A 40,590-nucleotide genomic window follows, 5' to 3' on the forward strand; every position below is an offset into this window, starting at 1 on the left:
ACCCGGGCATGACCGAGGTGCACCTGCGCCTCGTCGGCACCGGCACCACCAAGGTCATGCGGCTCGACGACGGGCTGCGGGTCAAGCCGTCCTCGTCGCTCATCGCCGACCTCAAGGAGCTCCTGGGGCCACATTGTCTGGGGTGAGCGGGGGCCACGGTGCCCGCGGCGCGATCGGGCGAGCCGTGCTGGCGGTCCTCGTCCTGCTCCTGGTCTCGGTCGGCGCGGGTGCGCTGTGGATCGGGCTCTCCCGTCCGCCGGAGTGGCTCGTCACCGAGCAGGGGATCGTCCTCACCGAGGAGGCCTCCGGCCTGCAGGTCGGCGTCGAGCTGCTGTTCGTGGCGATCGGGGCCGCACTGAGCCTGGTGTGGGCGGTCGTGGTGGGCTTCGTGCTGCGTCGCCTCGGCTGGGTCCTGGCACCGATCGTCGTCGCCGGCACCCTCCTGGCGTCGGTCGTCACGTGGCGCGTGGGTCTCTGGCTGGGACCGGGCGACCCGGCGGCGACGACGGACCCGCAGATCGGCGACCTCATCCCGGCTCAGCCGGCGGTCGACGCCCTCGCCTCGTTCCTCGTGTGGCCGATCGCCGGTCTGCTCGGCCTGCTGCTCATCACGTGGGCCACCGGGCGTCGTTCCCGCGTCAGCGTGCCAGCGGACCCAGCGTCGCTGCGGTGAGCCGCACCAGGTCCGTCGGTGCCAGCTCGACCTCGAGCCCCCGTCGGCCCGCGGACACGTGCACGGTGTCCCAGTCCAGCACCGACGCGTCGATCGCCGTGCGGAGCCGACGTCGTTGGCCGAGCGGGGAGATGCCGCCCAGCACGTAGCCGGTGGCCTTCTCGGCGCGCTGCGGGTCGGCCATCTGGGCGCGCTTGTGCCCGAGGGCCGCCGCAAGGGCCTTGAGGTCGAGCTGGGCGGTCACGGGCACGACGCCCACGGCCAGCTCGCCGTCGACGTCCGCCAGGAGGGTCTTGAAGATCCGCGCCGGCTCCACGCCGAGGGCCTCGGCGGCCTCGAGCCCGTACGAGGTGGCACGCGGATCGTGCTCGTAGCGGTGCACGCGGTGCTCCACGCCGGCACGTCGCACGGCGGCCAGGGCCGGCGTGGCCTCAGGCTTCGTCGGTCTCGCCACGGGGCTCCTCCTCGTGCGGTGGCCGCTCGATGGTGGACCGGACCAGCAGGCCGACGACCAGCGCCCAGAACGCGGCCCCGACGCCGAGCAGCTGCAGCCCCGAGGCGGCGACCAGGAACGTGACCGCGGCGCTCGTCCGCCCGTGCGCGTCCTGCAGGGCCGCGACGATCGACGCGGCGAAGGTGGACAGCAGTGCGAGCCCGGCCACCGTCTCGACGATGCCGGCCGGCGCCTTCTCGGTGACGGCCACGAGGGCGCCCGAGGTGAACGCCAGGACCAGCGCGGTGAGCCCCGCGACGAACGCGGCCACCCACCGGCGGGACCGGTCACCGGCCTGCTCACCGGCGGCGAGCGCGGCCGAGATGGCGGCGAGGTTGATCGCGTGACCGCCGAAGACCGCAGCGACCCCGGTTCCCGCGCCGGTCGTCACCATCGAGGCGCGCCACGGGACGGTGTAGCCGAAGCTGCGCATCACCGCGACGCCCGGGATGTTCTGCGACGCCAGGGTCACGACGGTCAGCGGGAGCGCGATGCCGACGACGGACGCGACCGTGAGCACGGGTGCCGTGGGCTCGAGCCGGGGGAGCAGCGACGCGGCCTCCAGCGTGGTCCCCCTGTCGACGAGCGAGACGGCGATGACGACGAGGGCCGTGAGCAGGGCCAGCGGGACGGCCCACCGGGTCGCCCACCGGGTGCCCAGCAGCCACACGACGATCACCGGGCCGACCGCCCAGGGCGACGCCGCGAACGCCGTGAAGGGGGCGAGGCAGAGCTGGAGCAGCACGCCGGCGAGCATCGCCTGGGCCAGCGGGACGGGGATGGCAGCCGCCAGCCGGCCGAGCCACGGCACGAGGCCGGTCAGGGCCAGGAGCACGCCGGTGAGCACGAACGCACCCACGGCGGCGGGCCATCCGCCGGCCACGGGGCCGGTGCTCACCAGCAGGGCGGCACCCGGGGTCGACCAGGCCAGCGTGACCGGCAGCCGTGTCCACAGGGCGAGGCCCGACATGAGCAGTCCGAACGCCACGGTGAGGGCGAACAGCCCGCTCGCGGCCTCGTCGGGCGAGGCGCCGACGGCGCGCAGACCCGCCAGCACGACGGCGAACGAGGACGTGAAGCCGACGATCGCGGTCACGACGCCGGCCACGACGGGCTGCTGCAGGTCGCGTGACGTCACGGGGCCCGATCCTAGGCGCAGGGGTGGTCCCTAGAATCGGTGCGTGATCAGACGCCTCGACCTCCGCCTCGACCCGACCGCCGAGCTGCCCCGTGCGCAGCAGGACGTCGAGCACGCGCTGGAGGTGGTGGCGCCCCTGTGCGAGGACGTCCGAGCCCGCGGCGAGGAGGCCGTCCTCGAGTACGGCGAACGCTTCGACGGTGTGCGCCCGGCGTCGCTGCGGGTGGCCCCGGAGCACCTGGCCGCCGCTCTTGCCGAGCTCGACCCGGCGATCCGGGCGGGTCTGGAGGAGTCCGTCGCCCGGCTGCGCGTGACGTGCGAGGCCGAGCTGGAGCAGACCGTCGTCACGACCGTGGCCGAGGGCGCGACCGTCGAGCGGCGGATCGTGCCCATGCAGCGCGTCGGCCTCTACGTGCCCGGCGGACTCGCGCCGCTGGTCAGCACCGTCGTCATGAACACGGTGCCGGCGCAGGTCGCGGGCGTCGGGTCCATCGCGCTCACGTCGCCCCCGCAGTCGGAGTTCGGCGGCCTCCCGCACCCCACGATCCTCGCGGCGTGCGCCCTGCTCGGCATCGACGAGGTGTACGCCGCCGGGGGAGCGCAGGCGCTCGCGCTGCTCGCCTACGGCAGCGTCGCCACCGGTGGCTCCGTGCGGCCCGTTGACCTCGTGACCGGTCCGGGCAACATCTACGTGGCCGCGGCCAAGCGCTACCTCCAGGGCACCGTGGCGATCGACTCCGAGGCCGGGCCCACCGAGATCGCCGTGATCGCCGACGACACGGCCGATCCCGCGTTCGTGGCGGCCGACATGATCAGCCAGTCCGAGCACGACCCCATGGCCGCGAGCGTCCTCGTGACGCCCAGCGACGCCCTCGCCGACGCGGTCAGCGCGGAGCTGGAGCGCCAGGTGCCCACGGCCACGCACGCGGAGCGCATCACCACGTCGCTGGCCGGCCGGCAGTCCGCCATCGTGCTCGTCGACGACCTGGACCAGGCGGTCGACGTCGCGAACGCGTACGCGGCCGAGCACCTGGAGATCCAGACCGCCGACTCGGCGGCCGTCGCCGCCCGCATCGTCAACGCCGGTGCGATCTTCGTCGGTGCCTGGACGCCGGTGTCCCTCGGCGACTACGCCGCCGGGTCGAACCACGTGCTGCCCACGGCGGGCTGCGCCTGCCACTCGTCGGGACTGTCGGTGCGCGCCTTCTGCAAGAACGTGCACGTCGTCACCTACACCGAGCAGGCCCTGCGCGAGGTCGGCCACCACGTCGAGGTGCTCGCGGCTGCCGAGGACCTGCCGTCGCACGGTGCCGCCGTGGCGGTGCGGACCGGATCCGCCTCGGCTGCAGTGGACCGATGAGCGTCCCCGACTGGGTCCCGGTGCGCGAGGAGCTCCGGGACGAGGAGCCGTACGGCGCGCCGCAGATCGACGTGCCCGTGCGCCTCAACACCAACGAGAACCCCTACGGGCCCAGCGAGGCCGCCGCCGACGACATCGCCGCGTCGGTGCGTGCCGCCGCGCTCGGGCTCAACCGGTACCCCGATCGTGAGGCGTGGTCGCTGCGGACGGCCCTCGCCGCCTACCTCATGGCCGAGGTGCCGGCGGCGGACCTCGACGCCTCGCGGGTGTGGGCGGCCAACGGCTCCAACGAGGTCATGCAGCAGATCCTGCAGGCCTTCGGCGGACCCGGCCGCACGGCGCTCTCCTTCGCCCCCACGTACTCGATGTACCCCGAGTACGCGCGCAACACCCACACGAGGTGGGTGGCCGGGCAGCGCCGCGAGGACTTCGGGATCGACGCGACGGCCGCGGTCGCGCTCATCGAGGCCGAGCGGCCCGACGTCGTGTTCCTGACCTCGCCCAACAACCCCACCGGCACCGCGCTGGACCCTGCGCACACGCGGGCCGTGCTCGAGGCCGCGCCCGGTCTCGTCGTGGTCGACGAGGCCTACGCCGAGTTCCGCCGCGAGGGCACGCCGTCGGCGCTCGAGCTGCTCGAGGAGTTCCCGCGGCTCGTCGTCACGCGCACCATGAGCAAGGCCTTCGCGCTCGCCGGCGGGCGTCTGGGCTACCTGGCCGCGCACACCGACGTCGTCGACGCGCTGCGCATCGTGCGGCTGCCGTACCACCTGTCGTCGGTCACCCAGGCCACGGCGGAGGCGGCGCTGCGCCACACCGACGAGCTGCTGGCCCAGGTCGACGCCCTGCGCGCCACGCGCGACGCGACGGCTGCCCGGCTCCGGGAGCACGGCTTCACGGTGGCCGACTCGGACGCCAACTTCATCCTGTTCGGTCCGTTCGACGACCGGCACGCCACGTGGCAGGCGCTGGTGGACCGCGGGGTCCTGATCCGCGAAACGGGCCCCCTAGGATGGCTGCGCGTCTCCATCGGGACGCCGTCCGAGATGGACGCGTTCTTCACGGCCTTGAAGGAGGTCACCTCGTGAGCAGCAGAACAGCACGCATCGAGCGGAAGACCTCGGAGTCGCACGTCGTCGTCGAGCTCGACCTCGACGGCACCGGCAAGCACGACATCTCGACGGGTGTCGGCTTCTACGACCACATGCTCACCGCCCTCGCCCGGCACTCGCTGGTCGACCTCACCGTCAAGACCGAGGGCGACCTGCACATCGACGCCCACCACACCGTCGAGGACACCGCGATCGCCATCGGCGACGCGCTGCGCGAGGCGCTCGGCGACAAGGCCGGCATCCGTCGGTACGGCACGGCCACGATCCCCCTCGACGAGGCGATCGCCACCTGCACGGTCGACGTGTCCGGGCGGCCCTACTTCGTGCACGCGGGCGAGCCGGAGCGCCAGATCACGGTCGTGATCGGTGGCCAGTACTCCGGGTCCCTCACGTCGCACGTGCTCGAGTCGATCGCGCACCACGCGGGGCTGACGCTTCACATGACGCTGCTCGCCGGCCGCGACCCGCACCACATCGCCGAGTGCCAGTTCAAGGCGCTGGCCCGCGCGCTCCGTGAGGCGATCGAGCCCGACCCTCGGGAGACGGGCATCCCGTCGACCAAGGGCGCGCTGTAGTGACGGACGGCACGGCGCCGGTCGCGGGGCGACCCACGGTCGCGGTCCTCGACTACGGATCGGGCAACCTCCGGTCGGCGGTGCGCGCCGTCGAGCGCGCGGGGGCGGACGTCACGCTGACGTCGGACCCTGCGGTGGCCGAGACCGCCGACGGACTGCTCGTGCCGGGCGTCGGCGCGTTCGCGGCGTGCATGGCCGGCCTGCTGGAAGTCGACGGCGAACGGATCATCGAGCGCCGGCTCATCGCCGGTCGGCCGGTGCTGGGCATCTGCGTGGGCATGCAGATCCTGTTCGGCGAGGGCATCGAGCACGGTGTCCGGACGACCGGGTGCAGGGAGTGGCCCGGCGTCGTGGAGCGTCTCCAGGCGCCGATCGTCCCGCACATGGGCTGGGACACGGTCGAGCCGCCCGAGGGCTCCCGGATGTTCGCCGGTCTCGAGGGGGAGCGGTTCTACTTCGTGCACTCCTACGGCGTGCGGCGCTGGGAGCTCGACGTCGAGGGCACGTCGTTCCGCGCGCCGCAGGTCACCTGGACCGAGTACGGGGGAGACCGCTTCGTCTCCGCCGTCGAGAACGGTCCGCTCTGGGCCACGCAGTTCCACCCCGAGAAGTCCGGCGACGCCGGCCGCCGCCTGCTCGAGAACTGGCTCGCCACCCTCTGACCCGTCAGAGGTAGGTGTCGCACCGAATCCGGCCGTCGGAGGTAGGTGTCGCACCGAATCGGGTGCTGGTGGGGTGCTAGGCCTACCGCTGGCCCGGGCCCGACCGTGGCTCGAGCGCCACGGGGTCGGCCGGCGGCGAGGATCGGTGCTCGCGCAGGTGGAAGCCCAGGTCGACGAGCGTCTTGAGGCCGCAGAGCAGGACGACGGGTCCGATCGCCTCCGCGGGACGGCCGTCGGGACCACCCAGCAGGAAGAACGCCCCGATCACCGACAGGTGCAGCACGACCATCCGCGGGTAGGGGAGCAGCATCGTGCGCGACGGGGTGGCGCGCACACGCTCGTCGCGGCCGAACCAGTGCAGCGCGAGCGACAGCACGTGGCTCCAGACCAGCACCAGCACCGAGAGGACCCAGAAGCCCGCGCTGCCGGTGAACCCGCCGGTCGCGAAGGCCAGCACGAAGGCGAACACGCCGTGCACGAGGGTGAAGAGGCCGTAGTGGAAGGCGAAGAAGCCCGCCATGACGCGCGGGTCCGGCTCCACGCGTCGGCCGTTCAGGGTCATGGTCAGCCTCGCTGCGTCGTCCTTCGCCCGGGCCGTGGCGATCTTGACGATCGTGACGAGCCAGACGGCCACGTTCTCGATCCAGTACAGGACGAACACGTCGCCGACGCCGAGGTCGCCGCGCAGCACGCCCCAGACGGGCACGAGGTTGGCCACCACGAGCAGCACGGACGAGACGACACGCGGCAGGCCCGGGGGCAGCTGCGACCCGGCGCGCGCGACCGATCCCAGACCCAGCAGGCGGAGCAGCAGCGGCACGGCGACACCCTACGACGCCGCGATCCCCGAGGCCGAGGACCGCCGATACGATCGGCCCCGTGAGTGACTACCTGCAGCTGCTGCCCGCCGTCGACGTCAAGGGCGGCCAGGCCGTGCAGCTCGTCCAGGGGGTCGACGGCTCGGAGAAGCGGTTCGGCGACCCCGTCGAGGCGGCGCTGCGCTGGCAGTCCGCCGGCGCGGAGTGGATCCACCTGGTCGACCTCGACGCCGCCTTCGGGCACGGCCACAACCGTGACCTGCTGGCCCGGATCGTCGGCACGCTCGACATCGACGTCGAGATGTCCGGCGGCATGCGCGACGACGAGTCGCTCGCCGCCGCCATGGCCGCCGGGTGCCGGCGCGTGAACATCGGCACGGCCGCGCTCGAGCACCCCGAGTGGTGCGCGCGAGCGATCGCCGAGTGGGGCGACCGGGTGGCCATCGGGCTCGACGTCCGCGGCACGACCCTCGCCGCGCGCGGGTGGACCCGCGACGGTGGCGACCTGTACGAGACGCTCGAGCGGCTCGACGGCGAGGGCTGCGCTCGCTACGTCGTCACCGACGTCAACAAGGACGGCATGCTGCAGGGTCCGAACCTCGACCTCCTGCGCGACGTGTGCTCGCGCACCGACCGCCCGGTGGTGGCGTCCGGCGGCGTGACCACGCTGGCCGACGTCGAGGCGCTCATGGGTCTGGTCGACATCGGGGTCGAGGGCGCGATCGCCGGCACCGCCCTGTACACCGGCCAGTTCACGCTCGAGGACGCGCTCGCCCTCACGCGCGGTCGCTGAGCAGGTCCACGACGTCCGGCGCCCAGCTCCTGGGCCGTGGCACGCTGGGCCCATGACAGGGGAGTGGGACCGGCTGAGCGCCGACCCGAGCACGCCGGCGGCCGCGACCTTGCGCGCCAGCGACGCCGACCGCGACGTCGTGCTCGGCGTGCTGCGCGACGCGTACGCCGAGGGCCGGCTCGACCGTGCGGAGTACGAACGTCGCGTCGAGGGCGCCCTCGGGGTGCTCGTGGTGGCGGACGTCGTGCCCCTGCTCTCGGACCTGGTCGCTGAGCGACGCCCCGCCGGTACGGCGCGCTCCGCCCGCACCGAGGCGGAGGAGAAGTTCCGGCGTGAGTCGCGCGACTCCCGCAACGGCTGGATCGGTGTCACCGCGCTGACCACCGGGATCTGGGCGGCCACGAGCGCGGGATCGGGCGAGCTGCTCTTCTTCTGGCCGGTCTTCCCGAGCCTCGGCATCGGGTTCGGCTGGTTCATGCACCACCTCAACCGAGAGCAGCGGGTCGAGGAGCTCGAGGAGAAGATCGCCAGGAAGCGCCGCGGGCTCGAGCGCTGACGACTCGTCCGGCGGTCTCAGAGCAGGTCGGAGACCAGGGTGACCAGCCCGTAGACGGACCCGGCGAGGAGAGCCACCAGCACCAGGACGACCACGGCGCACCCCACGGTGTCGCCGAGGGTCCACTCGTCGTCGTCGGCGTCGACGCCCATGTTCGGCGGGGGCAGCGGGTACTGCTGCATGTACTGGGCCAGGTGAGCCTGCGAGCAGAAGCGGAAGGTGTCCTTCGCGCTGTCGACGAACCAGTCGTCACCCCACTCGTCCTCGTCGATCCGACGGTGCACGTTCACGACCATGGCCTCGTCGGAGGTGATGTCGATCGTCGCCCGGCAGAAGAAGCACTGGTAGGTGGTGGCCACGGCGGGAGCCTAGACGGGGGCGCCGATAGGCTCGGCGGGTGAGTCTCGCCGTGCGTGTCATCCCCTGCCTCGACGTCGACGCGGGGCGCGTCGTGAAGGGCGTCAACTTCGTCGACCTGGTCGATGCGGGCGACCCGGTCGAGATGGCACGGGTCTACGACGCCGAGGGCGCCGACGAGCTCACCTTCCTCGACATCACGGCCTCCAGCGGGGACCGCGCGACCACGTTCGACATCGTGAGCAGCACGGCCGAGCAGGTCTTCATCCCGCTCACCGTCGGCGGGGGAGTGCGCACCGTCGACGACGTCGACCGGCTGCTGCGCGCGGGCGCCGACAAGGTCGGCATCAACACCGCGGCCATCGCGCGACCCGAGGTGATCGCCGAGATCGCCCAGCGGTTCGGCAACCAGGTGCTCGTCCTCAGCGTCGACGCGCGACGTGCCCCGACGTCGGGCGAGGGCGCCCAGCCCAGCGGGTTCGAGGTCACCACGCACGGCGGCCGGCGAAGCGCCGGGATCGACGCCGTGGAGTGGGTCCGCCGAGCCGACGAGCTGGGCGTCGGCGAGGTGCTGCTCAACTCGATGGACGCCGACGGGACGAAGCAGGGCTTCGACCTGGAAATGATTCGGGCGGTCCGCGGCGTTACACAGGTGCCACTGATCGCCAGTGGTGGCGCCGGACGGCTCGAGCACTTCGCTCCTGCGGTCGAGGCCGGTGCCGACGCCGTGCTCGCCGCGAGTGTGTTCCACTTCGGCGAGCTGACCATCGGACAGGTGAAAGAGACCTTGCGAGCAGCGGGACACCGTGTCAGGTAGCGCCCCCAGGCCGGCCCAGGCCGAGGCGGTCGAGGCCGAGGCAGCCCGGACCGAGGCGGTACCGACAGGATCGGGCCAGCTCGGATCGGCCCAGCCCGACCGGATCATGCGCCGCGGATTCGGCCTGCTCGGACGCGGCATCGGCGAGCAGAAGGCGCTGTTCGCGATCTCGGTCGTGGGCAGCGTGCTCTTCGGCGCGATGACCGTCGCCGACGCCTGGGTGCTCGGGTGGGCGACCGACAACGTCATCCGGCCGTCCTTCGAGCAGGGCGAGGTGCTGCAGGGCGCCCTCTGGACCTCGATCGCCCTGTTCCTCGGCGTGGCCGTGCTGCGGGCGCTCGGCGTCATCGCGCGGCGGCTCATCGGCGGCATCGTCTACTACCGCCTGGTCGCCACCTACCGCCGCAAGGTCACCCGTCAGTACCTCGCCCTCCCGATGTCGTGGCACCACCGCCACCCCACCGGCCAGCTGCTCTCCAACGCCAACGCCGACGTCGAGGCCACGTGGGCGGTCTTCATGCCGCTGCCGATGGCGGTCGGCGTCATCGCCATGCTCGCAGCCGCTCTCGTGGCGATGCTCGAGGCCGACTGGGTGCTCACGCTCGTGGGCCTCGTGGTGTTCCCGGCCCTGTTCGGCATCAACGTGTTCTACCAGCGCTGGCTCTCGCCCAAGGTCGCGCACGCCCAGGCCCTGCGCGGCGACCTGAGCGCCGTGGCCCACGAGTCCTTCGACGGCGCGCTGGTGGTGAAGTCGCTCGGTCGCGAGGCCGACGAGACCGCCCGCTTCGCCCGGTCCACCGAGGAGCTGCGCGACGCCAACATCGAGGTCGGGAAGATCCGCAGCATCTTCGACCCGTTGCTGGAGGCCCTGCCGAACCTCGGCATCCTCGCCGTGATCGTCCTGGGTGTCGGCCGCGTGGCCAGCGGTGCCGCCGAGCCCGGCGACGTCGTGCAGGTGGCCTACCTGTTCACCGTGGTCGCCTTCCCGGTGCGTGCCATCGGCTGGGTGCTCGGCGAGCTGCCCCGCAGCGTCGTCGGCTGGGACCGTGTCGAGAGCGTGCTGCAGGCGTCGGGGTCCATGACCTACGGCACCGCCACCCTGCCGGGCGCAGGTGCGGTCGACCTCGACCTGCGGGGAGTCTCCTACCAGTTCGACGACGCCGTGCAGTCGGGCGAGGGCGACGACGTCCTCGACGGCGTCGAGCTGCACGTGCCGCGGGGGTCCGTCACGGCCCTCGTCGGTGCCACCGGCAGCGGCAAGAGCACCCTCACGACCCTGCTCTCGCGCCTCGTCGACCCGCGCTCCGGCACGGTCGAGCTCGACGGTCACGACGTCGCGGGCCTCACCCACCGGGCCCTGGCCGACGCGGTCGCCGTGGTCCCGCAGACCACCTTCCTGTTCGACGACTCCGTCCGTGAGAACGTCACGCTCGGGGCCGACGTCGACGACGCCGACGTCTGGGAGGCGCTGCGGACCGTCCAGGCCGACGGCTTCGTCGCCCGCCTGCCCGCGGGGCTCGACACTCAGCTCGGTGAGCGCGGGACCACCCTGTCCGGCGGGCAGCGCCAACGCCTCGCCCTGGCGCGCGCCCTCGTGCGGCGGCCCCGGCTGCTGGTCATGGACGACGCCACGAGCGCCGTGGACCCCGAGGTCGAGCAGCGCATCCTGCGCGCCCTGGCCGATCGCACGGCCGACGGGGGCGGGCCGACGGTCCTCGTCGTGGCGTACCGCAAGGCCACCATCGCCCTGGCCGACGAGGTCGTGCTGCTCGACGGCGGACGGGTGGCCGAGCGTGGCACCCACGCCGAGCTCATGGCGGGGTCGGCGGTCTACCGCGACCTCGTCGACGCGTACGACCAGGCGAGGGAGGCACAGGCATGACCGCCACGAGCACCGAGGTGAGCCTGCCGGGCGTCACCACCGTCCGGGCGTCCGGTCGCGAGATCGTGCGTCGCGGCCTCGCGCTGTCGCCGGCCATCAAGGACGGCCTGGGACTCACGCTGCTGCTCGCCGTGCTGAGCACGGTGGGCGGCTCGGTGGTGCCCGTGGTCATCCAGCGCACGGTGGACTCGGGGCTGGGTGACGGGGGAGAGACGACCCTGTCCGCCATCGGTCCCTACCTGCTCGGCGCGCTCGTGCTCGTCCTGCTGACGGCGGTCGTCGCCTACTGGATGCGCGTGCGCCTGTTCGTGGCGAGCGAGCGCGGCCTCGCCGAGCTGCGTGTCACGGCGTTCCGCCACGTGCACGACCTCTCGATGCTCACGCAGAACGCCGAGCGCCGGGGCGTCCTCGTCTCGCGGGTGACGTCCGACATCGACCAGGTGTCCCTGTTCCTGCAGTTCACCGGCATCATGATCGTCATCAGCCTCGGCCAGATGCTCGTCGCGACGGTCATCATGGCGTTCTACTCCTGGCAGCTGACCCTCGTCGTCTGGCTGTGCTTCCTCCCGCTCGCGGCCAGCCTGAAGTACTTCGCCGCACGGCTGAGCCGCGCCTACGACACCGTGCGCCGGACCGTCGGCGAGATGCTCGCCGTCGTGGCCGAGCCGGTCGTCGGTGCCTCCGTGGTCAAGGCGCACGCCATCGAGGACCGCACGCAGGCCAGGGTCGACGCGGGCATCCAGCGCAACCTCGACGCCAACGTCCGCGCCCAGAAGCTCGTGGCGGTCACGTTCGCCTCCGCCGGCCTCGTGGGCGGGCTCGCGAACGCCGGTGCCGTGGCCGTCGGAGTGGTCCTCGGCGTGGCCGGTGGCCTGTCGATGGGGACCGTCATCGCGTTCGCGTTCCTCGTCGGTCTGCTCGTGGGGCCCGCGCAGATGGCCACGCAGGTCCTGACCGAGGCGCAGAACGCCATCGCCTCGTGGCGGCGGGTCATCGAGCTGCTCGACACCCCGGCCGACGTGGTCGACCCCGGTCCCGACGGGGTCGGTCTGCCCGACGAGGTGCTCGGCGCCCGGTTCGAGCACGTCGCGTTCGCCTACCCCGACGGCCCGGAGGTGCTCAGCGACGTCGACGTCACGATCCAGCCGCGCCAGCGCGTGGCGGTGGTGGGCGAGACGGGCTCGGGCAAGACGACCTTCGCCAAGCTGCTCACCCGCCTCATGGACCCGGTGCGCGGGACGGTGCGGCTCGGCGACACCGACATCGCGCGGGTCTCCTTCGACGAGCTGCGGCGCCACGTGCTCATGGTCCCCCAGGAGGGCTTCCTGTTCGACGCGACGTTGCGCGAGAACCTGCTGTACGGGCGCGACGACGCGACGGACGTCGAGCTCGTCGCCGCGGTCGACGACCTCGGCCTCACCGACTGGTTCGCGGGGCTGCCGCACGGGTTGGACACACGCGTGGGGCAGAGGGGCGAGTCGCTGTCGGCGGGGGAGCGCCAGCTCGTCGCGCTGGTGCGCTCGGCCCTGGCCGACCCCGACTTCCTCGTGCTCGACGAGGCCACGAGTGCGGTCGACCCGCAGACCGAGCTGCGTGCCACGCGTGCGCTGGAGACCCTGCTCGAGGGACGCACGAGCGTCACGATCGCGCACCGGCTCAGCACGGCGGAGAACGCCGACCGCGTGCTGGTGTTCGACGCAGGCCGCCTCGTCGAGGACGGGTCGCACGACGAGCTGGTCGACGCCGGGGGCGTGTACGCCCGCCTGCACGCCAGCTGGGTGGCGCAGGCCTCGCTCGGGATCGTGCCGGCGGCCGAGTGACCTCTGGGAGGATGGCACCGTGACCTCACTCGACCCAGCCGTGGCCGCCCGGCTCAAGCGCGATCCCGCGGGGCTGGTCCCCGCCGTGGTGCAGGACGCCGGCACGCGCGACGTCCTCATGGTCGGGTGGATGGACGACGAGGCGCTGCACCGCACCCTCACGACCGGCCGGGGCACCTACTGGAGCCGCAGCCGCCAGGAGTACTGGGTCAAGGGCGAGACCTCCGGCCACACCCAGGCCGTGCGCGAGGTGCGCCTCGACTGCGACGGCGACACGCTGCTCGTCGTGGTCGACCAGGAGGGTCCGGCCTGCCACACCGGCGCGACCACCTGCTTCGACAAGGACCGGTTGCTGTGACGGCTGCGTCCGGGCGGCGTCTGTACGCGCCGGTGGTGCTCGGCCTGCTGGCGGTGGGTGGGCTCACCTGGTTGGCACTCGGCCGCACCTGGGCCAGCACCCGGCTGGCCCCGACGGGCCTGCCGCCCGACACGATCGTGGTCACGGGCCGCGACGTCGCCCCGCTGGCCGCCGCCCTGGCCGTCGTCGTGGTCACCGCCGCGCTCGCCGTGCTCGCGACCCGCGGGCGCGGGCGGCTCGTCGTCGGTCTCTTCGTCGTCGTGCTCGGACTCGGCGGTGCTGCCGTGTGCCTGGTCTCGGCGGCCGACGTCGACGCGTCGTTGTCCTCGGCCGCCGAGCAGTCCCCGGCCTTCACGGGCCAGGACCTCGGAGCCGTCTCGAGGTCGTCGTGGTCCTACGTCGCGGCCGCGGGGTTCCTGCTCGCGACCGGCCTCGGTGCCGTGACCGTCCGGCACGGCAGGTCGTGGCCCGCCATGAGCGGCCGGTACGACGCGCCGTCGCGCTCACGCGTCGACGACGACCCGTGGAAGGCGCTCGACGAGGGACGCGACCCCACGCTCTGAGCCATGCGGGACGAAAGTCCTGAATTCACCTGGAGGACTCGTAACTCCCGGGTGCACCCGTCGTTGAGATCTTCGACACCGACGAGCGGTGACGACGGTTGGAGGTCCGATGCGCGTACTCGTGCACGACTTCAGCGGGCATCCCTTCCAGGCCCAGCTGAGCCGGGAGCTCGCGCGGCGTGGCCACGACGTCACCCACTCCACCTGCAACGCCTACGTCTCGGGCAAGGGTCGACTCGAGTCCGCGGAGGGTGAGTCGATCACCTTCGAGACCGTGGGCGACGGCATCGTGTTCGACAAGAGCCGCTTCGTCCATCGTCTGCTCCTCGAGCTGAGGCTGGGGTTCGAGCTGGTCCGCCACGTCCGACGCGTCCGTCCCGACGTCGCCCTCATGTCCAACGTCCAGATCCCGACCCTGGTGGTCTTCGCGGCCGCGATGCTCGTGCTGCGCCAGCCGTGGGTGCTCTGGCACCAGGACGTGTACTCCGTGGCGGTGCGGTCCTTCGCCGGCGCGAAGCTCTCACGCTCCTTCCGTGCGGTGGCGGTGGGCTTCGAGGTCGCCGAGCGGTGGACGTCGCGCCGCGCCCGCGAGATCGTCGTCATCGCCGAGTCCTTCGTGCCCGTGCACGCGGGATGGGGCACGGCCGACAAGGTCACGGTCATCGCGAACTGGGCCCCGCTCGACGAGATCGTGCCCTGTCCGCGCAAGAACGACTGGGCGGTCGAGAACGAGCTCGACGACGTCGACACGATCCTGTACTCCGGGACCCTCGGGCTCAAGCACGACCCCGCGCTGCTGGTCCAGCTCACCGCCGCGGTGCGCGAGCGCGGCCGCGAGGTCCGGCTGGTCGTCGTGAACGAGGGGCCCGCCGTCCCGGTCCTGCAGGCCGAGGCCGCCCGGCTCGACGTCCCGCTCACGCTGCTGCCGTTCCAGCCCTACGACCGGCTCCCGGAGGTGTTGGCCAGCGGTGACGTGCTCGTGGTCCTCCTCGACCAGCAGGCGGGTGCGTTCTCCGTCCCGTCCAAGACGCTGTCCTACCTGTGCGCCGGTCGTCCCGTCGTGGGACTGATGCCCGAGGAGAACGCCGCCTCCGGGCTGGTGCGCCGGGCCGGCGGGCACGTCGGCCGGCCCGACACCGCCTCGCTCCCGGCGGCGGCCGCGTGGGTCGACCAGCTCCTGGCCGAGCCCGGACGCCGCGACGAGGTCGGTGCCGAGGCTCGCGACCTCGCCGAGCAGGAGTTCTCCCTGGCCTCGTGCGCCGACCGCTTCGAGTCCGTGCTGCTGCGGAGCGCGCGATGAGTGCCGCGACGCGGGCCGTCACCGGTCTCGACGTCGGGGTGCGTGACGTGTCGCGGCCCACCGGCGTGCCGCTGGTCGTCGTCGGACCGTTGACCCGCACGGGCCGTGAGCTGGCCGACCGGCACGGCGGGCCGGTGCTCTCCGTCTCGCGTGGCGCGACCGACGCGGCGGCCCTGCGGGCCGCCGGAGCCGACGTGGTCGACGTGGCCGGCGACGAGCTCGCCACGCTGCTCCGTGACGTCGAGTCCGTGGACGTCGCGGTCTGCGCGCTCGGACCGGTGCACCCGGGGCCGGTGGACCTCGTGGGTGACACCGCGGCGACGGAGCGCGACCTCGCATTCCTGCGCCGGGTGCTGGACGCGGCGGCCGGTCGTCCGGTCCGGCTCGTCCTCGTGTCCTCCGTCGTGGCGCTGGCACCCACGCCCGACCGGCGCTACTACGGGGGCTTCAAGTCCCTGGTGGAGCAGGCACTCGTGGCGCTCGTCGCCGAGCACCCCGCCGCGCGCCTCGACGTCCTCTACCCGGGACGTCTCGTCGCCGCCGGCGAGCGCACCCGTCCTTGGCACCGCCTCCACGCCGGTTTCTCCGGCCTCGCGGTCCGCGTCGAGCGATGCCTGCAGGACCGGGCAGCGCGAGCCGGGCGTCGCCGCGTCGTGGGCCTGGACGCCCGTCTGTGGCTGCTCGTGCGGTCCCTCTCACTCGTCGTCTCGGGCGCTCTGCCCGGGCGGATCGACCCACCCCTCGAGCTTGTCGGCACCAAGGAGACCTCCTGATGTGGAAGAAGCGTTCGCTCGACCTGCTGCTGACCGTGGCCGGAGCCGTCGTCTGGGTCCCGGTCGTCCTCACGGTGGCCCTGGCCGTCCTCGTGTCGGAGGGGCGCCCGGTGTTCTACCGGTCACGCCGCCGGGTGAGCGTCGACGAGGTCGTGCTGCTGACCAAGTTCCGCACGATGGTGCGCAACGCCGACAAGCTCGTGAACCGTGAGACCGTGCCGGTCGCGTCCGACACCCGCTTCCTCAACATCCCGGCCGACTCACCGCTCTACACCCGGATCGGTCGCTTCGTGGAGCGCTTCGCGCTCACCGAGCTGCCGCAGCTCTGGCACGTCCTGCGCGGCGACATGAGCGTGGTGGGCAACCGTCCGCTGCCGCAGAACGTCATCGACTGCCTCCGCGAGGAGTACCCGCAGGTCTCCGACCGGTTCCTGACGCGTGCCGGCCTGACCGGCCCGGCCCAGCTCGTCGGCCGCGAGGCGCTCACCGACGGCGAGCGCCTCGAGCTGGAGGCGGCCTACTGCCGCGCCTGCCTCAACGGCTACCAGGCGAAGCTCGACGTCGTGATCCTGGCCGCGACGATCTTCGGGGTCCTCGGCATCGGCAAGCAGCTCGGCCGCCGCGACGTGATGGACCTGATCGCGCGTCACTCCGGCCGCCCCCGCAGCGCCGCCGTCCTGGCGCCCGCTCCCGCGTCCTCGGTGCTCGCACGGTCGCAGCCGTCCTGAGCGACGCCCTCCGGGGCGCACCGGCCGACGCCGATGCGCCCCGGTAGGCTGTCGCCCGTCGTCCCCCTCGCAGGAGAGAGAGCTGCATGTCGCACGGATCGTCGCCCGCGTCCTGGACCGCCGTCCTGGTCTGCCTCGCAGGCTTCACCATCGGCGGGATCGCTCTGATCCCCGAGCCGCACTGGGTGCCCTTCACGATCGGTGTCGTGCTCGCGGTCGCCGCGGGTCCGATCGGCCTGATCATGTCGCGCATGGGTCTGGGCGCCGAGCGCGCACCCGGCCACGGTGACCGACCGCACGGCGTCGACGAGCACCGCGCGACGACCGACTGACGCTCCCATGAGCCCCGACGTGCCCCAGGGGCCCCGTTACCCGAGCTACCCGGGGGAGCAGCAGCCCGGCGGTGCCGGCCCGACGCACGGCACGCCCTGGTCGCCGCCCGCGCAGCCGGACGTCCGTGCGGGCGTCCAGCCTGGCGCGCCGGCCTTCCCTGGCCAGGCGGACCGCTCGGTCCCGGAGGAGCCCGCGGGGTGGTGGATCCGCGTGCTCGCGTCGTTCGTCGACGGACTCATCGTGCTGGCGCTGTCGATCGTGCCGATCGTCGGCGGGTTCGTGCTGCTCTTCGTCGACGCCGACTACGACGAGGTCACCGACGAGTTCACGAACACCAACCCGTGGGGACTCGTGGTCGTCGGGCTCGGGTTCGTCCTGTACCTCGGGTTCGACCTGTGGAACCGAGGTCTGAGGGTCGGGTACCGCGGACAGAGCCTCGGCAAGCAGCTGGTGGGCGTGCACGTCGTCGGACGTGACGGCGCAACGGTCGGCGCCCTCGAGGGATTCTTCCGGTGGCTCGTCGCCGGTCTGCTGCAGTGGACCTTCATCGGCCTGCTCGTCGACCTGCTCTGGCCCCTGTGGGACGAGCGCAAGCAGACCGTGCACGACAAGGCGATCAACACCTACCCCGTGCGTCGCTGACGTCGGGACACGCCGCGCGGCCGGACGTTGGACGTTCTGCCCAGTCCACGCTTGGATGGACACGAGCCGGGGCGACACCCGGCCCGACCGGAAGAGGACCCATGGAGCCGTTCCCCGCAAGCCCCGAGCCCGAGTACCGTCCCGACGCCAAGGGTCCGGCCCCGGCGTCGGTGCAGAACGCCGTCAAGCTGATCTGGGTCAGCGTCGGCCTCAGCCTGATCTCGACCGTCCTGACCTTCACGATGATCGACGACCTGGTGGACCAGGCCATTGAGAGCGCCGGTTCCGGAACGACCCTGGACCGCGACGCCGCTCGCGCCGGCGTGATGATCAGTCTCGTCATCGGCGTCGTCATCGGCGTCGCCCTCGCCGCGATGTTCGCCTACTTCATCGGCAAGGGCGCCAACTGGGCGCGCATCGTCTACACCGTGCTGGGCGTCATCGGCGTGCTCTTCGGCCTGATGGGCCTGGGCAACCAGCCTGCGCTGCTGCTGGTCCTGTCGATCATCAGCACCCTGCTGACGATCGCCACCGTCTTCCTGCTGTTCCGACCGGAGTCCAACGCCTACTTCAAGAAGGCCTGATCTCCGCGGCGAGACCCGGTTCCTCGTGACGCCGGCACGCGACCTGCTCCGGTCGGGCCCCCTGTGGGGTGGCCTGGCCGGAGCAGTCGTGCTGGGGGTGGTGGCGGTGCGGGACCCGCACGTCCCGGGCGCCTTCGGCGCCTGTCCGTTCCTCGCAGCGACGGGTCTGCCCTGCGCGGGGTGCGGTGGGCTGCGTGCCACGCACGACCTGCTCCACGGCGACGTGGGTGCGGCGCTGGCCCAGAACGCGCTCGCGGTCGGGCTGGTGCTCCTCGCGGCGGTCGCCTGGACGCGGTGGGCCGTCCGAGCCGCCGGGAGGGGGCCGGCCCGCATCTCGGGCCCCGGCGCCACCACCACGTCGACGGGTGTCTCGTCGACGTTGCTCCTCGTCGTGGGCGTGGTCGTCGTGGTCTTCACCCTCGTGCGGTGGACCCTTGCAGGGGGAGTGCTCGGACCCTGACCGACCCGCGGGGTCGGTGCGGTCTACCCTGGAGGGCAGGAGAAGTGCCGACGACGAGGAGGTGGCCATGACCGTGCTCGACGACATCCTCGAGGGCGTCGCGGCCGACCGCGCCGCACGTCAGGCCACGTGCTCGCTCGACCAGCTCAAGGAGCAGGCGCTGCGCCAGCCCCCGGCGCTCGACCCGATGCCGGCGTTCCGGGCCGACGGCGTGAGCGTCATCGCCGAGGTCAAGCGCTCCAGCCCGAGCAAGGGCGCGCTCGCCGCGATCAAGGACCCCGCCGCGCTCGCCTGCGACTACGCCGCCGGCGGAGCGGCCGCCATCAGCGTGCTCACCGAGCAGCGCCGCTTCGACGGCAGCCTCGACGACCTGCGCGCGGTGCGTGCCCAGGTCGACGTGCCGCTGCTGCGCAAGGACTTCATGACGACCTCCTACGAGCTGTGGGAGGCCCGCGCCGCCGGTGCCGACATGGCCCTGCTCATCGTCGCGGCGCTCGACCAGGAGGCCCTCGTGAGCCTCGTCGAGCGCGCCCGGTCCATCGGCCTCACGCCTCTCGTGGAGGTCCACGACGAGGAGGAGGTCGAGCGGGCCCTCGACGCCGGAGCGCAGCTCGTCGGCGTCAACGCGCGCGACCTCAAGACGCTCGAGGTCAAGCGCGACACCTTCGAACGTCTGGCCCCACGGATCCCCGACGGTGTGGTCCGGGTCGCCGAGTCCGGCGTGCGCGGTCCGCACGACGTGCTCGAGTACGCCCGCGCCGGTGCCCACGTGGTGCTGGTCGGCGAGACCCTCGTACGGGGCGACGACCCGCGGGCCACGGTCGCCGACCTCGTGGCCGCCGGCGCCCACCCCGCCCTGCAGCAGAGGTCCTGACGTGGTCACGACGCCACTGCGGCGATGGTGACGGTCGCCGCGACCCCACCGTCACCCACCGCGCAGCCACGCCAGAGAAGGACCTCATGACCTACGTACAGCCGGACGCCACCGGCCACTTCGGCCGCTTCGGCGGTCGCTTCATGCCCGAGGCGCTCGTCGCGCCCCTCGACGAGCTGGCCGAGGCCTGGGCCGACGCGCAGGCCGACCCCGCGTTCATCGGCGAGCTCGACCGGATGTTCCGCGAGTACGCGAACGTGCCCAGCCCCCTCTACGAGGCGAGCCGGTTCTCCGAGGCCGTCGGCGCACGGGTGCTGCTCAAGCGCGAGGACCTCAACCACACCGGTGCGCACAAGATCCGCAACGTCCTCGGGCAGGCTCTCCTGGCCAAGCGGATCGGGAAGCCGCGAGCCATCGCCGAGACCGGCGCCGGTCAGCACGGCGTGGCGTCGGCCACTGCGTGCGCCTACCTCGACCTCGACTGCACCGTCTACATGGGCGAGGTCGACACCGAGCGCCAGGCGCTCAACGTGGCACGGATGAAGATGCTCGGCGCCGAGGTCGTGCCGGTCACCACCGGCAGTCGCACCCTGAAGGACGCGATCAACGAGGCCCTGCGCGACTGGGTGGCCAGCGTCGACCACACGTCCTACCTGTTCGGCACCGCCGCGGGCCCGCACCCGTTCCCGTCGATGGTGCGCGACCTGACCCGCGGCATCGGTGACGAGGCCCGTCGCCAGGTCCTCGAGCTGACCGGCCGGCTGCCCGACGCGGCCGTGGCCTGCGTGGGTGGCGGGTCCAACGCCATCGGCCTCTTCACGGCGTTCATCGACGACCCCGACGTCCAGCTGCTGGGCGTCGAGGCCGGTGGCGACGGCTACGAGACGGGCCGGCACGCGTCGCCCATCACCGCCGGCGACGTCGGCGTGCTGCACGGCGCCCGCTCCTACCTGCTGCAGGACGAGGACGGCCAGACCATGGAGTCGCACTCCATCTCGGCCGGGCTCGACTACCCGGGCGTGGGGCCGGAGCACTCCTACCTCGCGTCCATCGGCCGCGCCCGGTACGTGCCCGCCACCGACGCCGAGGCCATGTCGGCCTTCGACCTGCTCTGCAAGACCGAGGGCATCATCCCGGCGATCGAGACCGCCCACGCCCTCGCCGGTGCGGTGACGCTCGCGAAGGAGCTCGGACCGGACGCCACCATCCTCGTCAACCTCTCGGGCCGCGGCGACAAGGACGTGCACACCGCGGCGGAGTACTTCGGCCTCCTGGACGGCCCGGTCGTGCTCGAGGAAGGCGTGGAGGAGTGAGCGGGATCGACGACCTGTTCGAGCGCACGCGCGCCGACGACCGCGCCGCGCTCGTGGGCTACCTGCCCGCCGGCTTCCCCGACGTGGACACGTCGGTCGCCGCGCTGACGGCGATGGTCGAGGGCGGGTGCGACCTCGTCGAGATCGGCCTGCCGTACAGCGACCCCGTCATGGACGGCCCCACCATCCAGGCCGCGGCCGAGACCGCGCTCGCGAACGGGTTCCGCACGAGCCAGGCCTTCGACGTCGTGCGACGTGTCGCCGGGACCGGCGCCCCCACGGTCGTCATGACCTACTGGAACCCGGTCGAGCGGTACGGCGTCGACCGCTTCGCCGCCGACCTCGCCGCAGCCGGGGGAGCCGGGCTGATCACGCCCGACCTCATCCCCGACGAGGCCGCCGAGTGGGAGGCGGCGTCGCGCGAGCACGGGCTGGACCGCACGTACCTCGTGGCGCCGTCCTCGACCGACGCGCGGCTCGCGATGACCGCCGACGCGGCGAGCGGCTTCATCTACGCGACCGCCGTCATGGGGGTCACGGGTCAGCGTCAGGAGACCAGCTCGCTGGCCCCCGAGCTCGTCGCGCGTCTGCGCAAGGTCACCGACAAGCCGGTGGGCGTCGGTCTGGGCGTCAGCAACGGCGCCCAGGCCCACGAGATCGCCCAGTACGCCGACGCGGTCATCGTCGGCTCGGCGTTCGTGCGGCTGCTCCTCGACGCGCCCGACGCCGAGAGCGGGGTCGCCGCCGTCGGCGAGCTGGCCCGTGAGCTGCGGGCAGGAGTCGTCCGATGACCGTGTCGTCCGTCGCGGGCCTCGCGACCTCCATCCCCAGCCCGTCGACCGGCGTGTGGGAGATCGGACCCTTCCCGCTGCGCGCCTACGCCCTGGGCATCATCGTCGGCGCCCTGCTCGCGATCTGGATCGGCGAACGCCGCCTCCAGGCCCGCGGCGGGCGCGAGGGCGCCATCAGCGACATCGCGATCTGGGCCATCCCGTTCGGCATCGTCGGCGCGCGGATCTACCACGTCGTCACCGACCCCGAGCTGTACTTCGGCGAGGGGCGCCGAGCGATCGAGGCGCTCTACATCTGGAACGGCGGCCTCGGCATCTGGGGTGCCATCGCCGGTGGTGCGCTCGGCGTGTGGATCGCCTGTCGCCGCTACGACCTGTCGTTCCTGGCCGTGGCCGACGCGCTCGCGCCGGGGCTCCTCGTGGCCCAGGCCGTCGGCCGCATCGGCAACTACTTCAACTCCGAGCTCTTCGGCCGTCCCACCGCCGTGCCGTGGGCGCTCGAGATCGCGCCGCAGAACCGCCCCGACGGGTACGAGCAGTTCGCGACGTTCCACCCCACCTTCCTGTACGAGATGATCTGGAACCTCGCCGCCGCAGCGCTCATCGTCGCGATCGACCGTCGGGTCCGCCTCACGGGCGGTCGGGCGTTCGCGCTCTACGTGATGCTCTACACCGCCGGCCGGTTCTGGATCGAGCAGCTCCGGATCGACACCGCGAACGAGTTCCTCGGTGTCCGGCTGAACGTGTTCACCTCGGTCATCGTGTTCGTGGGTGCACTGGCGTACTTCCTCCTGGCGCGTCGCCGCGGCCGCACCGCGGCTGACGCCGCCTAGCCGCTCCGGTCGGCACCGGGTGCAGGCGTAGGTTTCGTCCCATGAGCACCCCTGAACCGCTGCCGGACCCGGGCGCGGTCTCCCACGAGCACCCCGACGTCAACGGCGGGTGGCTGCGGCCCGCCGTCTTCGGGGCCATGGACGGCCTCGTGTCGAACTTCGCGCTCATCATGGGCGTCACCGGAGGCAGCACCGAGCGCGCCCCCGTGATCATCGCCGGACTGGCGGGCCTGGCCGCCGGCGCGTTCTCGATGGCGGCCGGTGAGTACACGTCCGTCGCGAGCCAGCGCGAGCTGGCCCAGGCCCAGCTCGCGGTGGAGCGCGACGAGATCGTGCGCAACGGCCCGGCCGAGGAGGCCGAGCTGGCGGCCACCTTCATGGCCAAGGGTGTCGACGAGACCACCGCGCGAGAGGTGGCCCGGCAGGTGCACCTCGACCTGGACCACGCGGTCGCCGTGCACGCCGCGGAGGAGATGGGCATCGACGCCGACGTGCTGCCCTCGCCGATGGTCGCGGCCATGTCGTCGTTCGGGGCCTTCACCGTCGGGGCCCTGATCCCGCTCCTGCCGCTCGTGCTGGGGGCGAGCTCGTCGGTCCCGACCATCGTCGTGTCGCTGCTGGCGCTGTTCGGCTGCGGCGCGATCGTCACGAGGGTGACGAGCCGCGCCTGGTGGTACGGCGGGCTGCGGCAGCTCGTGCTCGGCGGAGCCGCGGCCGGCATCACCTACCTCATCGGCGAGGCGGTGGGGACCCAGCTCGGGTGACGCGGGACCGGTCGGCCCTGCTCGCTCCCGGGTCGTCGTGCCTGTACAGTGACGATGCTGTCCTGGGCCAACGTCGTCCCACGGTCGGGCCACCGCATCGGTGGTCCAGCACCCATCCATGATGACGCGAGAAGGGACCTCTCGGTGAGCGCATCCATTCCTCCTGAGCTCCAGCAGCCCGGCACGGTCGGCCCGACGTTCTCGGCCCCCACGTTCTCGGCCCCCACGTTCTCGGCCCCCAAGTTCTCGGCACTGCCTGCCGCACAGGGCCTGTACGACCCGGTGCACGAGCGTGACGCCTGCGGCGTCGCCTTCGTCGCCACGCTCTCGGGGATCCCGAGCAACGAGATCGTCAAGCACGGCCTGACCGCGCTGCGCAACCTCGACCACCGCGGCGCGGTGGGCGCCGAGGAGAACACCGGCGACGGTGCCGGCATCCTCATGCAGGTGCCCGACCGGTTCGTCCGGGCGGTCGCGCAGGAGCAGGGGTTCACGCTGCCGGAGGCCGGCCACTACGCGGTGGGCCTGGCGTTCCTGCCGACCGAGCCCGAGGCCGCCGCCGAGGCGAAGCAGCGGGTCGAGGCGATCGCTGCCGAGGAGGCGCTGACCGTCCTCGGCTGGCGTCCCGTGCCCGTCAAGCCCGAGATCCTCGGGTCCATGGCGTTCGGCGCGATGCCGTCGTTCGAGCTGCTCTACGTGGAGTCCACCGATCGGTCGCGCGAGGGCATCGAGCTGGACCGGTTCGCGTACTGCCTGCGCAAGCGTGCCGAGCACGAGACCGGCGTCTACTTCCCGACGCTGTCGTCGCGCACCCTCGTCTACAAGGGCATGCTCACCACCGAGCAGCTCGACGAGTTCTTCCCCGACCTGCTCGACGAGCGCATGGAGTCGGCGCTCGCGATCGTGCACAGCCGGTTCTCCACCAACACGTTCCCCAGCTGGCCGCTCGCCCACCCGTTCCGGTTCGTCGCGCACAACGGCGAGATCAACACCGCACGTGGCAACCGCAACTGGATGCGGGCCCGTGAGGCGACGCTCGAGAGCGAGCTGATCCCCGGCGACCTCAGCCGGCTGTACCCGATCTGCGACCCCGAGGGCAGCGACACGGCCTCGCTCGACGAGGTGCTCGAGCTGCTGCACCTCGGTGGCCGCGAGCTCCCGCACGCCGTGATGATGATGATCCCCGAGGCCTGGGAGAACAACGACGTCATGGACCCGGCCCGGCGGGCCTTCTACGAGTTCCACTCCTCGATCATGGAGCCCTGGGACGGTCCGGCGTGCGTCTGCTTCACCGACGGCACGCAGATCGGTGCCGTGCTGGACCGCAACGGCCTGCGCCCCGGTCGGTTCTGGATCACCGACGACGGTCTCGTCGTGCTCGCGTCCGAGGCGGGCGTGCTCGACCTCGACCCCGCGACCATCACCCGCAAGGGCCGGCTCGAGCCCGGCAAGATGTTCCTGCTCGACCTCGACGAGCACCGCGTCGTCGAGGACGAGGAGATCAAGAACCGGCTCGCCGGCGAGCACCCCTACGACGAGTGGCTCTACTCCGGGCTGGTCCGGTTCGAGGACCTGCCCGACCTCGAGCACATCATCCACACGCACGCGTCGGTCACCCGTCGCCAGCAGGTCTTCGGCTACAGCGAGGAGGACCTGCGGATCCTGCTCGCGCCGCTGGCCCGGACCGGCGCCGAGGCGATCGGCTCGATGGGCACCGACACGCCCATCGCCGCGATCTCGGACCGCCCGCGGATGTTGTTCGACTACTTCAGCCAGCTGTTCGCGCAGGTGACCAACCCGCCGCTCGACGCCATCCGCGAGGAGGTCGTCACGTCGCTCGCCGGCACCATGGGACCGGAGGCGAACCTGCTCGAGCCGAGCCCGGCCTCCTGCCGCATGCTGCAGCTGCCGTTCCCGGTCATCGACAACGACGAGCTCGCCAAGATCCGGCACATGAACAAGGACGGCGACATGCCGGGGTTCAGCGTGCACGTGGTGCGCGGGCTGTACGACGTCAACGGCGGCGGCGAGGCGCTCGCGGCCAAGATCGACGAGATCTGCGCCGACGTGTCGCGGGCCGTCGCCGACGGTGCGCGCATCATCGTGCTCTCGGACCGGCACTCCGACTCCGAGCGCGCCCCCATCCCGTCGTTGCTGCTCACCGCGGCCGTGCACCACCACATGGTCCGCGAGAAGCTGCGGTCGCAGGCCGGCCTGCTGGTCGAGGCCGGCGACGTCCGCGAGGTCCACCACGTCGCCCTGCTCATCGGCTACGGCGCCACGGCGGTCAACCCGTACCTCGCGCTGGAGTCTGCCGAGGACCTGGCACGCGAGGGCAACTTCGTGCGCGACGTCGAGCCCCAGCAGGCGCTGCGCAACGTGGCCTACGGCCTCGGCAAGGGCGTGCTGAAGGTCATGAGCAAGATCGGCGTCTCCACCGTCGCCTCCTACACCGGCGCGCAGATCTTCGAGTGCGTCGGCCTGTCCCACGAGGTCGTCGACGCCTACTTCACCGGCACGTCGAGCAAGCTCGGCGGCGTCGGGCTCGACGTCATCGCCGCCGAGGTCGCGTCGCGGCACGCCCGTGCCTACCCGTCCCAGGGCATCGTCGGCCGCCGGCGCTTCCTCGAGGTCGGCGGCGAGTACCAGTGGCGCCGCGAGGGCCCGGAGCACCTGTTCGACCCCGAGACGGTCTTCCGTCTCCAGCACTCCACCCGGTCGGGCCGCTACGACATCTTCAAGAAGTACACGCAGCGCGTCGACGACCAGTCCGAGCGGCTCATGACGCTGCGTGGCCTGTTCACCTTCAAGGAGGGCGAGCGTCCGCCGGTGCCGATCGACGAGGTCGAGCCGGTCAGCGAGATCGTCAAGCGGTTCTCGACCGGGGCCATGAGCTACGGCTCCATCAGCCAGGAGGCGCACGAGACGCTCGCCGTCGCCATGAACCGACTGGGCGGCAAGTCCAACACCGGTGAGGGCGGCGAGGACCCCGAGCGTCTCTACGACCCCGAGCGTCGGTCCTCGATCAAGCAGGTCGCGTCCGGCCGCTTCGGCGTCACGAGCGAGTACCTCTCCAACGCCGACGACATCCAGATCAAGATGGCCCAGGGTGCCAAGCCCGGCGAGGGTGGCCAGCTGCCCGGCCCGAAGGTGTACCCGTGGGTGGCCAAGACGCGGCACTCCACGCCCGGCGTCGGTCTCATCTCGCCGCCGCCGCACCACGACATCTACTCGATCGAGGACCTCAAGCAGCTCATCCACGACCTCAAGAACGCCAACCCGTCGGCCCGCGTGCACGTCAAGCTGGTCTCCGAGGTCGGTGTCGGCACGGTGGCGGCGGGCGTCTCGAAGGCGAAGGCCGACGTCGTGCTGATCTCCGGCCACGACGGCGGCACGGGCGCGTCCCCGCTGACGTCGCTCAAGCACGCCGGCGGTCCGTGGGAGCTCGGCCTGGCCGAGACGCAGCAGACGCTGCTGGTCAACGGGCTGCGCGACCGCATCGTCGTGCAGTGCGACGGCCAGCTCAAGACCGGGCGCGACGTCGTCGTCGCGGCGCTCCTCGGTGCCGAGGAGTTCGGCTTCGCCACGGCTCCGCTCGTGGTGAGCGGCTGCATCATGATGCGGGTCTGCCACCTGGACACCTGCCCGGTGGGCGTGGCCACGCAGAACCGTCAGCTGCGCGAGAAGTACTCGGGCAAGGCCGAGTACGTGGTGAACTTCTTCGAGTTCCTGGCGCAGGAGGTCCGCGAGTACCTCGCCGAGCTCGGCTTCCGCTCGATCGACGAGGCCGTCGGCCACGCCGAGGTGCTCGACGTCAAGAAGGCCGTCGACCACTGGAAGGCCGCCAGCCTCGACCTGTCGCCGATCCTCTACGTGCCTGCGCTGCCCGAGGGTGCCTCGCTGCGCAACACCACGGTCCAGGACCACGGTCTCGACGTCGCGCTCGACGCCGAGCTGATCAGGCTCTCGGCCGACGCGCTGGAGCGTGGGGAGCCGGTGCGGGCGCAGCTCGCGATCCGCAACGTCAACCGCACGGTCGGCACCATGCTCGGCCACGAGCTGACCAAGCGCTACCGCGGCGAGGGCCTGCCGGAGAACACCATCGACCTGACCTTCCTCGGGTCGGCCGGCCAGTCGTTCGGCGCCTTCGTGCCGCACGGCATCACGCTGCGCCTCGAGGGCGACGGCAACGACTACGTGGGCAAGGGTCTCTCCGGCGGACGCATCATCGTGCGCCCGCCGCGGGACGCACGGTTCGCGGCCGAGGCCCAGATCGTGGCCGGCAACGTGATCGGCTTCGGTGCCACCAGTGGCGAGATCTACCTGCGGGGCAAGGTCGGCGAGCGGTTCTGCGTGCGCAACTCCGGTGCGCGGGCCGTCGTCGAGGGCGTGGGGGACCACGCGCTCGAGTACATGACCGGGGGCACGGTGGTGATCCTCGGCCCCACGGGTCGCAACGTCGCTGCCGGCATGAGCGGGGGACAGGCCTACGTCCTGGACCTCGACCACTCGCTGGTCAACCCCGACATGGTCGAGCTCAACCCGGTCGAGGCGGGGTCCGAGGCGGCCGAGTCGCTCAGGACCCTGGTCGCCAAGCACCACGAGGAGACCGGCTCGGCCGTGGCCGAGCAGCTGCTGGGCGCGTGGGAGCAGTCGCTCGCACGCTTCACCGAGGTCATGCCCGTCAACTACCGCAAGGTGCTCGACGCCAAGGCCGAGGCCGAGGCCGAGGGCCTGTCCGAGGACGACACGACCGCACGCATGATGGAGGTGGCCGCACGTGGCTGATCCCCGAGGTTTCATCACGACCGCCCGAGAGGTGGCACCCCGTCGTCCCGTGGACGAGCGGGTCAACGACTGGAACGAGGTCTACCCCGGTGGGCCCGGCAAGGCGTTGCTCCCGATCATCTCCGAGCAGGCCGGGCGCTGCATGGACTGTGGCATCCCGTTCTGCCACCAGGGCTGCCCGCTGGGCAACCTGATCCCGGAGTGGAACGACCTGGTGTGGCGCGACGACTGGATCGAGGCGATCGACCGGCTGCACGCGACCAACAACTTCCCCGAGTTCACCGGTCGGCTGTGCCCCGCGCCGTGCGAGACGGCCTGCGTCGTCGGCATCAACCGCGAGCCCGTCACCATCAAGAACGTCGAGGTCTCGATCATCGACCGGGCGTGGGAGTGGCGCAACGTGCGTCCCGAGCCCCCGGAGTACCTGACCGGCAAGACCGTCGCGGTCGTCGGGTCGGGCCCGGCTGGTCTCGCCGTGGCCCAGCAGCTCACGCGGGCCGGTCACACGGTGGCCGTGTACGAGCGCGACGACAAGCCCGGCGGACTGCTGCGGTACGGCATCCCCGAGTTCAAGATGGAGAAGGTCCACGTCGACCGACGCATCGAGCAGATGCAGCGCGAGGGCACCGTGTTCCGCAGCGGTGTCCAGGTGGGCGACACGCTCACGGGCAGCCAGCTGCGCGACCGCTACGACGCCGTCGTCCTCGCCATCGGCTCCACGGTCCGTCGCGACCTGCCCGCCCCGGGCCGTGAGCTCGGTGGCATCCACCAGGCCATGGACTTCCTGCCGCAGGCCAACCGGGCCGCGCTGGGTGCCGAGCCGACGACGGACGGGTCGGAGCAGATCCTCGCCACCGACAAGGACGTCGTCATCATCGGTGGCGGCGACACCGGCGCCGACTGCCTCGGGACCTCGATCCGTCAGGGTGCGCGATCCGTCACCAGCCTGGAGATCATGCCGCAGCCGGGGGAGGACCGCCCGGAGAACCAGCCGTGGCCCACCTACCCGATGACCTACCGGGTGGCGTCGGCGCACGAGGAGGGCGGCGACCGCGTGTACGCCGTCTCCACCAAGGAGTTCGTCGGCGACGACGACGGCAACGTCTCGGGCCTGCGCATCGTCGAGGTCGAGATGCAGGACGGTCGCTTCGAGGAGGTGCCGGGCTCGGAGAAGGTGCTGCCGGCCCAGCTGGTGCTCTTCGCGATGGGCTTCACCGGCCCGCAGCGCGAGGGTCTCGTCGAGCAGCTCGGTGTCGACCTCGACGAGCGCGGCAACGTCGTGCGCGACAAGGACTTCATGTCGTCGGTGCCGGGCGTGTTCGTCGCCGGCGACGCGGGCCGTGGCCAGTCGCTCATCGTGTGGGCCATCGCGGAGGGCCGCTCGGCCGCCGCGGGTGTCGATGCGTACCTGACCGGTGGGCACAGCCCGCTGCCGCGTCCGATCAAGCCGAACGACCGGCCGATGATGGTCTGAGGTCAGCACGTCACGAGGACTGCGTTCGACGAGGGCTGGGAGCGCTGCTCCCGGCCCTCGTCCGTGCGTGGGACTGGACGGTCGGGAGATTTGTTGCGCCGCACCACAAAGTGACTCGCGGGTACTGGTCCCACGTCGGTAGGGTCGGGGTGTGCGTAGAGCCAAGATCGTCTGCACGCTCGGACCGGCCGTCGGGACCGCCGAGCGCATCCTCCAGCTCGCCGAGGCGGGCATGGACGTCGCGCGACTCAACATGAGTCACGGCGACCATGCCGACCACGAGGAGAACTACGGCCACGTGCGCGCGGCCGCCGAGCGCACCGGCAAGGCGATCGCCATCCTCGCCGATCTCCAGGGCCCCAAGATCCGGCTCGGTCGGTTCGCCGACGGTCCGGTGGACCTCGCGCTGGGCGACAGGTTCACCATCACCGTCGACGACGTGCCCGGCGACGCCGAGCGCGCCTCCACGACCTACAAGGGCCTGCCGGGCGACGTCTCGCCCGGCGACGAGATCCTCGTCGACGACGGCCGGGTGCGGCTGCGCGCCGTGGAGGTCACGAGCACCGACGTCGTCACCATCTGCGAGACCGCCGGGCGCCTCAGCAACAACAAGGGCATCAACCTGCCCGGCGTCGCCGTGAGCGTCCCGGCCATGAGCGACAAGGACATCGCCGACCTGCGCTTCGCGCTGCAGCTGGGCGTCGACTTCGTGGCGCTCTCCTTCGTGCGCAACGCCCGGGACGCCGACGACGTGCGCAGCGTCATGCGCGACCTCGACATCCACCGTCCGGTCATCGCGAAGATCGAGAAGCCCCAGGCGGTCGAGAACCTCGACGAGATCATGGACGCCTTCGACGGCGTGATGGTCGCGCGCGGCGACCTCGGTGTCGAGCTGCCGCTCGAGGACGTGCCGATCGTGCAGAAGCTCATCGTCGAGAAGGCGCGGCGCAACGCCAAGCCCGTGATCGTGGCCACGCAGATGCTCGAGTCGATGATCTCGGCACCGCGCCCCACGCGCGCCGAGGCCTCCGACGTCGCCAACGCGGTGCTCGACGGGGCCGACGCGGTGATGCTCTCGGGCGAGACGAGCGTGGGGGAGTACCCGATCCAGACCGTGCGCACCATGGCCCGCATCATCGAGTCCACCGAGGACCACGGCCTGCCGCGCATGGCCGCCTACACCTGGCAGGCCAAGACCCGCGCCGGCATCATCTGCCGCGGCGCCGCCACGGTGGCCGAGTCCATCGACGCGCGCTACGTCGTCGCGTTCACGACGATCGGCGGCTCGGCCCGGCGCATGTCGCGGTACCGCTCGGCCATCCCGGTCATCGCGTTCACGCCCGACCCGCTCACCCGCAACCAGCTCGCCCTCACCTGGGGCGTGGAGACCTTCCTGGTGCCCGAGGTCAAGCACACCGACGAGATGGTGATGCAGGTCGACAAGCGCCTGCTCGAGGTCGCGCGCTGCACCCAGGGCGAGGAGGTCGTGATCGTCGCCGGTGCCCCTCCGGGCATCCCGGGATCCACGAACGCCCTGCGGATCCACCGCATGGGCGACGCGATCAACCGGGTCGTGCCGGCCTACGCGCACCCCTCCGACGAGGACTGAGTCGCCGCGCGCCGTCGCTCGACGAGCGCCTGTCCGGGTCCCGGCCTACGGTGGGACCATGACTGAATCGAACATGCATTCTGACGGTCACGACATCACTCGGCCCACGGGCGAGGTCCTCGGCGCCGACGCGGGCGGGACCACCGAGAAGGACCCGGAGGACTGGGTGACCGGCGACGAGCCCATGACCGGGGCGCAGCGCAGCTACCTGGACACGCTCGCCCGCGACGCGGGGGAGACGCTGTCGGCCGACCTCACCAAGGCCGAGGCCTCCGAGCACATCGAGCGGCTGCAGCAGGAGACAGGCCGCGGCACGTCGACGTGAGCCCCGGCGGTCCGCCGGCGCGGCGGCGCGGGGGTGGCGCCGGGTGATGTGCCGACTGCGGGACTCGAACCCGCACGCCCTCTCGGACAACGGTTTTTGAGACCGTCGCGTCTACCATTCCGCCAAGTCGGCGCGCCCAGAGCGCCCGATAACCTTCTCACGTGAGCCCCACCCCACCAGAGACGGCCCTCCCCGACGACGCGGCCCGCGACGCCTCCGCCGCGAGGCCTCGCGTCGTCATCGCCGAGGACGAGGCGTTGATCCGCCTCGACCTCGCCGAGATGCTCGAGGAGGAGGGGTACGACGTCGTCGGGCAGGCGGCCGACGGGCTCGAGGCCGTGGAGCTCGCCACGTCGCTCGAGCCTGACCTCGTGATGATGGACGTGAAGATGCCGCGGCTCGACGGCATCGCCGCGGCGACGCGGATCGCCGGCCAGCGGATCGCGCCGGTGGTGATGCTGACGGCGTTCAGCCAGCGCGAGCTGGTCGAGCGTGCGCGCCAGTCCGGCGCCATGGCCTACCTCGTGAAGCCGTTCACCGCCTCCGACCTGGTGCCGGCCATCGAGATGGCCCGCAGCCGGTTCGCGGAGCTGGCCGCCCTGGAGGCCGAGGTCGAGGACCTGAGCGACCAGCTCGCGACGCGCAAGGTGGTCGAGCGGGCCAAGGCCCAGCTGCAGGCTGCGCTGGGACTGAGCGAGCCCGAGGCCTTCGGCTGGATCCAGCGCACGGCCATGGACCTGCGGATGTCGATGCGGACCGTCGCCGAGCGCGTGGTCGAGCACGGCGTCGACGGATCCACTCGTGGGGACGCCGGAGAACTGCCGGAGTGAGCGCGCGGGTTACAACTTGGCTACGAAGCACGACATTCCTGCCAGGCTGACCCCGGTGACCCTGCTGGCGACTAGTTTCGACCTACGGCTCGGCCCGTCGGGGGCCGAACCACAGTTCCCCGGAGGATCAATGAAGCGCAGTACCAGGACCATGCGACTGGCCACGGTCGCAGCAGCGGGCGCCCTCGTGCTCGCCGCCTGCGGTGGTGGCGACGACGGCGGAGACGGCGGCGACGACAAGGCGGCCGCGTCGAAGTCCGACGGCGTCCTCACCGTCGGCTCGCTGCTGCCGCAGACCGGCAGCCTGGCGTTCCTCGGCCCGCCGGAGTTCGCCGGCGTCGACCTCGCCATCCAGGACGTCAACGCGGCCGGGGGAGTCCTCGGCAAGGACGTCAAGGGCGTCAAGGCCGACTCGGGCGACACCGACTCGGGCATCGCCCCCGCCGAGACCGACAAGCTGCTCGACGCCAAGTCCGACGTCATCGTCGGCGCGGCCTCCTCGGGCGTCTCCATGACGGTCATCGACAAGATCATGTCGGCCGGCTCGGTCATGTTCTCGCCCGCCAACACGTCGACCGACTTCGACAACGGCGACTACTCCAAGCCTGACCTGTACTTCCGCACGGCGCCCTCGGACATCCTCCAGGGTGCGGTCATGTCGAACCTGCTGATCGAGGACGGCAAGCAGAACGTCGCCATCCTCGCCCGTCAGGACGCCTACGGCGAGACCCTCGCCGAGGAGATCGGCAAGGGCCTGGAGAACGCGGGCAGCAAGGTCGCTGCCACGGTCTTCTACGGCGAGAACGCGCAGTCCTACGACTCGCAGGTCCAGGAGATCGCCGACGCCAAGCCCGACGCGGTCGTGCTGGTCGCCTTCGAGGAGACCACGACGATCGTGCCGCAGCTGGTCCAGGCCGGCGCCGGCCCGCAGGACGTCGACACGTACTTCGTCGACGGCAACACGGCCGACTACGCGGGCAAGCTGCCCGACGGCACGCTCGAGGGCACAAAGGGCACCATCCCCGGTGCCGAGACCTCGGGTGACTTCAAGGACCGTCTGCTCGAGGTCGACCCCGACCTCAAGGACTACTCCTACTCGGCGGAGTCCTACGACGCGGTCATCGTCTCGGCGCTCGCGGCCATCGCGGCCGACAGCGACGCCGGCGACAAGATCGCCAAGGAGATCCCGGGCATCACGACCGGCGGCGAGAAGTGCACCGAGTTCAAGGCGTGCGCCGACCTGCTCGCCGACGGCACGGACATCGACTACGACGGTGTCTCCGGTCCGATCGAGCTCGGCGAGACGGGCAGCCCCACGGCCGCCTCGATCGGCATCTACGAGTACGGCGCCGACAACACCTACAAGGCGGTCGACTACATCAGCGGCAACATCTGATCCGCTGACGTAGCGCACGTCCTGCACGAGGCCCCCGGGTTCCACCCGGGGGCCTCGTCATGTCCGCGCGTCGGACCTTCCGCCCCGTCCGAGCGGTGACTTCTCCACCGAAGGGATTGACCAGCCGGGGTGTGCGGTGCGGATCGCACCGTCCCAGCGCTGGGACGGTGGAGACGTCACCGTGCGGGCGGGGACTCGGCGGAGAACGCACCGCGCGCCCTTCATCGGTGGCTCAGCAACCACACCTGCGCTCCTGACGTGCCAGATCCACCGATGGGGCCGGAGTGCACGGCTTTCCCACGTCTGCACGGTTTGCTTCCCGTGCTTCTGCAGGATTCCCAGGTCGACCTGGGAATCTCCGGCACAGCCCCGAGGCGTCGGGGGAGCGGCGGGGACACGACGAAGCCCCCTGACCGTCGGCCAGGGGGCTTCGTCGTGGGTGGTGCGGGGCGGCGTCAGCTGGCCTTCTTGCCCAGGGTGCCGAGGTAGAGCTCGATGACCTTGGGGTCGTTGCCGAGCGAGCGACCCGTGCCGGAGTAGGCCGAGCGGCCCTGGTCGAGCACGTAGCCGCGGTCGCAGATCTGCAGGCAGCGCTTGGCGTTCTGCTCGACCATGATGACCGAGACGCCGGCCTTGTTGATGTTGCGCGTCTGTACGAAGACCTCGTCCTGCAGGACGGGGGAGAGGCCGGCCGAGGGCTCGTCGAGCAGCAGCACCTTCGGGTCCATCATGAGCGCCCGGCCCATGGCGACCATCTGGCGCTCGCCGCCGGACAGCGAGCCGGCTCGCTGCTTGCGTCGCTCGCCCAGCCGCGGGAACAGGTCCGTCACGAACCCGAACCTCTCGGCGAACCGCTTGGGTGCCTGGTAGCACCCCATCTCGAGGTTCTCCTCGATCGTCAGGCTCGGGAACACGTTGTTGGACTGCGGCACGAAGCCGATGCCCTTGGTGACCAGCTGGTCGGCTCGCTGGTTGGTGATCTCGGCGCCGTCGAGGGTCACGGTGCCCTCGTGGATGGTCACGAGGCCGAACAGGGCCTTGAGCAGCGTCGACTTGCCGGCGCCGTTCGGACCGATGATGCCGACGAGCTCACCCGGCTGGCAGTAGAGGTCGGCGCTGTTGAGGATGTTCACGCCCGGCAGGTAGCCCGCGATCAGACCGTCGGCGCGCAGGATCGCACCTTCGGCCCCGGCCGAGTGCTTGGCCTGCTCCTCCGCGAAGTTCGCGTCGCGGGCCGCCTCGCGGCTGGTGCCGTGGCCGGGCTCGTGGATCTCTGACATGTCAGGCCTCCTCGTCGAGCTCGGCCTCGGTGGCCGCCTCGAGCTCGCTCTCGTCCAGCTCGGTGATGTCGGTGTCGTGGTGCGCACCCAGGTAGGCGTCGATCACGGCCTGGTCGGACATGACCTGCTCGGGCGTGCCCTCGGCGACGATCTTGCCCTGCGCCATGACGATGACCCAGTCGGAGATGTCACGGACCATGTCCATGTCGTGCTCCACGAACAGGACCGTGCGGCCCTCGTCGCGCAGCGACTTCACGTGACCGAGCAGCGACTGCTTCAGCGCCGGGTTCACGCCGGCCATGGGCTCGTCGAGCATGATCAGCTCGGGGTCGACCATGAGGGAGCGCGCCATCTCGAGGAGCTTGCGCTGACCACCGGACAGCGACCCGGCGAAGTCCTCGCGCTTGGCGTCGAGCTTGAACCGGGCGAGCAGCTCGTCCGCGCGGGCGGTGATCTCGGCCTCCTGGGAGGACCACAGCGCGCGGAAGGGCGCGGACCAGAAGCTCTCACCCCGCTGGCCCGTGGCACCGAGGCGCATGTTCTCGATGACGGTGAGGCGCGAGAGCACCTTCGTCAGCTGGAACGTGCGCACCATGCCGCGGCGCGCGACCTTGTAGGCCGGCACCTTCTGCAGCGACGAGCCGTTGAAGGACCACTCGCCGGTGTCGGGGGCGTCGAAGCCGGTCAGCAGGTTGAACAGCGTCGTCTTGCCCGCACCGTTCGGGCCGATGAGGGCCGTGATGACGCCCCGCTGGATCTCGACGTGGTCGACGTCGACGGCCTTGAGGCCACCGAACTGCCGGGTGATCGAGGTGCCCTTGAGGATCGGGTCGGGCTTGGCGACGCCCGGCGTGTTCGCGACCCCCGCGAGGGAGTCGACCTGGTTGGTGGTGTCAGCGGGCATCGATCGCCAGCTCCTTCCGGTCGCCGAAGATTCCCTGGGGTCGGTAGATCATCAGGAGCATCAGTCCCAGGCCCACGAGGATGAGTCGCACCAGGCTGGCCTGGATGTCGCTCATCGCCCAGTCGGGGATGAGCGGGTTGTCGCCGGCCGTGGCCTGGCTGAAGAAGGAGCCGATGCCGGCCATGAGGAACCAGAAGATCATCGCGCCGATGACCGGTCCGAGCACGCGGGCCGCACCGCCGATCAGCAGGGCCGTGTAGGCGAAGAACGTCACGTTCGTGGAGTAGTCGCTGGGCACGACCGACGCCTGCTTGAGGGCCAGGAAGAGACCGGCGAGGCCACCGAAGACGCCACCGAGCATGAGGGCCTGCATCTTGTAGGCGAAGACGTTCTTGCCGAGCGAGCGCACGGCGTCCTCGTCCTCGCGGATGGAGCGCAGGACACGACCCCACGGGCTGCGCATCAGTAGCCACACGAGCAGGCAGGCCAGCGCCACGAGCGCCCAGCCGACGGTGAGCGACCAGAGGTCACCGCGTCGGAAGGAGACGATCCCGAGGTCGATGCCCCCGCCGTACGGGTTGAGGTCCTGGAAGGTCGACGCGAAGCCCGTCAGACCGTTCGACCCGCCGAAGACGTCCTTCGTCTCGACCGCGCCGAAGACCAGGCGGAGGATCTCCGCCGTGGCGATGGTGGCGATCGCGAGGTAGTCGGCCCGGAGCCGCAGCGTCGGGACGCCCAGCACGAGGGCGAGCAGCATCGAGGCGACGATGGCCACCACGATGCCGAGCCAGAAGGACTGGTCGAACGTGACGACCGTGACGGCCAGGCCGTAGGCGCCCACGGCCATGAACCCGGCCTGGCCGAAGTTCAGCAGGCCGGTGTAGCCGAAGTGGATGTTGAGGCCGATCGCAGCGAGCGCGAACACGATCGCCTGCGGCCCGAGGGCGGAGGAGAGTGCCGAGTTGAGGATGCTTCCGAAGTCCATGAGAGCCCTTTCAGCCGATCCGCTCGGCGCGGCCGAGGATGCCCTGCGGCCGGATCAGCAGGATGAGGATCAGCACGACGAGCGCGCCGACCTCCTTGATGGACGAGGGGACACCGGGCCACCACCCGATCTCGAGCGTGCCGACCTCGACCATGATCCCGATGATCATGGAGCCGACGAGCGCGCCCCAGATGGTGCCCAGGCCGCCGAGGGTGACCGCGGCGAAGACGAGCAGCAGCAGCTTGAAGCCCATGAGGAAGTTGACCTGGCTGTTGACGGCGAGCAGGCCGCCGGCCAGCCCGGTCAGTGCGGTGCCGAGCACCCAGACCGACCGGATGACGCCGTCGACCCGCAGGCCCGACGAGGCCGAGAGGGCCGGGTTGTCGGCGACCGCTCGCATGGACTTGCCGAGGCGGGTCTTCATGAGGACGACGCAGGTGACGGTCAGGACGACGACCGCGACGCCGATGATCGCGAGCTCCTTGTCCGCCAGCGAGAACGGTCCGTAGGTCTCACGGCTCTGGTTGACGTACTGCGACAGCGAGCGTCGCGAGCCGCCGAACGTGTACTGGAAGATGTTGCGCAGGAAGAGTCCGAAGCCGATGGAGACGATCATCATCGCGATGATCCCGACGCCCTTGCTGCGCAGCGGCTTCCAGAGGAACTTGTCCTGGAGCCAGCCGAAGGCCGCGGACGCGACCACCGCCGCGATGATCGCGAGGATCACGGGGAGGCCGAAGGCGCGGTTGGCGACGTAGGTCGCGATGGCGCCGAAGGTGATCAGCTCGCCGTGGGAGAAGTTCGTCAGCTTCGTGGTGCCGAAGATCAGCGACAGGCCGAGCGCCGCGAGCGCGATGATGAGGCCGAACTTGACGCCGTTGACCATGGCGGCGGCGAACCGCTCGCCGAGCGGCGGGCCGGTCTGCTCGACCACGCCGATCTGGAACTGCACGAAGTTGCCGCCGTCGAGGAGGGCGTTCACGGTGCGCTCGGGGCTCCCGGCGAACTCGATGCCGGCCGGGAGCGAGTCGACGTCGAGGGTGACGACGTAGGTGCCGCGCTCGGGGATCGGGATGAAGGCGCGGCCCTCAGGCCCCGTGACCGCCTCGCCGACCTCCGTGCCGTCCGACGTGGAGGCCGTCAGCGTGGCTCCGGCGATGGGCCCGGCGTCGGCGCCGCTGTTCTGCAGCGTCACGCCCACGTACGGGCCGTCCGGCGGGGTGGCGGCCGCGGTGGGCGCCGAGGGGCTCGTGCTGGGCGATGGCGCGTCGGTCGCCGAGGCGCCGCCGAGCGGCACCAGGACGACCAGGCACGCCAGGATCGCCGACACGAGGACCTTGGATGTCAGTCGCACGCAGGTCTCCTGGAGGTTCGGGCAGCGCAGGTGGCGCCTTCGTCCCGGGGACTATATCCCCGGGAGGGTGGCAGGAGGTCCCATCCGCAGACTCGCCAGGTAACAGTTCTGTGAAGTCGACTCAGGCGAGGGCGACGGCGAGCTGCGTGAGAGCGGGGGCCACCAGCAGGGCGGGCAGCAGGTCGGCCACCGGGAGCTGCTTCAGGTCGAGCAGCCGCAGCGCGACCCCGACGAGGATGAGGCCGCCGGTCGCGCCCACGGCGTCGAGGTGCGCGGCGGGCAGGAGTCCGCCGACGAGGACGCCGAGCCCGGTGAGCGATCCCTGCACCACCAGCACCGAGATCGCGGACGCGAGCACACCGACGCCGAACGCCGCCGCGAAGGCCAGGGCGGCGAAGCCGTCGAGGGTGGACTTGAGCAGCAGCTGCTCGGCGCCGCGGCCGAGTCCCTCGTTCAGCGAGCCCAGGATGGTGAGCGGCCCGACGCAGAACACGAGGGAGGCGATGACGAAGCCCTGCACGAAGCGTTCGCGGTCACCGTCGTCGGGGCCACGGTCGGTGGGACCGCCGTCGGTGGTGGGGCCGGCGGAATCGCCCAGGGGGACCTGACGGGCGGCCGAGCCGCCGAGGCGGCGCTGCAGGAACCCGCCCAGGTCCTCGAGCCGGTCCTCGAGCCGGGCGAAGGAGCCGATGATCCCGCCCACGGCGAGCGAGCCGAGCACGATCAGCGTCGGCGCGCCGCGACCGGTCGAGGAGGTCAGGGCGTCGCTGTTCACGGCTGCGGCGGCGTCGGCGGCGATGAGCAGCGTGACCAGGCCGAGTGCCGACGTGACGGTCGTGCGGACGCGTTCGGGCAGGCGGTGCCCGACGAGGAGCCCGAGCCCACCGCCGACGAGCACGGTGAGCACGTTGGTGAGCGTGCCTGCCCCGATGAACATGTACGCTCTCCTTCTCGCCGTTGCCGGCGCGACCCACCCCGACGTCGCCCATCGTGGCACTGGCGCCGACCCGGTCCAGACACCACTCCCGCCGAGGACACCATGGCCACTCGTTCACCGATCGTGATGCGCGACGCGGTGCCCGAGGACGCAGCCGCGCTCGTCGAGCTGTGGGCGGAGTCGGCCAAGGCGAGCGACGACGAGGGTGCCGAGGCGTTCTCCTACCAGTCGCTGTTCCGTGAGCCGAGCGTCGCCGAGGCCGCGTCGGCCATCGAGCAGAACCTGGCGAAGCCGGGCAAGCGGATCATCGTGGCCCTCGTCGACGGCGAGATCGTCGGCGCGACGGTGTGCGACCTCAGCACGCTGACGCCGATCACGCTCACGCCGATCCTGCTCGTGACCGACATCCAGGTGTCGCCGCGCCACCGCCGACGCAACGTCGCCGCCACGCTGCTGTCGGCCGCCGCCACCTACGGCGAGGAGCACGCCTGCGAGATCGTCGTGGCGGCCATCCCGCTCATGGCGCGCGAGCCGCACCGCTACCTCACCAAGATCGGCTTCACCCAGGTCGCGGCGGTGCGGGCGATCCAGGCCAGCCGGCTCCGCTCGCGCCTCAGCTCCAAGGCCACGCACTCCAAGGACACCGGCAAGCTCATCGCCGTCCGCCGGACGCTGCGTCGGCGCCAGGACGAGCGGCGCGCCGACAAGGTCTGAGGGTCGAGCCGAGCCGGGCCGGGCCGGGGTTCGTCCCGGTCTCTCTGGAGCGCTGCCGGTGGGCGTCGTCGCCGCTGCTGCGCTGCCTGAGGTTCGTCTCGACGTGCTGCTGCGCTGCCTCCGGTGGTCGTGGGCTTGCTGCTGCGACGCCTCGGCCTTCGCTGGGGGTGATCTCCGAAAGGCCTCGACCGGGGGCCTGGGTGGGCGCCGCTCCGGGATCGCGGCGTCCGGTCTGGTGCTGCGGGTGACGCACGATTCTTCCTTTGCGCGTGATCGGTGCAGGGTTCTTCGTTGGTGCGCGCCATCGGTGGATCCTCCACCGGAGACGGCCCGCAGAGGTTGAGGATCCACCGATGTCGAGGGCGGAAGGGTCAGGGATTCTCCCTTCTCGTGGACCGGTCCACGGGAAGGGAGAATCCCTGCCAGCCCGCGCGGCCAGGCGGCCACGATGCTGCGTTCACGTGCGCAGGCCCGAACGATGCTGCGTTCACGACCGGATCCCGACACGAACGCAGAAGCGTTCGACTTCCAGCGCGCGAACGCAGCATCCTGCGTCCCCCACACGCGAACGCAGAATCGTGCGTCCCCCACGCGTGAACGCAGATTCCTGCGTCCGACCAGC

40 protein-coding genes and 1 tRNA gene are annotated in these 40,590 nt (G+C 71.6%); 31 read left to right on the plus strand and 10 right to left on the minus strand.

Going from position 1 to position 40,590, the window contains the following annotated elements; translation table 11 throughout:
- The first annotated feature begins 142 nt into the window (after positions 1–142).
- Positions 143–673, plus strand: a complete 531-nt coding sequence (locus tag ASF38_RS12440; protein ID WP_055965794.1) for a hypothetical protein — start codon at positions 143–145, stop codon at positions 671–673.
- Here ASF38_RS12440 and ybaK read toward each other — a convergent pair.
- Complete coding sequence (ybaK, locus tag ASF38_RS12445) at positions 639–1,127, minus strand: Cys-tRNA(Pro) deacylase (RefSeq protein ID WP_055965795.1); 489 nt, start codon at positions 1,125–1,127, stop codon at positions 639–641. The genes ASF38_RS12440 and ybaK overlap by 35 nt on opposite strands.
- The gene (locus tag ASF38_RS12450) at positions 1,105–2,304 is read right to left on the minus strand and encodes a benzoate/H(+) symporter BenE family transporter (RefSeq protein ID WP_082480717.1); all 1,200 of its coding nucleotides are present in this window, start codon (positions 2,302–2,304) and stop codon (positions 1,105–1,107) included. The genes ybaK and ASF38_RS12450 overlap by 23 nt, the downstream gene beginning before the upstream one ends.
- Positions 2,305–2,347: 43 nt before the next feature.
- Here ASF38_RS12450 and hisD point away from each other — a divergent pair, with 43 nt between their 5' ends.
- From hisD to hisH, 4 genes are read left to right on the plus strand one after another with little or no spacing between them, the layout of a single operon-like run.
- Complete coding sequence (gene hisD / locus ASF38_RS12455; RefSeq protein WP_056576375.1) at positions 2,348–3,664, plus strand: histidinol dehydrogenase; 1,317 nt, start codon at positions 2,348–2,350, stop codon at positions 3,662–3,664.
- Positions 3,661–4,752 carry a histidinol-phosphate transaminase gene (locus ASF38_RS12460; protein ID WP_056576378.1) on the plus strand — a complete coding sequence of 364 codons (1,092 nt, stop codon included), beginning with the start codon at positions 3,661–3,663 and terminating at the stop codon, positions 4,750–4,752. Before hisD ends, ASF38_RS12460 begins: the two co-directional genes overlap by 4 nt.
- Positions 4,749–5,351: an imidazoleglycerol-phosphate dehydratase HisB gene (gene hisB / locus ASF38_RS12465; protein WP_056576381.1), complete on the plus strand. Its 603-nt coding sequence runs from the start codon at positions 4,749–4,751 to the stop codon at positions 5,349–5,351. Before ASF38_RS12460 ends, hisB begins: the two co-directional genes overlap by 4 nt.
- Complete coding sequence (gene hisH / locus ASF38_RS12470; protein ID WP_056555653.1) at positions 5,351–6,013, plus strand: imidazole glycerol phosphate synthase subunit HisH; 663 nt, start codon at positions 5,351–5,353, stop codon at positions 6,011–6,013. Before hisB ends, hisH begins: the two co-directional genes overlap by 1 nt.
- A gap of 82 nt (positions 6,014–6,095) precedes the next feature.
- On the opposite strand, the gene ASF38_RS12475 is transcribed toward hisH, so the two are convergent.
- Positions 6,096–6,833: a DUF6498-containing protein gene (locus tag ASF38_RS12475; RefSeq protein ID WP_056576384.1), complete on the minus strand. Its 738-nt coding sequence runs from the start codon at positions 6,831–6,833 to the stop codon at positions 6,096–6,098.
- A gap of 59 nt (positions 6,834–6,892) precedes the next feature.
- On the opposite strand from ASF38_RS12475, the gene priA reads away from it, so the two are divergent.
- Positions 6,893–7,624: a bifunctional 1-(5-phosphoribosyl)-5-((5-phosphoribosylamino)methylideneamino)imidazole-4-carboxamide isomerase/phosphoribosylanthranilate isomerase PriA gene (priA, locus tag ASF38_RS12480; protein ID WP_055965809.1), complete on the plus strand. Its 732-nt coding sequence runs from the start codon at positions 6,893–6,895 to the stop codon at positions 7,622–7,624.
- Between the two features lie 52 nt (positions 7,625–7,676).
- Positions 7,677–8,180 carry a DUF1707 domain-containing protein gene (locus ASF38_RS12485; protein WP_056555656.1) on the plus strand — a complete coding sequence of 168 codons (504 nt, stop codon included), beginning with the start codon at positions 7,677–7,679 and terminating at the stop codon, positions 8,178–8,180.
- Positions 8,181–8,197: 17 nt separating this feature from the next.
- Here the strand turns inward: ASF38_RS12485 and ASF38_RS12490 are convergent, their stop codons facing one another.
- Entirely contained in the window at positions 8,198–8,539 is a 342-nt protein-coding gene (locus ASF38_RS12490; RefSeq protein WP_055965814.1) for a hypothetical protein, read from the minus strand.
- A 38-nt stretch (positions 8,540–8,577) separates the two neighbouring features.
- On the opposite strand from ASF38_RS12490, the gene hisF reads away from it, so the two are divergent.
- The 21 genes from hisF to ASF38_RS12595 all read left to right on the plus strand — a co-directional run bounded on the left by hisF (position 8,578) and on the right by ASF38_RS12595 (position 31,568).
- Positions 8,578–9,354: an imidazole glycerol phosphate synthase subunit HisF gene (gene hisF, locus ASF38_RS12495; RefSeq protein WP_055965817.1), complete on the plus strand. Its 777-nt coding sequence runs from the start codon at positions 8,578–8,580 to the stop codon at positions 9,352–9,354.
- Complete coding sequence (locus ASF38_RS12500) at positions 9,344–11,236, plus strand: ABC transporter ATP-binding protein (protein WP_369815010.1); 1,893 nt, start codon at positions 9,344–9,346, stop codon at positions 11,234–11,236. Before hisF ends, ASF38_RS12500 begins: the two co-directional genes overlap by 11 nt.
- Positions 11,233–13,056: an ABC transporter ATP-binding protein gene (locus ASF38_RS12505; protein ID WP_055965821.1), complete on the plus strand. Its 1,824-nt coding sequence runs from the start codon at positions 11,233–11,235 to the stop codon at positions 13,054–13,056. Before ASF38_RS12500 ends, ASF38_RS12505 begins: the two co-directional genes overlap by 4 nt.
- A 19-nt stretch (positions 13,057–13,075) precedes the next feature.
- Positions 13,076–13,414, plus strand: a complete 339-nt coding sequence (gene hisI / locus ASF38_RS12510) for a phosphoribosyl-AMP cyclohydrolase (protein WP_056576387.1) — start codon at positions 13,076–13,078, stop codon at positions 13,412–13,414.
- Entirely contained in the window at positions 13,411–13,977 is a 567-nt protein-coding gene (locus tag ASF38_RS12515; protein WP_056555663.1) for a Trp biosynthesis-associated membrane protein, read from the plus strand. The genes hisI and ASF38_RS12515 overlap by 4 nt, the downstream gene beginning before the upstream one ends.
- Before the next feature lie 109 nt (positions 13,978–14,086).
- Positions 14,087–15,277: a glycosyltransferase family 4 protein gene (locus ASF38_RS12520; RefSeq protein ID WP_056576390.1), complete on the plus strand. Its 1,191-nt coding sequence runs from the start codon at positions 14,087–14,089 to the stop codon at positions 15,275–15,277.
- Positions 15,274–16,050, plus strand: a complete 777-nt coding sequence (locus ASF38_RS18120) for a hypothetical protein (RefSeq protein ID WP_056576393.1) — start codon at positions 15,274–15,276, stop codon at positions 16,048–16,050. The genes ASF38_RS12520 and ASF38_RS18120 overlap by 4 nt, the downstream gene beginning before the upstream one ends.
- Entirely contained in the window at positions 16,050–16,778 is a 729-nt protein-coding gene (locus ASF38_RS12530; protein WP_055965832.1) for a sugar transferase, read from the plus strand. Before ASF38_RS18120 ends, ASF38_RS12530 begins: the two co-directional genes overlap by 1 nt.
- 86 nt (positions 16,779–16,864) lie before the next feature.
- Positions 16,865–17,110: an HGxxPAAW family protein gene (locus ASF38_RS12535; protein WP_055965834.1), complete on the plus strand. Its 246-nt coding sequence runs from the start codon at positions 16,865–16,867 to the stop codon at positions 17,108–17,110.
- Between the two features lie 7 nt (positions 17,111–17,117).
- A complete protein-coding gene (locus ASF38_RS12540; protein WP_056576396.1) occupies positions 17,118–17,753 on the plus strand; it encodes an RDD family protein in 636 nt (211 codons plus the stop codon).
- A gap of 101 nt (positions 17,754–17,854) precedes the next feature.
- Positions 17,855–18,337: a hypothetical protein gene (locus ASF38_RS12545; RefSeq protein WP_056555674.1), complete on the plus strand. Its 483-nt coding sequence runs from the start codon at positions 17,855–17,857 to the stop codon at positions 18,335–18,337.
- A gap of 25 nt (positions 18,338–18,362) precedes the next feature.
- On the plus strand, positions 18,363–18,797 hold the full coding sequence (locus ASF38_RS12550) for a DUF2752 domain-containing protein (protein WP_056576400.1): 435 nt from the start codon (positions 18,363–18,365) through the stop codon (positions 18,795–18,797).
- A 67-nt stretch (positions 18,798–18,864) separates the two neighbouring features.
- Entirely contained in the window at positions 18,865–19,671 is an 807-nt protein-coding gene (gene trpC, locus ASF38_RS12555) for an indole-3-glycerol phosphate synthase TrpC (RefSeq protein WP_055965843.1), read from the plus strand.
- Positions 19,672–19,757: 86 nt separating this feature from the next.
- Positions 19,758–20,984, plus strand: coding sequence for a tryptophan synthase subunit beta (gene trpB, locus ASF38_RS12560; RefSeq protein ID WP_055965846.1), 1,227 nt, complete (start codon positions 19,758–19,760; stop codon positions 20,982–20,984).
- Complete coding sequence (gene trpA, locus ASF38_RS12565) at positions 20,981–21,775, plus strand: tryptophan synthase subunit alpha (protein ID WP_056576403.1); 795 nt, start codon at positions 20,981–20,983, stop codon at positions 21,773–21,775. Before trpB ends, trpA begins: the two co-directional genes overlap by 4 nt.
- On the plus strand, positions 21,772–22,608 hold the full coding sequence (gene lgt / locus ASF38_RS12570; protein WP_056576406.1) for a prolipoprotein diacylglyceryl transferase: 837 nt from the start codon (positions 21,772–21,774) through the stop codon (positions 22,606–22,608). Before trpA ends, lgt begins: the two co-directional genes overlap by 4 nt.
- Positions 22,609–22,649: 41 nt before the next feature.
- Positions 22,650–23,372, plus strand: coding sequence for a VIT1/CCC1 transporter family protein (locus tag ASF38_RS12575; protein ID WP_055965853.1), 723 nt, complete (start codon positions 22,650–22,652; stop codon positions 23,370–23,372).
- Between the two features lie 270 nt (positions 23,373–23,642).
- Entirely contained in the window at positions 23,643–28,160 is a 4,518-nt protein-coding gene (gltB, locus tag ASF38_RS12580; RefSeq protein WP_156364852.1) for a glutamate synthase large subunit, read from the plus strand.
- Complete coding sequence (locus ASF38_RS12585; protein ID WP_055965855.1) at positions 28,153–29,634, plus strand: glutamate synthase subunit beta; 1,482 nt, start codon at positions 28,153–28,155, stop codon at positions 29,632–29,634. The genes gltB and ASF38_RS12585 overlap by 8 nt, the downstream gene beginning before the upstream one ends.
- Positions 29,635–29,785: 151 nt before the next feature.
- A complete protein-coding gene (gene pyk / locus ASF38_RS12590; RefSeq protein WP_055965857.1) occupies positions 29,786–31,243 on the plus strand; it encodes a pyruvate kinase in 1,458 nt (485 codons plus the stop codon).
- A 58-nt stretch (positions 31,244–31,301) separates the two neighbouring features.
- Entirely contained in the window at positions 31,302–31,568 is a 267-nt protein-coding gene (locus tag ASF38_RS12595; RefSeq protein ID WP_235497681.1) for a DUF3072 domain-containing protein, read from the plus strand.
- A 49-nt stretch (positions 31,569–31,617) separates the two neighbouring features.
- Here ASF38_RS12595 and ASF38_RS12600 read toward each other — a convergent pair.
- A tRNA-Leu gene (locus ASF38_RS12600) sits at positions 31,618–31,700 on the minus strand.
- A gap of 29 nt (positions 31,701–31,729) precedes the next feature.
- On the opposite strand from ASF38_RS12600, the gene ASF38_RS12605 reads away from it, so the two are divergent.
- Both ASF38_RS12605 and ASF38_RS12610 read left to right on the plus strand, forming a co-directional pair.
- Positions 31,730–32,398: an ANTAR domain-containing response regulator gene (locus ASF38_RS12605; protein ID WP_055965862.1), complete on the plus strand. Its 669-nt coding sequence runs from the start codon at positions 31,730–31,732 to the stop codon at positions 32,396–32,398.
- A gap of 130 nt (positions 32,399–32,528) precedes the next feature.
- On the plus strand, positions 32,529–33,794 hold the full coding sequence (locus tag ASF38_RS12610) for an ABC transporter substrate-binding protein (protein ID WP_055965865.1): 1,266 nt from the start codon (positions 32,529–32,531) through the stop codon (positions 33,792–33,794).
- A gap of 455 nt (positions 33,795–34,249) precedes the next feature.
- On the opposite strand, the gene ASF38_RS12615 is transcribed toward ASF38_RS12610, so the two are convergent.
- The 5 genes from ASF38_RS12615 to ASF38_RS12635 all read right to left on the minus strand — a co-directional run bounded on the left by ASF38_RS12615 (position 34,250) and on the right by ASF38_RS12635 (position 39,254).
- A complete protein-coding gene (locus ASF38_RS12615; RefSeq protein WP_055965867.1) occupies positions 34,250–35,074 on the minus strand; it encodes an ABC transporter ATP-binding protein in 825 nt (274 codons plus the stop codon).
- Between the two features lies 1 nt (position 35,075).
- A complete protein-coding gene (locus tag ASF38_RS12620) occupies positions 35,076–35,978 on the minus strand; it encodes an ABC transporter ATP-binding protein (RefSeq protein ID WP_055965869.1) in 903 nt (300 codons plus the stop codon).
- A complete protein-coding gene (locus tag ASF38_RS12625) occupies positions 35,968–36,963 on the minus strand; it encodes a branched-chain amino acid ABC transporter permease (RefSeq protein WP_055965870.1) in 996 nt (331 codons plus the stop codon). Before ASF38_RS12625 ends, ASF38_RS12620 begins: the two co-directional genes overlap by 11 nt.
- A gap of 10 nt (positions 36,964–36,973) precedes the next feature.
- Entirely contained in the window at positions 36,974–38,317 is a 1,344-nt protein-coding gene (locus ASF38_RS12630) for a branched-chain amino acid ABC transporter permease (protein WP_055965872.1), read from the minus strand.
- A gap of 121 nt (positions 38,318–38,438) precedes the next feature.
- Positions 38,439–39,254 carry a DUF554 domain-containing protein gene (locus ASF38_RS12635; protein ID WP_056576413.1) on the minus strand — a complete coding sequence of 272 codons (816 nt, stop codon included), beginning with the start codon at positions 39,252–39,254 and terminating at the stop codon, positions 38,439–38,441.
- 102 nt (positions 39,255–39,356) lie between these two features.
- Between ASF38_RS12635 and ASF38_RS12640 the strand changes: the two genes are divergently transcribed.
- The gene (locus ASF38_RS12640) at positions 39,357–39,968 is read left to right on the plus strand and encodes a GNAT family N-acetyltransferase (protein ID WP_082480721.1); all 612 of its coding nucleotides are present in this window, start codon (positions 39,357–39,359) and stop codon (positions 39,966–39,968) included.
- Positions 39,969–40,590 lie beyond the last annotated feature (622 nt).

This window comes from Aeromicrobium sp. Leaf272 (assembly GCF_001422865.1).
Taxonomy (GTDB): domain Bacteria; phylum Actinomycetota; class Actinomycetes; order Propionibacteriales; family Nocardioidaceae; genus Aeromicrobium.

Bases quoted from the DNA above. Each gene is read 5' to 3' on its own strand.
- ASF38_RS12460 (WP_056576378.1), top strand. From the start codon at position 3,661: ATGAGCGTCCCCGACTGGGTCCCGGTGCGCGAGGAGCTCCGGGACGAG.
- ASF38_RS12485 (WP_056555656.1), top strand. From the start codon at position 7,677: ATGACAGGGGAGTGGGACCGGCTGAGCGCCGACCCGAGCACGCCGGCG.
- ASF38_RS12505 (WP_055965821.1), top strand. From the start codon at position 11,233: ATGACCGCCACGAGCACCGAGGTGAGCCTGCCGGGCGTCACCACCGTC.
- ASF38_RS12520 (WP_056576390.1), top strand. From the start codon at position 14,087: ATGCGCGTACTCGTGCACGACTTCAGCGGGCATCCCTTCCAGGCCCAG.
- ASF38_RS18120 (WP_056576393.1), top strand. From the start codon at position 15,274: ATGAGTGCCGCGACGCGGGCCGTCACCGGTCTCGACGTCGGGGTGCGT.
- ASF38_RS12530 (WP_055965832.1), top strand. From the start codon at position 16,050: ATGTGGAAGAAGCGTTCGCTCGACCTGCTGCTGACCGTGGCCGGAGCC.
- ASF38_RS12535 (WP_055965834.1), top strand. From the start codon at position 16,865: ATGTCGCACGGATCGTCGCCCGCGTCCTGGACCGCCGTCCTGGTCTGC.
- ASF38_RS12540 (WP_056576396.1), top strand. From the start codon at position 17,118: ATGAGCCCCGACGTGCCCCAGGGGCCCCGTTACCCGAGCTACCCGGGG.
- ASF38_RS12545 (WP_056555674.1), top strand. From the start codon at position 17,855: ATGGAGCCGTTCCCCGCAAGCCCCGAGCCCGAGTACCGTCCCGACGCC.
- trpC (WP_055965843.1), top strand. From the start codon at position 18,865: ATGACCGTGCTCGACGACATCCTCGAGGGCGTCGCGGCCGACCGCGCC.
- trpB (WP_055965846.1), top strand. From the start codon at position 19,758: ATGACCTACGTACAGCCGGACGCCACCGGCCACTTCGGCCGCTTCGGC.
- lgt (WP_056576406.1), top strand. From the start codon at position 21,772: ATGACCGTGTCGTCCGTCGCGGGCCTCGCGACCTCCATCCCCAGCCCG.
- ASF38_RS12575 (WP_055965853.1), top strand. From the start codon at position 22,650: ATGAGCACCCCTGAACCGCTGCCGGACCCGGGCGCGGTCTCCCACGAG.
- ASF38_RS12595 (WP_235497681.1), top strand. From the start codon at position 31,302: ATGACTGAATCGAACATGCATTCTGACGGTCACGACATCACTCGGCCC.
- ASF38_RS12610 (WP_055965865.1), top strand. From the start codon at position 32,529: ATGAAGCGCAGTACCAGGACCATGCGACTGGCCACGGTCGCAGCAGCG.
- ASF38_RS12615 (WP_055965867.1), bottom strand. From the start codon at position 35,074: ATGTCAGAGATCCACGAGCCCGGCCACGGCACCAGCCGCGAGGCGGCC.
- ASF38_RS12620 (WP_055965869.1), bottom strand. From the start codon at position 35,978: ATGCCCGCTGACACCACCAACCAGGTCGACTCCCTCGCGGGGGTCGCG.
- ASF38_RS12625 (WP_055965870.1), bottom strand. From the start codon at position 36,963: ATGGACTTCGGAAGCATCCTCAACTCGGCACTCTCCTCCGCCCTCGGG.
- ASF38_RS12635 (WP_056576413.1), bottom strand. From the start codon at position 39,254: ATGTTCATCGGGGCAGGCACGCTCACCAACGTGCTCACCGTGCTCGTC.
- ASF38_RS12640 (WP_082480721.1), top strand. From the start codon at position 39,357: ATGGCCACTCGTTCACCGATCGTGATGCGCGACGCGGTGCCCGAGGAC.